This window comes from Anaerobacillus sp. ABA4_114 (genome assembly GCF_056159065.1).
On record NZ_JBSWUM010000001.1, the window covers coordinates 1,840,566 to 1,898,236 of the forward strand.

The following is a 57,671-nucleotide window of genomic DNA, read 5'->3' on the forward strand; positions in this document are numbered from 1 at the left end:
TTGGATGTTAAGGAAATTGTTCGAAGGGAAAGGATGGAAAGTAATAAATCCTTTTCATGGTCAAGAATTTAAGCAATAGGTTCTGCTAATCAACAATAGTGATCATTCTTCTAAGAGAATATATTCATCGGCAAAACTAGAGTTTATGAAAGGGGGCTTTTCATGAAAACAACAAACTACTCTACTATTGCTGCTAACTATGATAATAATCAATTTAGAATCGACGAATTAAAACTAGATTACGACTTAATGGACTATGTTGAACAGCATACTCAAAACAACATTGAAATGCTCGATCTTTCTTGTGGAACAGGCCTATATCTTGAGAAGCAAATTCAACTTTTCAAAGGGAAGAATATTAATTGGTATGGCCTTGATGCATCAAAAGAGATGTTAAATAAAGCCAAGGAAAAGGTTGAAGATGTTAATCTCGTACACGGTTATGTTGAAAAGCTGCCTTATAATTCTGGTGTCTTTGACTTTATTTCTAATAACTATGCTTTTCATCATTATGAAGATAAGGAAAAGGCATTAGATGAAATAACTAGGGTACTTAAGGTAAACGGTATATATAAATTACATAATATTGCTATTCATGAAATGCCGAAATGGTGGGTTTATTATTACTTCCCTTCTGCTTATGAAGAAGATATAAAGCGGTTTTGGAAAAAGGAATTGGTCTACCAAAAACTCATTGAAAGAGGGTTTAAAGTTAATCTAAAAATGGAGTATAGAATGGAAGAGATAGCAGTAAAGGATTATTTTCATCACGCTGAAAATAGAGATATTTCTGTTCTTACTTTAATTAGCGATAAAGATTATGAAGATGGATTAATGAGAATGAAACGTGACTTGCAATTAGACCCTTCCAAGAAAATCACGAATGATTTTGCAGAGGTGTTTTGGGTTTCAAAGAAAGTGTAGTGCAGTTTTTTTACCATATTGTAAAAGTATTACGATGGTTAGCCAAAAAATCTCTTATCGTTATATCAACAGGTCCGCTCACAATGATTAAGCAAAGGAGTTAGTCGTGGATGATACTAACGTGAGCTTAACCGAACGAGGAGCCTCAACAGCTCGACTTCAGGGTATCAGCCCTGTTCTCCAATCATTCTTATAATGGATAAACAAAAAGCATACCGTTTAATAAAGGAGGAGAGGAAATGCAGGTAGGATTAAATAAAGAGGAATTCCATAAACATATGGCCGTCTCACTATTTAACTCAACATGGGATTTCTTAGATAAACAAGAAAGAACGGATCGTGAAAGCGAGACGATGATACATATGGCACATGCTTCTCGTTATCACTGGGAAATTATCGGGGAGCCAATTAATTTGGCTAGAGGGGATTGGCAAATATCTCGAGTTTATGCTGTATTAGGTCGGTTCGAACCAGCTCTTCATCATGCTCAACAAAGTTTGGATGTTTGCTTACAAGAAGAAATAAAAGGTTTTGATCTTGCATTCGCTTACGAAGCATTAGCACGGGCATACAAGGTTGGGGACCAAGAAGAAGAAAGTAACAAATATAAAGAACACGCTTATCAAGCTTGTGATGAAATAGCTAAAGAAGACGATCGAAAAGTTGTAATAGAGGATCTAGCATCTATTTAATGAAAGAAGACTTGTCTCAAAGTGCAAGTGTTATTACGTTATACTTTATAGCTTTAAAAGAAGAGCTTACTGAACTAACAGTAAGCACTCTAGAACGAAGTATTAAGCCTTAACAATTTTCTTCACCTTTGCTACAACAGTACCAATATCTTCTTCACGGATTCCATTATGTGTGACGAAGCGTATCGTGTTAGGACCAAATGCACCTGTTAGAATATCGTGACTCTTTAATTTATGAACGAACGTATCGGTGCTTAATTCACAATCAGAGATGTCTACTAAAATAATGTTTGTATCCACACTATTTTTAATAGTTAAACCTTCAATTGCTTGAAGCCCTTCGGCAAGGTGTTTTGCGTTCGCGTGATCATTCTGAAGACGCACTATATTTTCTTCGAGTGCGATGATACCGGGTGCAGCGAGTACGCCAACTTGCCTTAGTCCGCCGCCTAAGCGTTTACGCCATTTTCGAGCATGGGAAATGAATTCTGAGGAGCCGGCAATAATAGAGCCAACAGGTGCACCTAACCCTTTTGATAAGCAAAACTGCACAGAATCAGTATACTTTGCGAACTCTTTTATAGGCGTCTTAGAAGCAACTGAAGCGTTGAATAACCGTGCACCGTCTAAGTGAACAGGAATATCGTTTTGTTTCGCGACTTGATAAATTGCCTCCATGTTTTCAAGAGGCACAACAGCACCACCTGCTTTATTGTGCGTATTTTCAATGCAGATCAGCCCGGTTTCAGGCTGGTGGATATCTTCTCCACGAACAGCAGCTTCGACCTCTGCTGGATTCATTGCCCCATTTTCACCATCGATCGTCTTAATTTGAACTCCCGAAAACGCTGATAGAGCAGCAGCTTCATAGAGAAAGATGTGCGCCTGAGATTCCATGATAACTTCCTGTCCTGGAAGGCAGTGTACCAATCCGGCAATCTGATTTCCCTGCGTACCACTCGTTACAAATAGGGCATCTTCTTTGCCAAGTAAAGCCGCTGCCATTTCTTCAAGTTTATTTACTGTTGGATCTTCTCCGTACACATCATCGCCAACTTCAGCTTCATACATTGCTTTTCTCATTCTCTCATCTGGTTTCGTGACCGTGTCACTGCGCAAATCTATCACAATTCGTCCTCCTCAGTTACAATAAGTATAAGTGTATAATGGATTGCACGAAAAGTATAAGGGTAATTTTCAAGGTGATCAAGTTGAAAAAGGGGAAGTGAGGTCGTGACAAAGTTTGGACGTATCGTACTCCATCGGGACCTATTAGTACAAGTTGATTTCCCTTTTTACATAATGCTTCATATTACGAGTATATCGGCCATGCCCGTTTAGCTAATTAAGTAGTTAGTACAACTACACGAGCGTGGTAGAGTTAGAAAAAAGTAGCAAATGAAAATCTTTAGTGAAGTAAGGATGTTTGAATTGGAGAACGGAAAACAAGGATACTCAAAGAATAAGAAGGGGCTACTAATCACGCTCTATATTATGGGTGGTATCTTCGCAATAGGCGCAATACAATTTACTTTTGATGCCGACCACACAAATGACATGATAGGAAGTTATTTTACATTAGGAATCATGGCCGTTGGGATAGTTAGTCAAATGCTTAAAGAACTTTGGGCTGGTAGGAAGAAAGGTGCAATGATGGAATTACTGTTCGCGTTTGTTGTTGGTGCGGTTGTAGTATGGACACTCTTTGTAAGATAAAGAAATAAGAGATTTGATAAGATGATTTTGATTGATAAAAAACGTTACCTATTGGAGGCGAAACGACTATGAGAATTATCGTTACAAGTATATTTGTGCAGGATCAAGAAAGAGCCTTAAAGTTCTATACTGATACACTCGGATTTGTGAAAAAGGAAGATAAGCCGGTTGGTGAATATAGATGGATTACTGTTGTTTCTGACGAAAATCGAGTAGGTACTGAACTAGTACTTGAACCTAATATTCACTCCGCCGCCAAAGAGTATCAAGAGAAGATATACGCTGATGGTATCCCAGCAACAATGTTTGGTGTGGAAGATGTTCAAAAAGAGTATGAGGAATTAAAGAAACGCGGTGTTCAATTTACGATGGAACCAACAAATATAGGTGAGGTTACAATTGCTGTTTTCGACGATACTTGTGGTAACCTTATTCAGATTGCTCAAGTGCATTAAACCTAAAATAAGGGGTCATTTACTTTAGGGAGCAAATGATTGAAGCGAAAGGAGAATGTATTTGAGTAATGACAAGAATGATATTGGACAAATTCATTGGCGAGACTTAACGGTCGGGAATGCTGAGAAAATTAAAGATTTTTATACTAAAGTTGTCGGGTGGAAAGCCAGTGAACACGACATGGGAACGTATCATGATTTCGATATTAAAACGCCAGCGGGTGAGACAGTTACAGGAATTTGCCATGCGAAAGGAACCAATGCCTCGCTCCCTCCTCAATGGCTTATGTATGTAAAGGTTGAAAGTGTCAAAGAAAGTGCCAATAGTTGTATCGAACACGGTGGGCAGATACTTGATGGTCCTAGGTACATGGGTGAGATGTTCTTCTGTGTTATTAAAGATCCCGCTGGTGCAGTGCTGGCTATTTTTGAGTAATACGACTTTTTAGGGGGCGTTACATAAGATGTCGATCTTAGATAAACTTAAGTTAACAAAATACGAAAATATGGCTGTTCTTCATAACCCAGGAGGATATGAATTCTTTGAGGAATACTCGAAGTCTTTGTCTGGGAAGCACGATGCTATATTTATATTCGTCAAAACGATAGAAGAGATGACTCAGAACCTCAATGTTATCATCGCTAATGACGAAGTGCTTTTGCCAAAGGGATATGTGTTCTTTGCATATCCGAAGAAAGGTAACAAAAAATACGATTCATACATTCATAGAGATGACATGTTTCCAGCGTTGAACGTAGGAGAAGATGGCTATGTCGATAATAGCGAAATAAAGTTCTCACGTATGGTCAGCATGGATGATGTATTTACTGTGGTAGGAATGAAAAAAGAAAAGAGAAAAGTTCAGAAAACCGCTCCAGCGAGTCAATGTGTTGCGGATTATGAAGATAAAATCAACGATGTAGAAACCCTTTTGGGAGAACATCCATCAGAGCTTGCATTCTTCCGTGATCTAACTCCCGGGTATCAAAGGGACTGGGCGAGGCAAATTTTCTCTGCAAAGCAGCAAGCCACCCGAGATAAGCGAACGAAGCAAATGGTTGAGGTTTTATCAGAGGGCTATAAAACGCTTGATCTTTATAGAAGAAAAAAGAGATAAGGATTAGTTTTCTGAACAAACCAAATAGTTATGGAGAATTTTTATAGCTAAGGGGGACTTCTTTATGGGTGAGGTTCCCTTATTAAGTTTTGCAACGGGGGTACTTATGAAAACTCACTATTATTTAGGGTGGTTCAACAATTTCTTTCCAGAGAGGCTGGGAAGGCTGTTACAAGAAGATATAACTGATAGAAAATCGATTGCCATGATTAGCTCGAATCCATCTAAACTTGAAGGTGATGGTGCTACTGAACGCTCCTGGCTTGATCAGGCTGGTATTTTGTTTGATGACTATCATTTGATTAATTTTCGCGTACATAAGGAAGATGCACAAACGATAATACAAAATGCTTCAGTTATTTTTTTGTTGGGTGGAGATCCTCTAACACAAAATGGTTTTTTAAGAGAATATGAGTTAATGGATTCCATTAAAAAAAGCAGCGCCATTGTGTTGGGTTCAAGTGCTGGTGCATTCAATATGTCCGCTAAATGGCTATGCTCGAAAAACCTTGGATTTAACGTTGAAAAGAACACTGTTTACAAAGGAATCGGTCTTGATAATTTCTCCGTTTTATCTCATTTTGATCTTGAAAACAATATTGAAAGGGTTCAGAGCGAACTCTCTCCATTATCGGAAGAAATAACTATTTACGCTTCGAACAAAGATTGCGCTGTACGCGTAAAGGGAGACAGGATCGACGTTTTTGGAACTGTTTTCTTAATTTCCAATTCGAAGATACAGAGATTGAAAGAGACGCTCTAATTTGAATGACTTACGATCGCTCAATATGTAAAAGAGCAGGTAATATCAAGTGTTTAAAAACATTGGAGATGGTTGGTAAGGTGATAAGTGATGATTGGAATAAGTATAGCGACTAAATGGGAATATGAGGCGACCGTGGAATACTACGGTATAAAAGATGACGAACGCTTCGGGTATCCGTATGGCGAATATTTTAAACGGAAAATCAATAATACTGAACTGGTTTTTTATAGTACCGGCGTAAGAAAGGTGAATGGTGTTGGTGGTAATCAGTATATGATCTCTCGTTTTAATTTAACTAAAGTAATCGTTGCCGGTACATGTGCAGGGATAGATGATACGTTCAGTAATTTAGATGTTTTTGTACCCAATAAAGCAGTTCAATATGATTGTACAGTAAAAGAAATAGAGCCCCTTATTAAGCAATCGTTCGTAGTTGAACTAAATCTATCGAAGTATGGTAGCGATTTTCATACTGGAACAATTGGCACTGCCGATAAAGCGGTAGTGATGTGGAAGGACTATTTAACTCTTAAAGAAAACGAAATAACAATAGCCGATACAGAAGCGGGGGCAATTGCTTATATCTGTAAGAAGAATAATGTTGAGTGCATTATAATAAAAGGGATTTCTGATTTTCCAACAGATGAAAGAAACTCAGATAAATACAAATCGAACAATGATCAAATCACTGTTTATTTGGAGAACACACCCAAAGTGATGAATAAAATATTTGATGAGTATTTAGAAAGGTTTATTTAAATTAAACGCGGTTGATTATTACCTTTTTGCAAATTGTTTAATAGATGTAAAAGAAGTTCGTTACAAGTATGCAATTATTGAAGAAACTGTACACTATAATTTTTGTGTTTTGGGAGCGTTAATTTAGAAAGGATCACGTCCACATTATTTAAGTGAATTTAATAAAAGGCAGTTTCTATTTTTACTTGATGATGAGTATCGTTTTTTTCTTGGTCATACATATCAAAACATGAAAAAGTGGGTTTATAGTAGACCTTAACTCCTACTTCAATAGGAAGCTTTCAATGAGTTAGACGATGTATTAGAGATACAGGAGCCGCAATATATGGTCTCCTGTTTTTTTGTATTAGGTTATTAAGGAATCTTTTTAGCCATAGGTAACTGCGAGTGTTCACATCTGGGTGCTGGAACTACTATGGTAAAATATAGATGTATCATTTATTTGTAATTTTCCTCATAGTTTGCACAATCTATCATTCATAAAAATAAAAAGCTAGACTTGTTTCTAGCCCATTTCTGATTTGTTTTGCATTTCTTCTGTATCATTAATCCCGACTTATCCATTAATCAATTCTCCAATAAACAATTAGTCCCCACAATTAGAGTGTTTCTCATAAGGAGAGGTTAAATGAAACAATCCCGTTTTAAATTAAGTACGATCATCATTATCTTCGTGCTTCTAGTTGTTTTCTTCTCATTAGTCATTACGGATCTTTTGATTACCACGAGTACGAGTGAGGATATTAGAAATCAGCTTGAAGAGAAGGCGTTGATCGTTTCCCGTTCGGTGTCAGAATCATTTGTTGTACAGAAAGAACTACAACTTAAGACGAACAATCAAACCGTTCAGGACTACGCCATGAGTATTCAAGAAGCGTCAGACGTCTTATTTGTTGTAGTTATGAATATGGAAGGAATCCGTCGCTCCCATCCAAATCCTGATTTGATTGGAAAGGAATTTGTGGGTGGTGACGAGGAGAGAGTGTTGAACGGAGAAGAGTACATATCGATATCTGAAGGAACGTTAGGTCAATCTGTACGAGCCTTTACTCCTGTAATTGCAGAAAATGGGGAACAGGTTGGCGCCGTATCTGTTGGAATTTCCTTAGATGCAGTTGAAGCGTCGTTGAGAAGCAACCATGTTAATGTTTTAATAGGTTCTATTGTTGGTGTACTTGTAGGGGTTATTGGAGCATTCTTGTTAGCACGATTTATTAAGAAAAGCTTATTTGGTTTAGAACCAGCAGCGATTGCTCGCATACATGAGGAACGAAACGGTATGCTGCAATCAGTTCATGAAGGAATCATTGCTGTAGATGCCGAATCTCGAATTACGCTCGTCAATAAATCAGCAAGAACTATTTTTCATAAAGCAGGTATTGAGGAAGAAGATCCTATAGGTCTTCCGATTACTGAATACATTCCTCATTCAATGCTTGGTAGAGTACTTATGACAGGAGAGGCAGAGCTTGATGAAGAGCAGCTAATCAATGGCTCGTCCATAATCGTAAACCGTGTCCCACTTATTGTGAACAATGAAGTGGTCGGAGCGATATCAACGTTTCGGGATAAAACCGAGGTGAATCAGCTGGCCGAACAGCTGACAGGTGTGCGTTTGTATGCAGAGTCGCTTCGTGCCCAGTCTCATGAATTTAAAAACAAACTCCATGTTTTGCTAGGTATGATTGAGCTGAAATCTTTCAAAGACATGAAGGCGTATATTAAACAGCTCGTCGATCATCAAGTTTATGAAGCAGATATCATAACCAATAAAATAAAAGATCCTGTATTAGCAGGATTTATCATTGGAAAATTAAGCTATGCTCGAGAACAAAATATCCAATTGAGCGTAGTATGTGAAACCGATATTGCAGCAGCAAAAGATGAAGGAGTTAGCCATGAAATCGTAACGATTATTGGAAATTTGCTCGACAACTCTATCGAAAGTCTTAACGGAAGAAGCGAGAAAATGTTGTCTCTCACACTATCATATGTTGATGAATTGCTCGAAATTGAAGTGCGAGACACTGGACCAGGAATTAAAGAAGAACACCATCAAGAGATATTTCAAAAGGGTGTTTCGACAAAAGGAAATAACAGGGGATACGGCCTACACCTTGTACAAGAAAGTGTAAGAGCACTGGATGGATCTATTGAGTTTGATTCGATCGTAAACCAAGGCACAGTATTCACAGTGATTATTCCTTATGAAGCTGAGGTGGACAACGCATGATTCAGGTTATGATTGTAGAAGATGATCCGATGGTCGCCAACTTAAATAAACAGTACATAGAGCAGGTTGGAGGGTATCAAGTAGCGGCCGAAGCTTCTAATGTAGTAGAAGCTTTACGCTCATTAAGTGAGTGTCGAATAGACCTGATTCTCCTCGATGTATACATGCCTGGAAGAGACGGATTGCAGTTTCTAAAAGAACTCAGAGCAAAAGATGAGCAAGTAGATGTCATACTGATTACGGCTGCTTCAGAGAGAGAGCAAATTCAACAATCGCTTCGTCTTGGTGCGGTTGATTACTTAATTAAACCGTTTGACTTTCATCGTCTAAAAAGAGCTTTAAACAAATATAAAGAAAACCACTTTCTTTTAAAAGATAAGCCGAAAGTAAGCCAGGACGAGATCGACAACATTTTCATAAAGAAGGAACATCATTTTGAAGATAGACGTATCCAAGTGCCGAAAGGGCTGACTAAAACGACGCTAGAGCATATTATCGGTATCATCCACACGAAGCAGAACGAAACCTTTTCAACAGATGAGGTTGCACGAGAAGCAGATATTTCAAGGGTCTCCATCAGAAAATATTTAAAGTTTTTAAAGGAAATTGACTTTCTTGAAGAAACCTTGATCTATGGGATCGGGAGGCCTGTTTATCAGTATCAAATAAAAACTGAATATAATATGAGCCTTGAATTTTACCATTAAAAAAGCAGCCGAATTGGCTGCTTTTTTTAATTACAATAAGTTATTTATTTTCAAATGGTAGGAAAATAAAGCGTTTGCACGTAAGATAAAACTCACAAAAGACGTAGTTGCAAGATGGTTGACCGGTAAGTCCGAAGGGTGAATGACGTATTAGGACAACCATTTTGTAAGGTACACGAGAAATTATTTAGAAAAGGAGAGGTACTATGTCAAGCTCTGCTGAAAGAGTGCAAACGAATCAACCGTCAACGCAAGGTGTGGCTTTATTAAACCAAAATAAGAAAGCGGTTACAATGTTTGGTCTGCCACTTACTTGGTTTTTCGTGATTACTGCCCTTACTCTTGTCATCATGTACACTGGGAACTTACCAGGAGGCATGATTGGAAGCCTACTCATTATGATGGTTCTTGGTGAACTTTTTGGATGGATTGGCGATCATACACCAATCTTAAAAACCTACTTAGGCGGAGGCGCAATATTAGCTATCTTTGGTGCTGCTTATATGGTATATGCTGGTTTAATTCCAGATGGTACAGCAACATTGATTAATGACTTTATGAAAGATGGAGGTTTCTTAAATTTTTATATTGCTGCTTTAATTACAGGTAGTATATTGGGTATGAATAAGAGCATTTTAATTAAAGTTGGTCTTCGCTATTTTCTCCCTATTTTCGGAGCCGTAGTAGGTGCTATGGCGGTAGGTGGGTTGCTTGGGGCAATGGTTGGTTTTACATTAAGAGATGCAGTACTCGTTATTACAATGCCTATTATGGGAGGTGGAATGGGTGCAGGTGCCGTTCCTATGAGTCAAATATATAGTGAATTGATGGGGAACGATCCAAGTTACTATATATCGATGCTCGTTCCTGCTTTAGCTTTAGGTAACGTATTTGCCATTATTATTGCTAGTATGCTGAATATGCTTGGGAAGAAAATGCCTTCTTTGTCTGGGAAAGGGCAGTTATTAAAAGGGTTTGAATACAAAGAAGAAAAACCCTCGTTTGATATACAAAAGATGGGAATCGGACTAATGGCTGCAGTATTGTTCTTTTCTGTAGGATCATTATTAGCTGGTTTCATCCCAATTCACGCATATGCAATTATGATTATTGTTGTCGCGATAACGAAGGTTGCTGGAATCATCCCAGAAAGCATTTTGAATGGAGCAAATCAATGGTATAAGTTTGTTGCAAAAAACTGGACGTTTGCGCTCTTGTTTGGGATTGGTATCGCTTATACCGATTTAGGTACTGTGCTTGAAGCATTAACGATCCAATACATTGTTACTGTGCTCGGGGTTGTTGTTGGTGCGGTGATCGGAGCAGGTCTTTTAGGTAAGCTCGTTGGCTTCTACCCGATTGAATCAGCCATTACAGCAGGACTTTGTATGGCAAATATGGGAGGGACAGGAGATGTAGCAGTCCTTTCATCTTCAAAACGAATGGAGCTCATGCCATTTGCACAAATTTCGTCTCGTTTAGGTGGAGCGATCATTCTGTTGTTAGCTGGTTTGATCATCCCATTTCTTGTATGAAAAAAGGTCCGCTCTCTTATAAGAGAGTGGACCTTTTGTATGCCATCAACACACAGCAGTGGTTACATAAGAATAAAAACGATTGTAATGCTATTAAGTTAGAACAGTGCTCTATTCGTTTCCAACCATGAATAAAGATAAACAACCATCATAAAAAGTTGAAGGAAAAGGTTAAAAACGTGTGAATGTAGAGGGGGAGATTATTGTTGATTCAAACAAATGAGTCATCATTTGTTTCTGAATTAGTGTCATCCGCGGTATCAAAGAAGCACATATATGGAGCTTTAATGTGTGTTGAAAATGGGGATGATTCTCTGTCGCTCTTAAAAGGTGCTGGAAATCTAACGATCGATCGGCCATATTTTATTGCAAGCGTAACGAAATTATATGTTACTGCAGTCTTACTAAACTTACGATCAAAAAATAGTCTAAACCTCCATGATAAAATCTCAGACTACTTGAAAGATGAAACGATGCATGAACTCCACATTTTTAAAGGAAAAGACTACTCTAGAGAAATAACAATCAAACAGTTAATGTCAAACACATCTGGAATTCCTGATTATTTCTCAACTGGTGCGGTTAGGGAATTAACAACGGGAAAAGACCAAACTTGGGGTTTTGAGAGAACACTAGCGAGTGCAAAACAAAAGGAACCGAAATTTACTCCCGGTAAAAAGGCTCAATACTCGGATACAAATTATCAGCTCTTAGGAAAAATTATTGAAACGATTACCAAGAAAGATATCAACACGGTCTTTAAGGAAGTTATTTTTGATGAACTGGAGTTAAAAGAAACGTATTTATTTGAAGATGTGAATGATCATCGACCTGCACCTTTTTATTTCAAAGATAAGGAACTTCATCTACCCAATTACTATCGTGTTTCATATGCTTATTAATTTAGGTATGGTTTTTAATGGCTGGATTGTTTAACCTCATTCCATGCTTGTTTATTAAGGAGGCAACTGAAATAGCAAGTCTATGTATTGCCCTCTTAATAAATGGCTTTTTTTTCGGTAAGAGCACTTAAGCGGAATTTAGTTTTTTGAAGATAAATAAGAAGGCTTCGTTAGCGAACATGAAGGCGATGGTATGGATGGAGCATATTGGCTAAGGTGGACTAGGAAATAACAGCTCTCGGGAAAATGATGTTCAAGAAATCTCAAATTCGTGTTGTTTAGAACTTCATCAACTTGGTAAAGAGACATTACCTCTTCCACAAGTGCGTTTAAAGCTTGTATCGAATGAGCGACCTCATCTGCAAATCGTTGCTGTGCTCGAAAGCCAGAGGGGGTGAATCGAAGAAAACCTCTCATGGCCCTGTTTTTCGAAATATACACTTGAAATTGGTTCTGAATACTCTGTGCTTTCCTTATAAACTCAACTTCAATTGGATCAAGAATATCGATTAAGAGCGCGGCATGACCCACTTGATCCGTTAACCATAGGTCCATTAAGTCGAGAAGTGAAAGAGGGGGAGGGACCTTCCCTTCAATATAGAAAGTAAGCTGACGCAAATATTCCTGATTCTCATCTAACGTTCCATTAAAGTAAGATGGACTAAGGTTAATGTTAATTTCGTTTCGGATCCTACGTCTCTGTACCTTCCCTTCAAAATTAAAGTAAGCTCTTGCTAACTTGTAAGCTTTACGTGAAAAGGATTGCATAGTATCTGAGCTTGCGGATTCATCCTGCTTAATTGATGTAAGTTGCGACTGCAAATCGTCGAATGCCGATGCAAACTGATTTGCTTCATTCACATAGGTGTGTTCAGTAGGAGATAAGTAATCACGTACAAAGACTGCGTGATCAGAAAGAATTTCAATCCAGAAATGGTGTTCCTGCCAAGGGGTAAGGAGTGTCTGGTTCATGAGATGTTCCTCCTTTAGCCATAGTCTTTTAATTAAAACTATGAAGCGTAGCTCAGGTTATACCAATTAACAAGGAAGTGAAGAAATGCAAGGCTATAATGTTCTAATGATTTATAACAAAGAGATGGACAAATTATTAATGTGTGAAAGGTTGAAAGATCCCTATAAAGGATTAAGTAATTTAGTAGGTGGGAAAATCGAGAGTGGTGAAAGGGGTATAGAAGCTGCATATAGAGAGCTTCACGAAGAAACAAGTATTTCCCATGAAGATATAACGCTTGTTCATCTAATGGATTTTACCTACTATCATCAAGATTGTTTCGTTGAAGTGTACGTCGGTAGATTAGAAAGGGATATAGCGGTCTCAGGAGATGAAAACGTTCTTTATTGGTCTGGTTTAGATCATAACTTTTTTGATATGTCCTTATATGCTGGAGAAGGCAATATTGGTCATATGATACAGCAAGTGAATGAAGTTAAAGACAGGTTGTTTACTTCAGAAGACTCTCTTAAATAGTTTCAATTATGTTCACTCAAAACCTTTATCATTTCTGCACTACAAAAACTTTTACATGTAGAAGGAGGTAAACCAAATGAATCAATTGGGAACACTGTACTTTTTCTGTGGGAAAATGGGTGCAGGAAAATCAACGAAATCAAAACAAATAGCAAAAGAGAAGCACGCTGTACTCATATCTGAGGATGAATGGCTTTCTTCTCTTTATCCTAATCAGATTACCTCCTTTGAGGACTATCTAACATTCTCAGCGCAACTTAAGCCGTTGGTAAAAAAGCATGTCCAAAACATGTTACGTGTCGGTTCAAATGTAGTAATGGATTTTCCAGCTAACACTCGAAATCAGCGAAAGTGGTTTTTAGATATTGCGTCAGAAGTTCATGCAAGCCATAAGCTCATTTTCCTCGATGTAACGAATGAACAATGTTTACGTCAAATTGGAAAAAGGCGTACCGAACAACCCGAAAGAGCAAACTTTGACACAGAAGCGGTTTTTAACCATGTTACAAAATTCTTTGAAGCACCAGAAGCATCTGAAGGTTTAACTATGATTGAGTTGAGTGGCAAGGAATGATAAGAAATTCTACTCAGTGTTAAGGGGAAATATTCAATAAGGATTACGTTTCTTACTATATGTTAATAAACAAAACCGTCACTCTTATTTTAAGAGTGACGGTTTTATTTGGTGAATATCCTAAGTTGTACACGGAATAAGCTCCAGACTTATTTATTCTAGCTTACTCTCTGTAATAACCTTAGGTAACATGTCAATACCTTATCTCTTTATGAAAACGTATTGAATCCCTATTCTAACTTACATAAATTTGTACGTATAAAAGTCTGTAGGATCACTTCAAAATGTAAGCGCTTTATCTTAGTTATCCTGTGGGTTTGATCTAGTGATTGGAGGTGAAGCTTTAGTCATTCATTGAAGTGATGTTTAGTTTAGAAGAAGGAAAAACGAATGAGGATGGTGGTTGATTTGAAAAAAGAAAAACTCTTTCTACTATTTGGTGCTGTGTTTGTCATTCTAGTATGCATGTTTCCTCTTACTAGTTTTGCTGAGGGACCAAAATCTTCGCATTGGTTTCCAGAAGAACTACTAGAATGGTCACCAGATGAAGATCCGGATGCTCGTTTTAATCGATCAACAGTTCCATTAGATAAGAGGGAAGTTGATTCAAAAGAAGATCTTCCGAAGCTAGTGGCTCTTTCTGCACTCAACCCTAATACGAGCGGCGTCCCTTCACAGGGAGGAAATGATTTCTACGCCAACACGTTTGGTTTCTGGCAATATGTTGATCTGATGGTTTATTGGGCAGGATCATCAGGTGAGGGGATCATCGTTCCACCAAGCGCAGACGCAATCGATGCTTCTCATCGAAACGGTGTACCAATCTTAGGAAATGTTTTCTTCCCGCCTCACGTATATGGTGGGCAGGATAAATGGGTTGAACAAATGTTAGAGCAGCGGGAAGATGGCTCATTTCCTGCAGCAGATCAACTGTTAAGGGTTGCTGATTATTACGGTTTTGATGGGTGGTTTATTAATCAAGAAACAGAAGGTGGGAATGGAGAGACCGCGAAAAAAATGCAGGACTTCCTAAAATACCTTCAAGATAACAAGTCAGATGATATGGAAATCATGTGGTATGATTCGATGGTTTCATCAGGAGAAATTAACTGGCAAAACTATCTTACAGATCAAAACAAGATGTTCCTTCAAGATGGTGATCAACGAATTTCAGATAGTATGTTCTTGAACTTTTGGTGGTGGAATGGGACTCAAGAACGTTCTTACGATAAAGCAAGAGAAATCGGACGTTCTCCATTTGATCTTTATGCAGGAATCGACGTTGAAGCAAATGGTACAGGTACGAATGTAAGCTGGGACAATCTATTTCCAGAGGATGGTTCAGCATGGGCTTCCCTTGGAATCTATCGCCCTGATTGGGCATTTAAATCTTCGAATTCGATGGATCAATTCTATCAGAAAGAAGAAAAATTTTGGACTGGAGATCCTGCGCATAACTGGCCAGGGATATCTGCTTTTTTTGCAGAGAAAACAACCATTGATGGGGAGACGTTTACAACAAACTTCAACACTGGCAGTGGAACCTTCTTCGCCATTAATGGGGAAAAAGCATCTGACCAATCATGGAACAACCGTAGTTTACAAGATATCCTGCCGACATGGAGATGGAAGCTAGAAGGAAAAGGGAACCTTCTTGAACCATCCTTTGATTGGAGCGAAGCTTATTATGGCGGAAGCTCGTTAAAAGTTGAAGGACAACGCTCGCCAAACAATGCAACAAATCTTAAGTTATATAAAACTGCGATTTCGGTTGAGAAAGACACTGAACTTTCGATTACGTACAAAACGGATAACAAACGTCCTGATATGAAGGTTGGGTTAAGTTTTGGAGAGAAATCAGAAAATGCATTTTTAGACGTGAAAAAGAAGAGTCACGGTGACTGGGTGACGGAGACATTCAAACTAAAGAAGTATGAAGGAAACCAAATCTCATCCCTTTCATTAACCTTTGATTCCATCAAGAAGCCAGATAACTACAGGATCAATGTTGGCGAAATTAAAATCTATCATAAAAAAGAAGCAAAGCACGTACCTGATAAGGCAGCTGATTTCACAATAGAAAGTGAAGAGTTTAGAGATGGCCTCTATGCGAATGTACGCTTGTCATGGGAAGAAGTAGAAGGTGCTAGACACTATGAGGTTTATAGAGTGTTTAATGATGGATCACGTGAATTTTTAGGAGCTACGCCAAATCACGTTTATGCCATAAATAACATAAAAAGAGATGGCAAAGAAGTTGAAAGTGCACTTGAAGTGGTAGCTGTTAGTCCTCAACTTAGTAGAAGTGAAGCTGTAAGGGTCACATTAATATGGCCAGATTATCCTTTGCCGGTTGCAGATTTTAAAGTAGACCGCACTGTTGCACGTCCAGGAGAGGCGATTCAATTTACAAGCGAATCCTCTGAGGTGACTGAAGAAGTAGAGTGGCAGTTTGAAGGAGGAGAACCGGCTGTTAGTACAGAGCGACATCCGGTCGTCCGTTACGAAAAGGAAGGAGCATATTCGGTAACATTAACCGCAAGAAACACAGCGGGAGAAGATGTGGTGACGAAAGAAGCATTTATTACGATTACAAATAAAGCTGGCACGATCGAAAATGTAGCACTTGATAAACGAGCTGAGGCGAGTGGAGAATGCGCTGCAAGTGAAGGGCCGATGAATGCGATTGATGGAGAAGTGGCGAACAACAGCAAGTGGTGTGCACTTGGCTCTGAACAATGGCTTACGATCGATCTACAAGAAGAGTATGATCTATCCAAACTCGTAGTAAAGCATGCAGAAGCAGGTGGAGAATCAACTGCGTTTAACACAAAGGCGTTTACAATTGAAACAAGCATCGATGGTGAGATATGGCAGGAGTCCGTTTCTGTGAGTTCAAACCAAGATGCTGTAACGGAGCACACGATCTCATTAACAACAGCGAGGTATATTCGATTAACCGTCCAAGAACCTACACAGACTGGGGATCAAGCCGTACGTATCTATGAAATCGAGGCATATGGATATTAAGTAGTGGGAGAGCGAATGGCTCTCCCTTTTTCTTTGAAACGTTCTTGAAAATTTTAAGATTTAATGCACATTTTAAAGGACCTGGCGCATAGCTATTTTATCTCTCCTAAATCAAGCTATTATAGTAAGTAGCCGACAGAATGAAAGCGATTACGTAATGGGGAGGAAAAACGAAATGAGCGTAACATTTCCAGAAGGATTTTTGTGGGGGACTGCAACATCTGCTCCTCAGTTCGAGGGTGCTTCTTCAACAGGAGGAAAAGGTGAGAATATCTGGGATTATTGGTTTCGGAAGTCGCCAGAACGTTTCCATGACCGCATCGGACCTGAAGAGGCGTCAGACTTCTATCATAATGTCGACCAAGATATCGAAGGGATCAAGCGATTGGGGATGAATTCTTATCGAACTTCCATTTCATGGTCAAGACTCTTGCCAGATGGTAAAGAGGTCAATCACGAGGCTGTTGCCTTCTATCGATCTGTTTTTGAACGCTTAAAGCACAACGGAATAAAAGCGATTGTAAATTTATTTCACTTTGATATGCCATTACGGTTGTATAACAAAGGAGGATGGGAGGACAGGGATACTGTTAAGGAATTTAAACACTATGCCCGAACAGCGTTTGAGCTGTTTGGAGGTTTAGTGGATCAGTGGGTGACCTTTAATGAGCCAATCGTTCCGGTTGAAATGGGCTATTTAAATGACAAGCACCTTCCAGGCGTATACGACCTTCAAAGGGCAGTTAAGGTAGCCTACCATACCATGCTTGCACATTCCTATGCTGTGAGAGAATTTCGAAACATTGGGAACGGGGAAATTGGGATTATCTTAAATCTCTCTCCAACTTATCCAAAGAGTCAGGATAAAGAAGATGTAGAAGCTGCACATTTTGCGGATTTGCTTTTTAATCGAAGCTTTCTCGACCCGGCTGTGAGGGGCACTTATCCAGAGGAACTCGTCAGGTGGGCAAAGGGATTGGGTATCGCTCCAAAGGTCGAACCAGGTGAACTTGAAATCATTCAAGATAATAAGATTGACTTTCTTGGGGTGAACTACTACCAGCCAAAACGAGCTCAAAAACCAAGCAAGAAGGACGCCCCCTTACTCCTGACCTCTTACTTCGAGCCTTATGAGTGGCCTGAAAGGAAAATCAATCCTCATAGAGGGTGGGAAATCTATGAAAAAGGCATCTATGATATTGCGATGCTTATTAAAAAGCACTATGGCAATATCCCTTGGTACGTAGCGGAGAATGGCATTGGTGTGGAAGATGAAAAGAAGTTTGCAGATGCTTCAGGAGAAATACAGGATGATTATCGAATTGCCTTTATGAGAGAACATTTATCATGGCTTCATAAAGGGATTTCAGAAGGTTCAAATTGCTATGGATATCATGTTTGGACGTTCGTCGATAATTGGTCCTGGCTGAACGCATACAAAAATAGGTATGGCTTATATTCACTTGATTTAAAAACAAAAGCTCGTCATATGAAGAAGAGCGGCAGATGGTTTAATATGCTTGCTTCTACAAATAAGCTGCCGGAAGAGAAGACAGTGCAATGAGTTATCTTCTGACGATTGATATTGGGGGAACACTGACAAAGTTCAGTCTTGTTTCCAGCGATAGATTGCTAGTTAGCCGGAAAGAAATTCATACGCCATGTTCGTTTGATAGGCTGTTTGAAGCGTTGAACTCTTATATGGAGAGTGAGGTGAATCTGGGAAAGACGATGACGGGAATTGCCATAAGCAGTCCTGGCAGCATTACTGAAGCAGGGGAAGTGCTTGGTTATAGCGCTGTTCCTTTTTTACATAATGAAAATCTCATACAACGATTTAGAGAACGGTATCGTTTGCCGGTCTCGGCTGAGAATGATGCAAATTGTGCAGCCCTTGCAGAAAAATGGAATGGTGCAGCTTCAGGCCTTAGAAACTATGCTTGTATTGTTTGTGGGACGGGGATAGGTGGAGCGCTGGTTATGAACGGACGCATTTGGAAGGGAGCAAACTTGCACGGTGGTGAGTTTGGCTATGCCATATTAAAAAGTGATCTTGAATCTCACACCTATTCAACATGGAGTAATCTTGGGTCATCTTCGGCCATTCTTAGGCGTCTAAAAGGAGGGAGTGGAGTCGAGAAAGAATGGACTGGAGAACGCGCCTTTGCTGCTTCGGCACAGGGTGACAGACAAACTACACATTCAATTGATACCTTCTTTCATCATCTGGCAGTAGGGGTTTTTAATATCCAATACATGATCGACCCACAAAAGATTCTCATCGGAGGTGGAATCTCAAGGCAGCCTGAATTTCTCTCATTACTTAGAGAGGCGATTCATCCTATATATAAAGCTTTACCTTATGCAAAGGTTCGTCCTGAGGTAGACCTCTGTCATCATCTTGGTGATGCACAGCTTCTTGGAGCAGCATACGTTTGGCACGAAGAATATGGAGGGTGGTGAACAAACATGCTAGATCGTGTTGGAGGCTTTTTTGTGGAATGCAGTCAATGGATATGGCGCATCATGCTGCTAAATTGGATTTGGATCCTTCATGTTGTGTTGGGAGGGGTGATGTTTGGGATCTTCCCAGCAACGGTTGCTCTTTTCTCAGCAACGAGAACCTGGCTAAAGGGAGACTTAGAACAGCCAATTTGGTCAGACTTTCACAGCAACTTCAAAATGCATTTTTTTCATGTAAATATTCTATGTTGGATCTACCTTTTGGTAGGCGGATTCCTGGCTTTTAATCTCTATCTTGTCAGTCAGCTGCAGGGTATCGTTGCCCTATTGTGTACTGTTGCACTAGTAATCAGCTCGATCATTTATTTGTTTTCTTTTGTCTATTTTTTTCCGTATTATGTCCATTTCAAACAAACCTTCATAGGGTACCTCATTCAGCCGCTTATCGTAGCACTTATTAGTTTTAAGCAAAATCTCATCATCGCATTGGGTCTCTTCGTTCTTGGCTATTTACTCTATCAACTGCCAGGACTGATTCCGTTTGCGGTAGGTGTCTTGCCCGCATATTGGACGATGAAGGTCTCGATGAACCGCTATAAGAATTTGCATTGGCAGAAGCCTGTCGAAGAAGGAGGAGTACTAAAATGACTGTGAAAGCAGCAGTAGAGAAAACAGCCTATATTATCTCTCATTCACACTGGGATCGAGAGTGGTACATGTCGTTTGAAGAACATCGCTACTATTTAATTCGATTGATCGACGATGTGTTGGAGCAACTTGATAAGAATCCTGATTTTCATAGTTTTCATATGGATGGACAAACGATTATGGTAGACGACTATTTAGAGATACGTCCAGAAAATCGTGAACGAGTAGAAGCGTATCTTCGTAGTGGTCGAATGGTGATCGGTCCATGGTATATGCTGCAAGACGCATTTCTAACAAGCTCGGAAGCAAATATTCGTAATCTACTATATGGGAAAAAAGATATGGAACGCTGGGGTCAAAAGGGAGGGATCGGGTATTTTCCTGACACATTCGGAATTTATGGACAAGCTCCCCAGATATTAAAACAGGCAGGAATTGATGTAGCAGCGTTTGGAAGAGGTGTTACGCCGACTGGATTTAATAACCAGGTTTTCCGTAATGAGTATACTTCACCGTATTCCGAACTTTCATGGGAAGCTCCTGACGGTTCTTCCGTACTAGGGATTCTTTTTGCCAACTGGTATTCTAATGGGAATGAAATACCAGTGGAGGCAGAACGTGCGAAAGCCTACTGGAATAAGAAGCTTGATGAATCTGGAATGTTTGCATCGACATCTCATCTTCTTTATTTGAATGGCTGTGATCATCAGCCAGTCCAAAAGGATGTAACTAAAGCCATTGATCTTGCAAATGAACTTTACGAAAACGTCCGATTTAAACATGCGAGTTTTCAAGACTATATTGAAAATGTGAAAAGCGACCTTTCAAATTCCCTCCAAACGATTAAAGGAGAGCTTCGGAATCAGAAAACAGACGGCTGGTCGACGCTCGTCAACACAGCATCGTCACGTATTTATTTAAAACAGGCAAATGATCGGTGTCAAACATTGCTAGAGAACGTTGTAGAACCGTTTGGAATTCTTACCAAAGATCGATCATTTTACCGCTCTTACTCTGAATATTTCTGGAAATTGTTAATGCAAAATCACCCCCATGATAGTATTTGCGGGTGTAGTGTGGATTCAGTTCACAGGGAAATGGAATCACGGTTTGAGAAGGTAGAGTTAGGTGCATCTAAGTTTGTTGAAGAACAGATGATGCAATTCTCAAAGGAAATCAATACATCTCACTCAAATCCAGATGCCATTCCACTTATATTCTTTGAGACATCAGGACAGCGAACAACAAAAGTTGTGAAAAAGAAGGTAATCATAAAGAAAATCTACTTTGATGAAATGAACTTTCAAGAAATTCCAGGGAAGTTAAAAGCGGAGAAACTGCCTTCTTATTCAATCGAACATTCGAACGGTCACCAGGTAGTGTGTGAAGTAAAAGATCTTGGTGTCCGTTTTGGATACGACCTTCCTGATAACGGATTTAGGAAGCCTTATTACGGTAGAGAAGTTGAAGTCACTTTCCTATATGAGGGTAGTCCTGGCTTTGGATATGATTGTTGCTTTTTATTACCTCACATATCAGATGAGATTACTTCTAAGCAAATCTGGAATGAAGATTTGAAGCAATTAGAGAACGAATACTTAGAGGTAACGATTCATCCTAATGGGAGCTATTCACTCAAAGATAAACGTACTGATCATTCGTATCAGAACCTTGGGATTTACGAAGATACAGGTGATATTGGAAATGAGTACATGTACAAGCAATCTGGTGATGGATTGATCGTGACTTCGACAGATTGCGAAATAGATTTCGAGTTACTTGAGAACAGTTCGTTATCTGCCACAGTACTGCTGAAGTCGTACTTAACTGTCCCTGAATCAGCTGATGCACTTTTACGAAAGGAACGTGAGCAATTGACCTGGCATCCTGATCGAAAAGCAGGACGGAGTGAGGAAACGACTGATATTCTCATTCGAACGATTCTAACGCTAGAAAAAGAGTCAAAAGGTCTCGAAGTAAAGGTTGAAATGATGAATATAGCAGAAGATCATCGATTAAGAGTGCTTTTTCCTGTTGGCTCTCAAGGAAAAAGTCATTTTGCAGACAGCATTTTTGAAATAGCTGAACGTCCTAATGAACCTGAAGAAGATTGGAAAAATCCTTCTGTTACCCATCATATGCAGCGCTTTGTCAGTTTGCATGATGATAAGACGGGTCTCACTATTGCCGGTAAAGGGCTTCATGAATATGAGGTAGTAAATAATGAGTGCGTTGCGCTTACGCTACTACGTTCGGTTGGTGAAATGGGAGATTGGGGAGTGTTTGAAACGCCTGAGGCACAATGTTCCGGATGGAACGATGCAGAATTTATGGTGATCCCACATGAAGGAGATGTCCTCTCTTCAAAGGCATATTTAGACGCATATAAATACGGCAGTATGCTACCAATGATTCAGGAATTGCAGCACACTGGTGATTTACCTGTCTCAAAAAGTGAATTTCATTGGGAAGGAAAGGGTCTTGTATTAACCGCAGTTAAAGCACCTGAAGAAGGGGAAGGAACGGTTCTCAGGTGGTATAACCCTACCGATCATCCTATTTCATTGATGTTGGATTATCCAGATGCACACCAAATCTACCTTTCTACCATCCTAGAGCAAAAACAAGAAGTCATGGCTGGTAAAAGAGCTGAATACATCGTAAAGCCATATGAAATAGTGTCACTATTTATTGAAACAACACCAACTTTTGATAAGGAGTCCTGATCGATGAATGATAAGAAAACAGTCATTCCAGCATCGTTTCAACGCATCATAAAAACGGTTAATCAAGATTACGAAAAGGATGGAGAGCTTAGTAAGCTTTTTGAACAATGTTTTTTAAACACGTATATGACAACACTTCAGGAAGATACAGAAGGAACTTTTGTTATAACTGGTGATATCCCTGCTATGTGGCTTAGAGATTCTGCTGCTCAAGTACGTCCTTATTTAACTGTAGCGGGAGAAGACGAAGGCGTTGCACGTTGGTTGGAGCAGGTGATCGAGCGACAATGGCGATATATCCTTCATGATCCATATGCAAATGCATTTAATCGGGAAGCAACCGGTGCGGGCCATCAGAACGATCATACAGAAATGAGTCCTCTGATCTGGGAAAGAAAGTATGAGGTGGATTCACTCTGTTACCCGATTCAATTAACCTACCTTTATTGGAAAGCAACAGGTGACGATCGGATATTAAAGCCTGTTCTTAAGGAGGTGCTCGAAACGATCTTTAAGGTATGGAAGCTTGAACAGCATCATGAAGTATGTTCTTCTTATCGTTTTGAGCGAAGCGATTGTAAAGTTTCAGATACGCTTCTTCGGGGAGGAGTCGGGGGAGATTCTACCTATACGGGTATGACATGGTCTGGCTTTAGGCCAAGTGATGATGCCTGCTTGTACGGCTATCTCATACCGGCAAATATGTTTGCAGTCGTGGTGCTTCAGTATGCAGATGACATGCTACGGGCGATGGGAGAAGACGAGCTTGCTCATAACATGCTGCTTCTTCGAGATGAAATTCGAAATGGCATTGAGCAATACGGAAAGGTTAATCATCCGATTTTTGGAGAGATATACGTATACGAGACTGACGGGAAAGGGAACGTCAATCTGATGGACGATGCGAATGTTCCAAGTTTGTTATCTATGCCTTATCTTGGATATTGTTCTCCTGATGATCCAACGTATCTAAATACTCGAAACTTCATTCTAAGCAGACACAACCCTTATTATTATGAAGGAGAGGTTGCAAGTGGAATTGGGAGCCCTCATACTCCTGACCACTATATCTGGCATATCTCACTGGCGATTCAAGGCATGACTTCGAGTTGTGGTTCTGAGAAGGAATCTATCCTAGAAGTGATGAAAAAAACGCATGGAGGAACCTACTATATGCATGAAGGATTTAATGCCAGTCGACCTGAGGATTTTACTCGGTCATGGTTTGCTTGGGCGAATTCGGTGTTCAGCGAATTTGTTCTAAGTACATTAGGAATTCATGTACCGGGTAGTCCTCTATCCCATAAATAAATACAGGCACAACACCTATTGAACAGGGGGACATTATGTTTTATCGAATTGAAAAGCTTCAAAATCGTATTAACGAAATCAGTGGTTTTCGCTATCGCCAAAAGATACAGATTTCTTCCTTCTCTGTCTATGAACCTAGCGAGGGGGAAGAAACGCACCTGCCTGCAACCTATTCTGAAAGAAAGATGAAACGAAATGACACTTGGTCAGGAAGAGATCGCTACATTTGGCTTCATACCGAGCTAGAGTTACCTAATCATTTTCAAGATGAACACGATCAAGTGGTGCTATTTATAGATGCAGGACGCACCGGAGGGGGAAATAACTCTGGCTTCGAATCTCTTCTATATGTGAATAAAGAGCCCTTTCAGGGTGTTGATTCCAATCATATGGAAGTGCTGCTGCCCTCGCCTTGTCCTTCGGTTGTAGACATCGACATGATGCTCTGGTCAGGCCTTGAAGGTGGAGGAGTACCTCAAGAACAGTTTTACAGGTTGAAGGAAGCGTGGTATGGCATTCTTGATAAGCGTGTAGACCAATTCTATTATCTAACGTATGCCATACTTTCTACCGTTAAGAATCAGCAGGAAGAAGATGCAACTCGTTCGATTCTTCTAACTCTCTTAGATAAAGCCTTTAAGCTCATTAACTGGGCAGAACCTGGAACAGGAAGGTTCTATGAAACAATTTATGAAGCACTTTCTATCCTAGAGGGCGAGTTAGCATCAGTTGACAATCGATCAGATATAACGGTTCATACTATAGGACATTCTCATATCGATTTAGCGTGGCTGTGGCGAGTAAAGCATACAAAAGAGAAAGCAAAGCGTACATTTTCTACTGTGCTCAGGTTGGGAGAGCTTTATCAGGACTATACCTATCTACAAAGTCAGCCACAGCTTTATCAGTGGGTGAAGGAAGAAGAGCCTGAATTGTTTGAGCGAATTAAGGAAATGGTGAAAAGCGGGCAATGGGAAGTAGAAGGAGGGATGTGGGTAGAAGCCGATTGTAACATTCCATCGGGCGAATCTCTTGTTCGGCAGTTATTATATGGAAAGAAATTTATTAAGGATGAGTTTTCTATCGACAGTAGCGTTCTCTGGTTGCCCGATGTCTTTGGTTATAGCTGGGCCTTACCTCAAATCCTAAAGAAATCAGGAATTGATACGTTTATGACTACTAAAATCAGCTGGAATCAATACAATCGAATGCCACATGACACGTTTCAATGGAAGGGGATTGACGGGACTGAGATTCTAACTCATTTCATTACGACTCCTGAGCCAGGACGGCCTAGCGATGCGTGGTTTTATACGTACAATGGGCTGATAACAGCTGAAACCATCAAGGGAATCTGGGAAAAGTATCAGGATAAAGAGATTAACCGAGATCTCCTTTTAGCATATGGGTATGGAGATGGAGGGGGTGGGGTCAATCGGGAGATGCTCGAACTGAAACGTCAGTTTGATCGAATCCCAGGAATGCCGTCTGTCATATCTTCCACCGCTTCATCTTACTTTTCTAAGCTTCATGAAACGATTCAACAAACAGAACAATATGTTCACAAATGGGATGGAGAATTGTATTTAGAATATCATCGAGGTACATACACAAGCCAGGCTAACATGAAGAAACAAAACAGGCGACTTGAACAGGATTTTCGTAGAACAGAGCTGTTAGCTGTCATGGACAGCCTTTCAGGGAGCTGGGACTCATACCCAGTGGCAGACATTGAAAAAGGCTGGAAGAAACTCCTGTTAAATCAGTTTCATGACATTATTCCTGGATCCTCGATTAAAGAAGTATATGAAGATGCAGCCGAAGAATATTTGGAAGCACACCAGATCAAACAGACTTTATTTGAACAACATACTCAATTGGCAATAGAGAAAGAGGAAGGATTCTGGTCTTTCTTTCATCCATTACAATACTCTCAGCCATTCCTAATTACTCTCCCAAGTGACTCAGGAAAAGAATTCATGATGAATGGGGTTTCACTCACTTCACAGAAGACCGCTAGAGGTCAGCAGCTTGTTCTGGTAGAAGACATCAACCCTTTTGCTTATCATGTCATTGAGAGTAGTGGAGAAAAACCACAGGTAACGGAGCCATTGAGTGAAGTTAACCTTCAAAATGAATCGCTGATAAATGAAAGATATGAAATTGAATGGAATTTATATGGTCAACTGATAAGAATTTTTGATAAATTAGAACAGAGGGAAATGATTGCTCCTGAGTCATCAGGAAATGTCTTTCGTTTATTTGAAGACAAACCTATGGCGCATGATGCCTGGGACATTGATATGTTTTATATGGAGAAATCAACGACCATTCAGACACTTAGCCGCTGTGAACTTATAGGGAATGGCCCGTTACGAACGACTATCTTATTTGCATGGGATTGGCCTGGAGCTGAAATTATTCAGTATATGCATTTTTATAAGCATACGGGTCGAATTGACTTCCAAACAGAAGTCAATTGGACAGCGAGGCAACAGCTTCTAAAGGTGGAATTTCCACTCGATATTCAAACAACCGAAGCGCTTTTTGATATTCAGTTTGGGAATGTGAAAAGACCTACGCACTGGAATACGTCATGGGATGCTGCAAGGTTCGAAACGGTTGGTCATAAATGGGCGGCACTTACTGAGCCTTATTACGGCATCGGTCTTTTGAACGACAGTAAGTATGGCTATTCAGCAAAAGGAAATGTCCTTTCTCTTACGCTATTAAAAGGGGCAATTCACCCAGACCCTGAAGCAGATATCGGTGTGCATCATTTTACTTATTCGCTCTTTCCATTTAAAGGAGAAGGTAGAAAGAGAGATTTAGAGAAAGAGGCAGCTTGTTTGAATACTGAAGGGAAAGTCGTTAAAGGGAAGGCATTAGCATGCCATACAGATTCTCTACTAACTCTTTCAAGTGATCAGGTTGTCATTGATGCTGTGAAGAAAGGAGAAACTACCAATCGGGTGATTGTAAGGATGCATGAGATGGAAGGAGCTAGAGCAAGTGTACATCTAAGCTCTGTATATCCAATAAAGGAGTGGCGAGAAGTTAACCTCATGGAGACAATCCCATACACTAAGTATAGCGAAGAGCCGGTTCAACTCCTTTTCTCCCCATACGAAATAAAAACGATTGAACTTACAATTTAATACGCTTAACAGGGACCTTGGGAGTCCCTGTTTGTTTCTATTACTGGATACTTATTAGGATGTGAGAAAATGAAAGCGCTTATTGCGTTTATGAAGAAACTTAGTGGAAGAATGTTTTATAGAATCTTTTTTACCTATACAACAATCATTCTTCTTTCAATGTCTGCATTGTTTCTTATTCTTTCTTCCTATTATTCGGACTTTGTTATTCAAAGAGAGATGGACCGTCAACGAAATGTGATGGAAGAAATTCAAGCTGAGCTCCAAAAAAAGCACGCATTTGTGAAACAAGGTATTCGTCAGCTTTATTTGGATAAAGCGCTGATTCAAGATCTATCATTTGCTCTTCAGCACGATTATCATGCTTATCTAAGCTACCGGTTGGACAAGTATTATAACAGTGATTCATTTGTACCGTATAACTTTGATATTTTTGTTAGTAATTACTTTTCAAGTGATTCAGAAGTAATGGCAGCCGTCGTACGAAACGATACATATGGTTCACAATATGAGTATATTTACGATCATTCTAAGTGGAAGCGGTTAATTGAGGATGAGAGTAACTTGAACGGGAATCTTCCAAAAAATGCATATATCATTCGTGAGCAAATTAATGATCCAACCTCACTCGACCGTCTAGGAACGATTGACGTCTTCTTTTCTTATAAGAACATTAGTCGGTTGTTATCGTTGAGAGATAATCAATCAGATGTCTCGTATAAAATAATGGACGAGGATGGGATCGTGCGCTTCTCATATGGAGATCGTGATGACGCAATGGAAGAAAAGGCACTCTCTTATCAATCGGTTCAAGAAGGGTATGTGGAGGACGGAGGCTATCTTGTTCAAGGATTAGTGGATCCTGTGAGTGAGTTGATGATTACAGCCACAATTCCTGAGTCAAAGATATCTAGCTTGACCTCTTATAAATTCCCTATTTTTATGATCATTCTGGTGTTGACAATTTTTTCCGTTGTAATTCCTTATCTATCGCTAAAGAATTACTCAAAAAGAGTTCATCAGATGAAACGTAAAATGAGAGAAGTGCAACAGGGTGATCTGACCGTAAGAATGGCTACGACAACTTCAGATGATGATCTCAATGTGATTTCCTCCACGTTTAATGAAACACTGGATACGTTAGATGACTATATGAATAAGGTTTATTTTTCAAAGTTGAAACAGAAAGAAGCAGAGCTTGCTAATCTTCAGGCACAGATTAATCCTCATTTCCTTTACAATACGTTAGAAGCCATTCGAATGAAATCATTAGCAGAAGGCGGGAAAGTGACAGGAAAAATGATTGTACAGCTTGCTGATCTGTTTAGACACTCTTTGCAAACAGCAGAGCTCATATCAGTTCAAGATGAGAAGGATCATGCGTACCAGTATCTTGAGCTATTCAAAATTCGATTCCCTGATCAACTCACTAGTGAGTTTGCAATCGACCCATCACTGAAGCATGCTTATGTTCCTCCATTCATCTTACAACCAATAATTGAGAATTATTTACTGCATGGGTTGAAGAGAGACTCTTATCATAACCATATTCAAATAAAGCTATCAATTTACAACGAGCGCTTACGTATTGTCATTACTGATAATGGAAAGGGTATTGAACCGATTCAGTTAAAGCAGATACAGGAACGATTGAGACTCACACATAATACATCGGACTCAATTGGTCTTAATAACGTCAATGAACGAATTAAGATGAAGTTTGGAGAAGAATACGGTATTACGATTGAGAGTGAACTGGAAGTTTGTACGAAAGTTCAGGTAGAGCTTCCATTACTATGGGAGGTGGAGGATTATGATCAACGTTATGCTAGTGGATGATGAGCCGCTCATTGTCGAGGGGATGCGTAATATTATTGATTGGAATGAATACGGCTTTCATGTTGTGGCTACTTCCTCAAATGGAAGAGATGCGCTTGATCGAATACAGCATATGAAAGTAGATATTCTTATTACGGATATTCAGATGCCTGAATTAACTGGTCTTGAGCTAATTGAAGTGATAAAGGAAAAAGATCCTTCTATTCGTTCACTTGTTTTAACCGGATATAGAGAATTTCATCTCATTAAACAAGGGTTAGAATTAGGGATTGAAAACTACTTATTAAAACCAATTAATGAAGAAGAATTGATTTCTTCACTTCTTCATATTAAGGAGAAACTAAATCGTTCATCACTTGAGGAGGAATCAGAACTTGTACTGCGAGATCATGCGATCTGGCGTTGGATTCAAGGGAAAATGAGTGATGATGAATGCAAGCGTAGGCTATCGCTTTATCCAGCAATTCAGTTAACACCTCGTTTTGCAATGGCACTGATCAAGGTTGAATGGGAGGAGCGAGAAGAAGACTTTTTATTCAGAATCCAACGTCAGCTAGAAACGGAGACGACAACTGTATGTGTGATTACACCATTGGGAGACTTGCTGCTGATATGGAGTCAATGTGAAAACGATGAAAATTGCGAATCAGAATGGAAATATGCCAAAAGTATTTTTACCCAGTATAATACGGAGATTGATCTTGTTTATGCTACTCAAACTGGAATTAACTTACTGAGTGAGATACCTGCTGCATACAAAGAGTTAGAAAGACATTGTGAGTTGAAGCTTCTTCTGCCTAAAGAAGACCATCCTCTGGCAGATGAACTGTATACAGAGCAATTCATCCATCACGTGCATGATTTAAAAGAATCTAGTAACTTTTTAAGCCAAGATTTACTTGAACAATTGGCTAATCATGAATTTCAGCGTGTTACATTATCAATTAAAGCTTTATTAACCTATTTCGATCAACAAAATCAGCCTTTGATGTTAAAAAGTATTTTGCTAGAATTATTCTATCATGTGAAGAACCATTTCTTTATTCCTCTTGAATATGAAACCTATGTAACAATGGTTCACCGCATTATGTCGGTGGAAGCAGCTGAAGAGGGAATGGAAATCTTTCAGGAGTGCATAAAACTAATTGACTATACTCCTGTATCGAACCGAGAGCATAGTCCAATCATAGAAACCGTGTTGCACTATATTCATCAGAATTATGTGGAGGATATGTCACTTAAAACGTTAGGCCACAAATTTCATGTGAATTCCATATATCTTGGGCAGTTATTTCAAAAAGAAGTCTCTTCATCCTTTACGAAATACTTAAACAGAATAAGAATTGAACGTGCCAAGCAACTCTTGCAAAACTCTCATGAAAAAGCAGGTAGTATCGGCAAAAAGGTTGGCTATGGTGATGCTACATACTTTTATAAACAATTTAAGAAGTTTGAGAACGTGACGCCAACTGAGTGGCGTCATCAGCATAAATAACTTGAACAAATAAGGTCCTCTAATGAGGGTCTTCTTTTTTATCTATTTTAAAAGTGGAGAAGCTCTAGCAAGGAGGTCATTTTCGAGGATTCACCTTACCGCAAAAAGACTAGTACGCTTACTGTCTCCTATTAATTTTTGACAGTAAACCTTGACTATCTTAACTACCAACCGATGAAAGGGTTTTCATATAATAAAGGTAAGAGAAAAGAAGTGGAGCTAGCATGATGAATTGCTGCTCATCACCTTGTAGCTTACACGAAGGGGGGGATTCAATTGAGCTGGTTAAAACAATTTGCAAAGAATCTTTATAGCAATCGGATATGGTTGCTGATGACCTTACCAGGTTTAATCTGGTTTATTATTTTTGCATATTTACCTATGTTCGGACAGATTATTGCCTTTAAGGATTTCAGGTTTCACCCAGATGGATTTTTTGCTAGTGTCATGCATAGTGAATGGATTGGATTAGATAATTTCGAATTTCTATTCAGTACAAATGATGCATTTCTGATTACGCGTAATACCGTTCTGTATAATCTTGTGTTTATTGTTCTAGGTGTTGTTCTGGCTGTCGGCGTAGCAATTCTTCTAAGTGAAATTACGAAACAGAAGTTCGCGAAAATTTATCAAACAGGTATGCTTTTTCCACACTTTCTTTCTTGGGTAGTTGTTAGTTATTTTGTCTTCACTTTTCTTAGTGTCGATAAGGGGTTGATAAATAGTGCTCTCGAAATTTTCGGCATCGATGCACGATCTTGGTACAATGAACCATCCTTCTGGCCCTATATCTTAATCGCAGTGAGTCAGTGGAAAGGGATCGGGTTTGGAAGTATTGTTTATCTAGCTGCCATTGTCGGAATTGACCGAAGCTATTATGAAGCAGCCATGATTGATGGTGCAAACAAGTGGCAGCAAATTCGACATGTGACGATTCCCATGATCATGCCGATCATCATTATTCTTACCATTCTAAACATCGGAAATATTTTTAGTGCAGACTTTGGACTCTTCTATCAGGTTCCAAGAGACTCCGGACCGCTTTATTCTGTTACAAACGTAATTGATACGTATGTTTACAGAGGCTTAATGACCATGGGTGATATTGGCATGAGCACAGCTGCAGGCCTCTATCAGGCGACTGTAGGGTTTGTCCTCATCCTCATTACCAATTACATTGTCCGAAAAGTAGATGAGGAGAATGCGTTGTTCTAAGGAAAATGAGAGGAGGGAAATAGTTGAACCTGCCCAATGTTTCAAATGAAGTAAAAGCGAGTAAGGTTTCACGAAAAGAGAAGTTGAGAAAAGCTAAGGCTTATAATCCATACGGATTCAGTGGAAAAGTCAATGTTTTCATACATATTCTTCTGGCATCCTTTGCTTTTCTTTGTATTTTTCCTTTCATTTACGTCATTATCATCTCTTTGACCAGTGAACAATCACTTGCCGAGCACGGCTATAGTATTTTTCCACAGGAATGGAGCCTTGATGCGTATCGTTATTTAATAACGATGAAAGAACAGCTTCTCCAAGCCTACGGCGTTACGATTCTAATAACTGTTTTAGGAACCTTGATAAGTGTTTCGATCATTGCATTATACAGTTATGCCATTTCAAGAAAGCAATTCATTTATAGAAAGCAATTTACGTTTATCGCGTTCTTTACAATGCTGTTTAGCGGTGGAATGGTACCATTCTACATTGTTGTCACTCAATTTCTTGATCTAAAGAATACGATCTGGGCCCTCATTCTACCACTTGCGGTGAATGCATTCTATATCATAATTATGCGGACATTTTTTCAGCAATCTGTTCCTGAACCGATCCTTGAATCAGCACGTATTGACGGAGCCGGTGAGTTTAGAATCTTTATGCAAATTGTTGTGCCACTAGCCATTCCTGGTATAGCTACGATTGCGCTCTTTAGCACGCTTGCTTACTGGAATGACTGGTTTAACGCTCTCTTGTTTATTGATAATCCTAATCTCATTCCTCTGCAGTCGCTCTTAATGAAAATAGAAAATAATATCGATTTTATTCGACAAAACTCCATGATTAGTCAGAATTCTTCACTGTTAAATTCTATACCTGAGGACTCGGCAAAGATGGCGATTGTTGTTATTGCTACCTTACCAATTGCGTTATCTTATCCGTTCTTCCAGAAGTATTTTGTTAAAGGTTTAACGATTGGCGGGGTAAAAGAATAGGTTCTAAAAGGAATTTTCCTTTAAAAATAAACCATTGATAAGAAAGTGGGGAAAGTATGAAAAAAATAATGGTGTTGTGCTTACTTCTAGTTGGTGTACTCGGTATCATGAGTGCTTGTAGTGGTGATGAAGAAAGCGACACAAAGGGGAAGGCTTCAGCTGGTGAGGTCGAATTAAAGTGGTATATGATCGGTACCCCTCAGACTGACCTAGACAAAGTAATGGCTGAAGTGAACAAGTATACCAATGATAAGATCAATGCGACAGTTGATTTAAAATTAATTGATTGGGGCGATTATGATGAACGAATGCAGGTTATTACTGCTTCTGCTGAGGAATATGATATCGCCTTTACAAGTTCGTGGGCTAATAACTACGCCTTAAATGCAAGAAAAGGTGCTTTTCTCGAATTGAATGATTTGCTTGATGACCATGGTAATGAAATGAAAGAAGCCATAAACCCCAGGTTCTTAGAAGGTGCAAAGATCGATGGGTCTCTCTATGCGATTCCTACTAACAAAGAGCTTGGACAGCAAACTGTTTTTGCATTCAACAATGAACTAGTCGTAAAACACAATCTCGACACTTCAAAAGTAGATTCAATTGAAGACCTTGAACCTTTGCTGGAAGTGATTAAGAAGGAAGAACCTAATGTTTCACCGATCGCAACGTTTGATGCGTATCTTCCATTTGACTATATTTTACAAGGTGAAATGCCTTTCGCATTTCGTCTAGACGGAAATACAGATGAAGTGATCAACGTTTACGAAGAAGATGTTACGATGGAAACCCTTAAAACGATGCATAGCTATTACAATAAGGGATACATTCGCTCCGATGCGGCAACAAGCACGGATTCATGGCCGCTTGAAGTGAACAACTGGTTTGTGCGTAAAGAACTTTATCAACCTTATGCAGAAAAGATCTGGTCCAGATCTGCTGGATATGAAATCGTAGCAGAACCGCTGCACGAACCCTATATATTTAACAATTCCGTAACTGGATCAATGCAGGCTATTTCAGCAACATCCAAGAATCCAGAAAAAGCAATGGAATTTTTAAATCTATTAAATACAGATGAGTATTTGCGCAACTTATTGGACAAGGGTATTGAGGGTGAACACTATGAAGAGCTTGACAATGGAAAGATCAAAGACCTTCCTGCTAGAGTTGAGCGATACAACATGCCTAGTTTCGCTATCGGTAACCAGCTAATCCTTAAGTTATATGAGGATGATCCAGAGGATAAGTGGGAAGCATTTGAGGAGTTCAACGAAAATTCAGTTCCTTCTCCAGCCCTAGGTTTTTATTTCGATTCAAATCCAGTTCGCACGGAAATTGCAGCAATTTCTAACGTCACAAGCGAGTATTCACCTGCCCTTCTGAAAGGGGCTGTTGATCCTGAGGAGTACCTTCCTAAGTTTAATGAAAAGCTAGAGGAAGCTGGTATTCAAAAAGTACTTGATGAAATTCAGTCTCAGTATGATGAATGGAAAAAGAACCAAGGAAAGTAATAATAACATAAATCTTATAGAGACCCTGTTGGTTTACTGACAGGGTCTCCTTAATGGAGGAGGAATTTGAAAATGTATCTTGGTGCGATTGAAGCAGGAGGTACAAAGTTTGTTTGTGCAGTTGGAACACCATCAGGAGAGGTTCTTCAGAAAACCACATTGCCTACAACTAAACCAGAAGAAACCCTTCGTGAAATTGAACTCTTTTTTTCAAACTATGATATTAGTGGGTTAGGCGTCGGCAGCTTTGGTCCAATCGACTTAAATAAACATAGCAAGGGGTATGGAAGAATAGTAAATACTCCAAAAAGTGATTGGAAAAATTTCGATTTGCTTGGTTCTCTCAAAAGATGCTTCTCTGTCCCTATTTATTTAGATACTGATGTGAATGTTGCTGCTCTAGGAGAATATAAATTCGGAGCTGGTAGGGATGTAGAAAGCGTATTGTATATTACTGTTGGCACAGGAATAGGTGCAGGGTTTGTTAAAGGTGGAGAAACCTTTATTGGAAGACAGCATCCTGAGATGGGACATATTAGAGTAGAGCAGGAGCCACATGATTCATTCAAAGGCAGCTGTTCATATCATGGGAACTGTTTAGAAGGCTTAGCTTCTGGTACAGCAATCTACGAGAGATATGGAAAAAAAGGTAAACTGCTTTCTGAAAATGAAGATGCCTGGGAACTGGTCTCCTATTATTTGGCACAGGCTATCGTTACATACTCCCTTGTTTTATCACCAGATCGGATTATTTTAGGGGGAGGAGTTATGAAACAAACTAAACTCTATGAGTTAATTAGAAGGAAAACGTCAGGTCTAATGAATGACTATATGGAACTTCCTGAGATGGAGGAATACATAGTTGCTCCTTCACTTAAGGATGAACAAGGAGTTATGGGTGCACTTTCTTTAGTGAATTGGGGAATGGAGTTAGAGGAATGTAAAAGTTGAGATATATGGTTAGATGATTCACCTCTAACAGAATGCTGTACTAGTAGGCAAATCAACTGGTTTTCCCTTTTTTATGTTTTGTAAAAGGAATTTGAGTAAGGATCTTGAAGCATTCCAAACGAGACATTTTTTAATGTACCCTGCCGAATAAGCAGGGTACTTTGTCTTAATAGAATACAGAATGTCGGAGGTAGTTATTATGGGTTCCCTAAAAGGGAAAATTGCAATCGTCGCAGGTGGAACGAGAGGAGCTGGAAGGGGGATTTCAGTTAAGTTAGGTGAAGCGGGAGCTACAGTTTATGTAACAGGAAGAACAACTTCAAAGAGTCAATCCCCTATGAAGCGTAAGGAGACAATTGAAGAAACAGCTGAGATGGTTACAAAATCTGGTGGATTAGGGATACCCGTCAGAGTCGATCATACCGTTGAAACTGAAGTCGTTGAATTGATGAATCTAGTAAAAAGAGAAAGTGGACGACTAGATATTTTAGTCAACGATGTATGGGGTGGGGATCCGTTGACAGAGTGGGGGAAGCCGATAGGTGAACATAGCTTATCAAAAGGACTCCAAATGCAAAAGCAGGCTGTAGAATCTCATATTATTACAGCTCATCATAGTATTCCGTTGTTTAAAGAAAATGATGGAGGATTAATAATAGAGATTACCGATGGGGTTGATTATAAGCCACGGGGAAATTTTTATTACAGTTTAGCAAAAGTATCAACTATACATATGGCTCAGGCAATGGCAGCTGACTTAATAGATGATAAAATCACCTCCATCGCTGTAACACCAGGATTTTTAAGGTCTGAAGCAATGCTTGAATTGATGGGAATTACGGAAGAAAATTGGAAAGAAGGAGTGAAAGTAGATCAACATTTTATTGCATCTGAGTCGCCTTATTACATTGGTGAAGCAATTAAATGTTTAGCTTCTGATCCTGAAATAGCTAGAAAAACTGGAGGAATATATAGTACATGGGAACTTTCAGAGCAATATGGCTTTAAAGACATTGATGGAACACAACCCCATTGGGGGAATTATTTCAGAGATCATGTAAAAGATTAATATTTTCTCAGAAGGCGTGAGCGTTGTCCGAAGGGGTCACGCTCTTTTTTTATCTCATCCTACTGTAGGGTGATTTATGATAAAATCAGAATAGTTTTGAAATAGGAATGGGGGAAGTACTATTGTCTTATGAAGAAAATTGTCCTTTTTGTAATCCTCATGAGGACGAGGGGCAAAATATTTTGTTCGAAAATGAATCTTGTTATTTTTTGCAACATGATGATCAACAAAGTGTTCTAGAAGGTTGTGGAGTTATTGTTCCTAAGAACCATCATGCGAATGCGTTTGAATTGACTAGAGAAGAGTGGAACGATACATATGAACTTTTACAGGATGCAAAAGAGTACATAGATAAAGCATTCTCACCAGATGGTTATACGCTCGGTTGGAATGTCGGAGAGGTCTCAAATCAATTTATTTTCCATAGTCACCTTCATGTCATACCAAGATATAAGGACGAACCATTGTCTGGAAGAGGGTTGCGTTATTGGCTAAAGCAACCTGAAAACAAAAGAGAAAAGCTTATGAAACTTAAATAGAAAACTTCACTATTGCCAGATTTACAGAGTATGAATTGATTATAGAATGGAGAGAACCCATGATTAAATTCAGTAACCTTGATGAAGTAGAATTTAAAAGGTATATGGATTTCATGATCCCTGATCATGCAAATGAAATCACAAGAAACTTCAACTTAACAACGGAACAAGCTTTAGAGGAATCAGAGATGATGATCACTGACATGTTTAAGGATGGATTAGGGACAGAAGGTCAATATCTATACAATATTGTGGAAGCGGATTCAGATGAAAAAGTGGGAGTTCTATGGTATAGCATTATTCCAGAGATTAATTCAGCATACTTATACCATATTTTAATAGACGAACAACATAGAGGAAAAGGGTTTGGTACTAAGACGATTGAAAAGCTTCAAGGTCAGCTGAGAGAATGTGGTGTGAATTCAATCGGATTAAGTGTTTTCGGGAAAAATGATGGAGCTTATCGCTTATATAAGAAACTAGGGTACTCGAATACAAGGATATCAATGGAGAAAGTGCTGTAAGAAATCGATGTTAGGTGTATATTACCTAATGAGATGAATGCTTTTATCCTAATGAAAAAAAGTTTGTAGAGTCTTTTTGAAGATGAAAAAGCATGGATCATAATCGATCCATGCTTTTCTACTACTCTATTATTTTGTCGCTTCTAGAACGTCGATCACACCGTTGCCATAATAGAAAGAGCTACCAAGCGGTTTCGCTGTGTCGTTAAGCTTTTGACGAACCTCAGCGTTTGTTAAGCTAGGGTTGCCTGCAAGGATAAGTGCAGCTGCACCAGCTACGTGAGGAGAAGCCATGGACGTTCCGTTAAAGCTGTCGTAGCCATTACCAGGTACAGAGCTTAAAATGTTAACGCCTGGTGCCATTACCTCAAGCTCTGAGCCTACACTTGAGAACGATGCGCGTTTATTGTTAGAATCTACTGCGCCGACTGCCATTGCAGAAGAATATTTCGCTGGATATCCAATCGTGTTAAAGCCGAAGAACGTTCCGCTGTTACCAGCTGCCGCAACTACTAACACACCTGAGTTGTAGGCGTTGTCAGTCGCATTCTTAAGTGCAGTTGAACCAGAGCTGCCACCCAAACTCATGTTGATGACATCCATATTATTGTCCACTGCCCACTCAATTCCTTGAATGATGCCGCTGTAAGTACCGCTACCAGAGCTATCTAGTACTTTTACAGCATAGAGACTAGCAGAGGGTGCTACACCAAGTACGCCAACACTATTATTTAGTCCAGCAACTGTACCTGCCACATGAGTACCATGTCCATTGCCGTCTGTAGTTGCGTCTGGTTCCTCAGCAACGAAACTTGCACCGCCGCTCACGTTCAGATCTTCGTGGCTAGCGTCAATTCCTGTATCTAGTATAGCAACTTTAACTCCAGAGCCAGTGTTTCCAGTCGCTTGAACTTGATCTGCTTTGATATGAGGGATGCCCCAAGGTGTTGTTTGACCAATTGCATGTGCTACTTGATCTTCTTCTACAAAAGAAACTAGAGGGTTCTTCTCAAGTATTTTAGCCGCTGGTTCAGGCAAGGAAACAAGCATCGTATCCATATGTTTAAACTGATGCTTTACCTTTCCTCCTAAAGTTAAAACGTTATTGATCTGAGCAGTTTTGATATTAGATTTAAAACCAATTAGGTAGTCTTTCTTTCCTTTGTCCATTGAATCAGAAGCAGACGGGGAAGAAAAACCAACCAATAGGGATAGAACGAGAACGACGCTGAGAATAATACTGAGTCTTCTAAAAGTAGCTTTCATTTCTTTTCCTCCGATCATGGTTTTAATATCAATAACAATCAAACTAAGTGCTCGTGATGGACAGATTCCGGGCCCGGATATGTATGTCAGAAAAGTTCGACTATTACAAAATTAATGGTATCATGCTATAAGCTATATTCATATTGGGAAATGTCGAATTATTAATGGGGGTTTACAAGGTTGTTAAACGTTTGATTTCCCAATCTACAAACTATGAAAATAGCGTTATACTAAAAGTTTTATATAAATTTAAGATAGTAGATTGGATTTATTTCACTGTAGAAAGCACCTTTAGCACATGATTCGAGCGATCTTCTCAATAATTGAATTAATAACGAAATTTTGAAACTTTTAAATCTCCTTATCGTAAATGAAAAAACGAGAAAAAAAGGAGGTCATGAAGATGTATGAGCATAAATTTGTAAAAATCGACTTGTCTTCTTTTAACAAACCAAGGGATGACTATCATGAAGTCATTTTTGAGCATGAAAAGGAAGGTTGGGAGTTAGTACAAATTTTCGCCCCAGGTACTAGGAGTTATGGAATGTCTGCTTTTTTTGAAGTCATATTCAAACGCAAAAAAGACTAAGGTGGATGGACTTGCCTTAGTTTTTTTCGCTTTAAGGTATTTATTGTTAGAAATATCTATTTCACTCGTTTTGAAACCGATCGGAGGTCATTTAATTTGGATGGTCAAGACTTGAGACATAAAGAATTTGATAAAGTATTAGATTTCCTTGAACAAAATAGGCTATTTAGTGGCGTAGTACTTTTATCAGAAGAAGGTATTCCATTTTACAACAGAGCGATAGGCAGGAGAACTGCAACAGAATTACATACTCAAGATTCAGTCTTTGAAATCGCCTCCATTTCAAAGAGTTTTACCGCAATGGCAATAATGATACTGATGGAAGAAGGAAAATTGAATTTAGAAGATAGCCTAATTACGTATTTTCCTGATTTACCATACAAAAACATAACGATAAAAAATATGCTAACCCATACCTCCGGACTTCCTGATTATATGGAATGGTTCGAAACAGAAGGAAACTGGGATTTTGAAAGAATTGCAACAAATAAAGAAGTCGTTGCATTCTTAAAAGAAGAAGAGCCAGACGTTTTGTTTCCGGCAGATGATAAGTGGGAGTATTGTAATACAGGGTATGTATTGCTTGCAGAAATAATAGAAAAGGTTTCAAGAATAGAGTATGGCACGTTTTTGAAAACTAAGTTATTTAAACCTCTAAATATGGAAAATACATCAACTCATTCATACTATCTAGAAGGTGATCTTACAACACTTTCACAAGGTTATATTTATGATTGGAAGCTAGATTTGTACAAGCTTCCAGAAGAAATGGAAGAACACAAATATGTTTATTTTCTCGACGGTGTAAAAGGTGATGGAGGAATTAAGTCGACTGTACTAGATTTATTGAAATGGGAGCGTTCTATTTATCGTAATGTATTGGTATCCAAACAAACTATGGAAAGTGTGATTAATCCAGTTTCAATAAACAGCCAAAAATCCATGGAATATTGTCCTTGCTTGCATGAACAATTAGGCGGCTATGGCTTTGGTTGGAAGATTGAAGACCATCCTCACTATAAAAAGCTGATCCTTCACGATGGATATTGGGCAGGGTATTGTTCTGCATTAATTAGTTATAAAGATTACGATAAATCGATCATCATGTTAACTAACTTGGATTTTACGGATGATAATTTAAACAAGGTACTACATTTGCTGACTCTTCTATTAGAGAAGATTTTATTTGGAGGAAAAGCAGATCTAAAAGAGTTTGAGGATTTGATACGGTCAACTCGTGTAGATAAGTGAGAGTAGTAATATGTCTTGAAGGTCTTTAAAACAGTCACTCTAAAACTAAAGTGGCTGTTTATCATTAAAATAAATTTGAATATTCTGTTCTATAAATATAGAATGGTATTGGGAGGGATAAAATGGAATTGTTTTCTGCAAGTACGAAATTATCAAATGGAAAGTATAGTATCCAACTGGAAAGCTCTCTATTATGGGAATCTGCTTTAGGTATCGCTGCGATAACAAACGACTCTTTGGTTGATACCTTGGATATTTCGAAACAAAAACGAAAAGCAATCGAACAATCTCTATCCACAAGAATGCTTGAACAGCTTCGATTTGTAAAAAAACATAATACGTGGAAAACGCTTCTCCAGATTCTTCATCAGAAAGAGTTTGATCATCTTGACTCTTTTACAGATTATGTGGAGAGGTTATCAGCGCATCAGCTGAAGACCATTTCAATTCCGTATTTAGGTCAAGAGTATTACGATTTGATCAATGAACTTTTGAATGGATCGGAAGACGCACTTCGTGAATTGCGGATGATCACGAAGCATCACCCTTTTCTTCCAAGCTATTTAGAGTTTATAAATCAAGTTTCTGCTGAAAAGCTGAAAAAACATCTAATTGAAGTTATGACCGGGTGGTATGAAACGGTTATTGAACCTGATAAAAACAAGTTGAATGAGATCCTTCTAAAGGACAAGGTTTCAAAAGAAAAAATGCTAAATCGTCTAGAGCCTGAGGAGTTTATTAAGTGGGCTACTGACGGTGTTACTTACTCAAAGGAACCAGGTGTACAAAACGTCCTTCTTATTCCACACTATTTTTACCGACCTTGGAACGTTGAAGCAGATCTTGAAGGAGTCAAAGTATTTTATTATGCGGTAGCCAATGAAAGTATCTCAGATGAGAAATATATACCTAATAAACAATTGGTACAACGCTATAAAGCGTTAGGAGATGAAACACGTTTACGAATACTGAAAATGATAAAAGATGACCACTTATCTTTACAAGAGTTAACGCACGAGCTGAAGCTAGGTAAGACAACCGTTCATCATCATTTGAAGATCTTGAAATCAGCAAAGCTAGTTTCTCAAGTTTCAAATCATAAATACGACATTAATCAAAGTGCCATTGACTTCTTACCTGCCGATTTAAGTCTGTATCTGGATAGTAAATAAGAAGGGGATGCCTATGAATAATTCGATTGTACGAATGGGATCAGAGGATAAAATTCCTGAGTTCAAAAAGAATTTCCAAGTATTTCGGTTTATCGGTGGTAACTTAGTATCCTTCTTCGGAGATCAAATCTATTTGATAGCGCTGCCGTTGATTGTACTAGCAATTACCGGCTCACCGCTTAGCATGGGAATCGTAGCAGCTCTTGAAAGGCTGCCAATTCTTATCCAGCCCTTTACTGGCGTATTGGCTGATAATTTTAATCGAAAAAGGATACTCTTGTTTTGTGATATAGGACGGTTCTTAACAGTAGGCTTTTTAGGTTTTTTATACATACTAAACTCCTTAACGATTTGGGAGATATACGGCGGGGCGTTGATTGTTGGTTTGTTGACCCAGTTGTATAATACGTGTCAATTTGCTTCTGTTCCAAAGCTCGTCAAAAAGAAAGACCTTCAACTAGTAAACTCAATAAATACAGGTGTTTTCCAAGCAGCTATGTTTGTTGCTCCTGGCTTAGGTGGAATCATCATTAGTATTTTTAATCCTGGTATAGGATTAATCATCAACAGCTTATCTTTTTTAATTGGTTTCATCGTGACGTTAAGTCTAAGTATTGATAGTAATATACAGAAAGAGAAAGTGACGACAACAACAATCATTTCAGAAATTAAGGAAGGGTTTCGATTTGTTATTGATGTAAAACCAATTTTATACTCAAACGTAGCGATGCTCTTTTCAATCTTTGGAACCACTCTTTTCTTAACGATGCTTGTGATCCATCTAAAATCAACAGCACGGTTTGATGCAATTGAAATTGGTTTTCTTTTATCGATTGGTGGTGTTGCGGCTATTGGTGGTGCAATAACGACGAATTGGCTAAAGAAACATTTCAGTTACAGATCGATCCTTTTCACAGCAGGAGCTTTAGGTGGATTATCAATTATCGGTTTTGTAATGTATGATTCTTTCCTTTGGTTAGCAATCATGAATGCAGTTGGCACAGTATCTGCGGCAATTATGACACCTTGTATCGTCACGATACGTCAACATCTAAGCCCAGACAATCTCTTAGGACGAGTTCAAGCTTCTAGTCGTTTTATGACTTGGTTACTAATGCCGGTAGCGGCTTTAGTTGCAGGGCTAATAGCTGAGCAATACAGTACTACCCTAACGATATTAATTGGTGGAGTCGTTGCTACTGCTTCTTCCTTTCTTTATTTACATCCATCTTTAAAAAAAGCATAGGTTAGTCGTGTCTACTTTCTATAAGTAAAAGGAGCGTTATTCTAACAAGGATGACGCTATTTTTATATCTTGTTTGAAACTTTTTCCAATTGAAATCGTAATGATTAACAAGGTGTAGGGGATTTCTAGACTATTATTAAACTAAATAGTATCCATCAAAGTCATTCATCAATAAATCTGTCCAAACAACTATAATAGATAGGAGTCATCGCTTTGATTTATAAATTTGCTGTCGGTTTAGTGTTTCTACTTAGTACACTTGCAATTGCATTTTTACTAAGTAAAATTTCTTCCACATTCAGCAAGGTTTTAGAAAATACGCTGAGTAGTAAGGTTAAGTATATCTTTCTTGTATTCGTAACAATTTCGTTCGACATTGCTTTAGTTTTTCTTTTTTCTTGGAAAACTCAATGGAATTTCTTAGATTCCTGGTTCACATGTAGCGTACTATTAATAGCGATCGTTTGGCTTCCGGGCTACTTTAGACCATTCCATGAGAACGCTAGTAGAACTGTTGGTAATTTTAGTTCAAGATACCAATCAAATAATATCTTAATCTTTAAATTATCACAGCACCCATTTGTGATAGGAACCTTAATCGTTGGAATAACCGGGATCCTCTCATCCGTCATTTTATATCTTCCATACTTCCTTTGAGAGGGAAAAAAGTATAGGTTAACAGCTTTCTCTTGTTTCTAACTTTCGTGATTGGACGGTGAATATACAATGTTTAAGTCATCGCAAATGAATAGTTTAATCCGAATAGTAGGTTTATGGCTCATTTATCTTTACATAATTTACAACAATCAACACATTCCGGATGGTGTAGGGACTACAATTTTGTTCTCTTTGATTGCGGTATTTGTCGTGTTCATAACTGTATTGGACATCAAGCGAATTATGAAAAAAGGGTGAATACCCTCTTTAAGTGGGGAGCTATCTAGAGTGAGAAATATCAATCGATATGAGGTGCGCTTATGACGAACTTAGTATTCTATGAAAACGCTTCAATGGTTGAACGATCAGAAATAGACATGTTAGTAGATCGATTAATAATAATGAAAGAACGAGAAGGAAATCCGATGGGTGTTGAGATAAAAGAGTTTGGAGATGCGGTTGCGTTCTCTGTGAAAAATATTCCTGGACCTTCTTTCAATACGATAAAAGGTGTTTCTGATAATAATGTTGAGGACATTGATGCGATGTTGGATTTTTACACTTGTAGAGGTATTCCTGCTCGATTTGAAATTACTCCCATCCAACCAACCACAGAGTTCCTAAGAGCTCTGAGTAATAAGGGTTATTTTCAAAGTGGGTTTCATACCTCTCTTTACAGAACATTTGATATAGGCCGATCACCTAATGACGAGCAACAACCATCTTTGCACATCCAAGAAATGAGCAAAGATGATTTTTCTTTGTTTGGAGAGATCTATACAAAAGGGTTTGGTATGCCTTCGTTCATCAAAGAACATGTTACGGAAAATAACAAGATCCTATTAAATAACGGTAAGTGGACGTTTTACTTAGCAAGTGTAAAAGGAGAACCAGCTGGAGTAGGAGCGCTGTTCGTGCACAACGGTGTTGGTATTTTAGCTGCATCGACAACAGTGCCGGGTTTGAGAAATAAAGGGGTTCAAACTGCACTAATAAAAACCCGTTTAGAAAAAGCGAGTGAGTTAAACTGTTCATTCATAGTCGGACAAGCGGCATATGGGAGTGTCAGCCACAAAAATATGGAACGAGCAGGGTTAAAGATCGCTTATACAAATGCTGTTTGGGAAAAGTACAAGTGATACAGCTAGAAAAGGAGAAGCTCTTTTTTACACCGTATACATGAGAATGTTAGTGATAGAAGGGCATAAAGTGTTGTTGCATGGTCGTAATACTGAGAAGTTGGCGCAAGTGGCGCGCGAACTTGGAGAAAATAATACAGAACAGTATGTGGCAGATTTATCTCAGATGAGTGAAGTGAAGAAGTAAGTATTTTGATAATGACATTGAAGAATTTGGAGAACCCCATCCTGATGCCCGTGATGATAAAAAGTGTGCAGCGCTTGTAAAGGAATTGGATGCCCTCATAGAAAATAAAGAGGTCAGACGCTTGTTGAAACAAAAACTAGCGTCTGACCTCTTTTATATATACCTTCTTATTAATATAGAGATTTAGTTTCAAATGGTTGAGTAATAACTTTGTTTCATCGCTAAATTTTGGTAGATAATTATGTTTCACTATATGTGAAATGTTTCACAAAAACATAATAAGTAAGGTTTAAAAGGGGGGAGAATATGAAGATAAAATCAAAATTAATTTCAGCTCTATTTTCCACATCGTTGACATGTGTTTACTGGTTGATAGAGGGTTTTCTAAGTACTAATGCCCTGTTTGTAATCACTGGGTCTCTTTTCATTATGTTTGTGATCTTGTTTGCAGGAATTGGTAATGTAATCTACGGAATTCCAGTGTCGTATTTATCTGATTGGCTATCATCTAAAGTGCCATCATTTCGGTTCATTACAGCAACGTCCATTCACGTTTCGCTAGCTTTTGCGACAATTATTGTCATTGATGAGGAGTATGTTCACTTCGCTATTGTAGCATCCATCTTTTTCTTTATAGTAGAGGAATTACAGCACATGAAGCAGAGAACGATTCAATTAAAATCGATGATCATGAATACGGTGATTATCCTAACTGTAGTCATTGGGGTGCTTGTTTATAATTCTTACGTATCAATAGATAGGAAGGCGAATGGAGATGAAGCAAAAACAAACATAACTCATCTTATCCCAGAGGGTTATGAAGGCCCTATATTACTTTTATACAACCTCGATGGAAGTTCAACAGTTAAAGAGGAAAGTAACCGAAGGGTTATCACAGTTTATATAGAAGAGGTGGTTTATACATATGTTGGTGACAAGCTACAATACGGCGAGGCAAAGACCTCGTTTGCAAAATAAAAAGCGTACTGCTATAAATTTCCTTTTTGGTATAATGATAGTTGCTGCTATTCCGATACGTGCTAGTCGATTTATTAGTCCAGAGGTCAATAATAAGGTGAGGGGGTGGCCGTCATTCAATTCCAACTATTAGGAGACGAATCGAAGATTGCAATTGAAGTATTGGGAAGAAAATATCCTGACTCTACCGATTATTGGGACGGTAATTGGATTGACTCTTACGTTTTACTAGAAATCCCTGGATACTCAGCTAAATTCCGTGCGAATGTAAGAACGAATGAATTATTGTCTTTTTTGGAAGAACTGAAAACGATGAATGAAACGTTAAAAGGAAAGGCAGTGCTCGAGAATATGGAAGACTTCATTCTACTCGAGGGGAGAATGGATGCATTAGGTAACGTGATGTGGTCTGGAGAAACCTGTTATCCAAAGGGGACTGGGGCTATATTGAACTTTACATTTGAATCGGATCAATCATATTTAACGAAGTTGATAGAAGAATTGATTGTTGTTGTAGATAAGTTTCCAGTTATCGGGAAGCCGTGAAACCCATGGGTGAAGAGTTTTAAATTGATTTCAGGGGGAGAAGTAATGCATATGTTGCAGGGAACTTTTATGGAACATCTCCATACACTATCGACAGAGATCGGATGCCGTCCAGTCGGATCAGAGGCAAATCACGAAGCGTCCCATTATATTGAAGAAGTTTTAAGAAATGCTGAAATCAACGTAGACATTCAAGAATTTGAAGTACCAAACTGGCGGCTTAATGAAGCTTTTATTGAGGTTGATGGGTATCGTTTAGAGGCTATAGCTAATGGTTTTTCTGAGTCAGTCGAGGTTTCGGGATCAATCGTCTCTTTTTGCACAATTGAAGAACTCTCTGCATCACAAAACCTTCAAGGGAAGATCGCGTTATTATACGGTGAATTATCAAAAGAAAACTATGTTCCTAAAGGGTTTACAATTTATAATCCTGAACATCATCAAAGAGTGATTCAACTACTTGAAGAGAAAAATCCTTCAGCCATCTTATTTGTAAGAATGGAAAAAGAAATAAATCAACCGTTAATCAACGATTGGGACTTTTTCATTCCTTCTTTAACGGTTTCTCCAGAAGTAGGTTTAACCATAAAAAATAGCCCTTCAACCTCCTCAGTAAAATGCATCATAAAGAGTAGAAGAAAAGAAGGTAAAACGAAGAATATCATTGGGAAAATAAATGGGTATGGGACTGAAAAAATCATTCTTACTGCTCACTATGATACGGTGTTTAATACTGACGGAGCTTTCGACAATGCTTCAGGAGTGGCAGTTGTCCTCTCGTTAGCTGAAGAGCTTTCTAAGAGAAGTGATTGGCACACTAGTTTCGAGTTCATCTTTTTTAGTTCAGAAGAATTTCTCGGTCTAGGAGACGAGATTTATTTGAAGGCATACCTAAACGACCTTCCTCAAGCACTAGTCGCCATGAACTTTGATGGTATCGGTCAATCGCTTGGCACGAATAATGTTACACTCATGTCTGGATCAAATGAATTTGAAAGTTATGTAAAAGCGATCAAGGGACAGTTTCCAGCTGTCCAATGGACAGCACCATGGTATGAGAGTAACCATTACACCTTTTTCTCAAATGGTGTGCCTAGTATCCCGTTCAGTAACTGTGGCGTTTCAAATCTATTACATACAGTAGACGATACGATTAAGTGGATCAGTAAAGATAAATTGACAGAAGTATTCTCACTTGCAAATGAGATTATAAAAAGTTTGCAAGGAAAAACGAGGGAATGGACATCAAAACCCCAATAAAAGGAATGCTTGGCAGACATAAGGAGAACGGTCAGAGGATATCAACCACTGACCGATTTTTTTATGCCGAAACGTTTAAAGATTACAGGATTAAAGCTGTTTTCTCTTGCCATGATGCTGATTAGAATCCAATAAAAGCAGGTTATGATTGTTCTGGATAATCACAGTACTCAATAATCGTCCCTTCTGTATCGGCAGGGTTTAAATAGATCAACCTTCTTCCATGCTTGTTGATTCGTAGCGTATCTTCTAAGGTTCGTATGTTTTGTTTCTTTAGTTCTTCTAACGCCTCATCTAGGTTATCAACGCGATATGCGATATGGTGGACGCCTTTTCCTTTTTGTTTCATAAATCTTGCGATAGGAGAAGTCGTGTTATTCGTAGGCATCAAGAGTTCAACTCGGCTATCGTTAATATCGATTACGGCGATTTCACTCTCCACCCCTTGTGCCTCACTACGGTAGTGATCGACAAGCGTACCGCCTAAAACGTTCGTGTAAAACGTAATGCTTTCATCGATGCGCCGAACGGCTATTCCTATATGATCAAGCTGTTTGTTCATTGTGAATGACTCCTTTATAGGTAATGGCACAATTTTAACATAAGGTTGTTAAAGTAGTGCATCACAAGCGTTTGATTGTGAGCGGCGTCTTCATTATGTACAATAGCTAATGAAACTAAATTTATTCGAAAAGGTGTTCATAAATGAAATCATATGTTGTTATAGGTGCTGGAATTCTAGGAGCATCTACTGCCTATCATCTTGCGAAAGAAGGTGCCGACGTTACGATTGTCGATCGAGCCGATTCGGGTCAGGCAACAGATGCTGCAGCCGGCATCGTGTGTCCTTGGCTATCGCAACGACGCAATAAAGTATGGTACAGGCTAGCGAAGGGCGGGGCGAAATATTACTCAGATTTAATCGAACAATTAACAGCAGAAGGGGAAACAGAAACAGGCTACAAAAAAGTTGGAGCGATCAGCCTACACACTGATGAGAAAAAGCTCGATAAAATGATCGAGCGCGCTCTTAAGAGACGTGAAGATGCGCCAGAAATTGGTGAGATAAGAAAGTTGACCACAGAAGAAACGAAAGCAATGTTTCCGCCGGTTTCAGAGGATTACCAGTCTGTATATGTGAGCGGTGCAGCAAGAATTAATGGTGCAGCGCTTAGGAAGGCTCTTTTACGTGTTGCTAAAAAGTTCGGCGCAACTATGGAAGAAGGAAACGCAGAACTACTGCATACAGCGGGTAATGTGACTGGTGTTAAGGTTTCGGGTCGTGAGATAAAAGCAGATAACGTGATCGTTACTGCTGGAGCATGGGCGAACGAGCTGTTCGAACCACTCGGTTTATCATTTCAGGTAACATCGCAAAAAGCTCAGATCGTGCATCTTGATGTGCAGGAAGACACTGATGAGTGGCCGGTCGTAATGCCTCCGAACGATCAATACTTGCTGAGCTTTGATGATGGTCGAGTGGTTGTCGGTGCAACGCACGAAAACGATGTAGGATTTGATAAACGAGTGACAGCAGGTGGGTTACATGAAATCTTTAGTAAAGCACTACAAGTAGCTCCTGGTCTTAGCGATAGTACGATGGTCGAGGCGAAAGTAGGGTTTCGTCCATTTACACCAGGGTTTCTCCCTGTGTTTGGTCGTGTTCCAGAAACAAGTGGCCTACTAGCTGCTAACGGACTAGGAGCATCAGGATTGACGGTTGGACCATACTTAGGTCTAGAGCTTGCGAGAATGGCGATGGGAAAAGAAACGGAATTATCTCCACTCGATTATGATCTTTCAGAAGCCATAACACGGTTGGATTAGTGTAGCACAGGAAGGTTTCTCAACTCGTGTATAGAAGAGTTAAGGAATTAGCCCTTGTGAGTAAAGGAGTGGTCAAGATTAGATGGTTTGCGTTACTAACACTGCTTATGGTAACCGCATGCGCTTCATCAGATGAGCAGACAACTGCGCCAGATGAAGGAGCTGCCGACGTCATCGTTGAAAACCTGCAGATTCCATGGGAAATCGTGAAGTCAGGTGAAACATTCTATATGACTGAAAGAGAAGGAACGATCGCGAAGTATGAAGCCGGCAAGCTAGAACGTGAGGAGATTGAGCTCGATAAGCCTTTACTAACGAAAGGAGAAGGTGGCTTGCTTGGTATAGAGCTCTATCCGGATTTTTCTGAATCAGGGAAAGCGTTCGTCTACCATACGTATGAAGAGGATGGGCAAACGGTAAACAGAGTGATAGAGGTGACCAAAAGTGAGAGTGGATGGAAAGAAACGAAGGAATTGATAAGCGGGATACCTGGGTCTTTATATCATAACGGAGGTAGAATCAAGATTGGTCCAGATGAGAAGGTATATATCACGACTGGCGATGCTACGAACCCTGATCTAGCTCAAGATAAAACGAGCCTTGCTGGAAAAATCCTTAGAATGAATCAAGATGGTTCGATACCAGATGATAATCCCTTTGCAAATTCCTACGTCTATTCATATGGTCATCGTAACCCACAAGGTTTAGCGTGGGATGATGGTGGCCAGCTGTATTCTTCAGAACACGGAGATTCAGCTCATGATGAAATCAACAAGATCGCACCAGGAGAGAATTACGGGTGGCCGGTTATTGAAGGAGACGAAGAACAAGAGGGGATGACCTCTCCAATGTATCACTCTGGTAAGGATACTTGGGCCCCTTCAGGAATCGTAATAAAGGATCAAACGCTCTATGCTGCAACGTTAAGGGGGAATGAAGTCCGCTCCTTTGCTCTTGATGAAAACAACAGTGAAACGGTCCTTTCTGGTTATGGAAGACTTCGGTCATTGTATTATGATGATTCCCTCTATGCAGTCACGAACAATACAGACGGCAGAGGGAATGCGTCCGAGAAAGATGATCGGTTCATTGAGATCCAACTAAATAAGTAATGCCATATATCGTCATCTCAATCGTTTGAGATGACGATTTTTTATGTAGTTTGTTGAAAAGAGAACATCAGGCTTCATGTTGAATCTAAAAAGTTACATAATCCGTGTTGATATGGAGCATCGTTGGCAGATTTGATAAACTCTGACTGTTTTTAAGAACCTTTGTCATCATGCAGGAAATTCCATATGAAGGCATTGAATAGAACTGTAATACATTTGGGGAGGACTGGCAGTAATGAATAATCATCTGATGATTTCTGGTGTTGCTGACCTGTTTAAAGTGACCAAACATACATTGAAGCAGTGGGAGAATCAATTCTCTGCATTCCTTGAAATTCCACGTGATGAAAACAATTCTCGTACTTATACGGATAGAGATCTAGAAATCCTTTACTTGATCACCAACATGAAAGCGAGTAACACAGATGATGATGCGATTTCGTTAGCACTCGAACAGCACATTATTGAACTCCAAGAACAAAAAGCAATCGATGAATTTAATCAAGCTGCAGAGCTCAAGCGACAGGAGATCGAAAGGGAAAAAGAGCTGCAAGCACAGGTTGAAGATGTAGAGAAAGTTGAAGAATCGGTAGTTTACTCAACGTATGAAGACCAAGAAGAAATAAAAGAATCATTATCAAAAATCGTTTCGTTTGTTGAATCGGAAGAAGTCAAGCAATTGCTGAAGATGGATAAGACGGTTAAGAAGATGGAAAAAGATATCGTTCATCAGATTCATGAAATCGTCCATGAAGAAATTGCGACTGCTTCTGATGCTCATGCGTCTATGAATCAACTAGAACTTAACGCGATTGGCAAAAAGATCGATGATTTAACGGATGTTTCTGCAGAGGAAAGAGCGTTCTACCAGGAAGAAGTTGAAAAGGAACGGAAAGTAGCTGCTGCACACATGTCGGAGCGAGAAGAGCGTTTGATGGCTATCGTTCAAAATCGTTTTCGAAATGAAGAAACGCAGGTAAAGAGGAATGAAGCTGATTCGAAATGGGGTGTAGGTAAGATTAAGCACATCTTGGGCTTTGTGAGGTAGAGAGAAGTAGAAACTTGATAGGGGGAAAATCGATGGAACATGCTAAAGTCATGTTTTCCATTCTTAGTCTTCTCATCGCTGCCACGTTCGCTGCCCTATATATTTATATTTTTTCACTTCATACAGAAATGGAAGGGTCGAAGGCAAGTGCAACAGAGGTGTCTGCCGCATCATTTCCTACTGAATATCAGTTTGTAGAAGATTTTGTTTCAGATTTTCATGCTTTTTATAATAGAACGACCGGGTATGGGATGATCGAGAGAGTCGAAATGGAAGACCAAGAGAAACATGCTGAGGCAGTTACTGCCTACATCAATATCTTCCTCGAAAATGGTGTGGAGCATCATGATCTAAAAGTAGATTTACAAGCGATCAAAATGATCGCGAGCAGTGACCTCGATGAAGCCGACGTGAGGCTCCTTCACCGTTATTTTCACGATCTTGATAAAGCAATGAACGGATACGATCATCCAGATACGTTCGGTGTGACCGAAACGTTCGGTGGAGAATACAATCATGAATGAAGTCATAGGTATGGCGACGTAGAAGCGATGTTTTATGAAGTGATAAAACATCGCTTTTCGAATTGTCTGTCAACACCTTGTGCGATTTCCTTTTGTTGGATAAACTAGTTAAAAAGGCACATGAGAGGGGAATCTATGAAAACAAAAACGGTGGTTGTTTGGCTTGGCGTAGCATCGATACTGACGCTTGCGTTAACAGCATATTATATTTTTTCCTTGGATAAGGAAGTGAAGTCAACGCAAGGTAGTTTTGTAGCCACCCCGAATGAAGCGGTGGCGCAAGATGAGAGGTTATCGACTGAAGAGCTAAGAGAATTAGAAGCTAAAGTGATTTCTGAACCACAGTTTGATAACATTAAAGAGTTTATTTCTCTTACGCACGGGTTTTATAACGAAACAGCTGGATACGGTGGTATAAAAGATTTAGATGATAACGTACAAAGTGAAAAAGCAATCAACGTCATCATTCATGCAAACCATTACATAGAGACAGAATCAGAAAACAAAGATCTCGTAAAAGATTTAAAAGAGATTAAAACGTACGCACTTCGTTATCTTGAAAAACCTGGTGCAAACCACATTAAGAAACTCCATCGTTATTTTCATGATTTAGATATCGCCCTAAATCAGTACAATGGTCATGACAAGGTGTGGGGCGTGACAGAGCTTTACGGGAAAGGAAGATAAAAAAAGTCACCATCATGGTGACTTTTTTCTATTAATCTTCGTCTTTCATATCTTCATCGTCTTCACCTAGGTACTCTTCGTCAGTTTCAAAGAGCAACCCGGTTTGACATGATTGACAATCTCTAACACATTGATTAAAGCTGAATGGAAATAACCTACGACAGACAGATGAACAGAATCTTGAACAGTCCCCTCTCGATTCTCCACCTGTATTCGAGCTATAAGAACGGTCGCTCGCAAGACGAGGACGCTGAGGCAGTCTCTTAAAATAAGGTTTGCTATGCTTCACAAAATCCACCTCCTTACGTTACTAGAGTATGCAAGAGGAAGAGGACATGCTAATACTCTTAATGAAAAAGTTGACAAGTCAGGCTTTATCATCCATTCGTTTTATTGATACACTTAATACAAAAATGTGAGAGGTGAAGGTATGAGTGAAGATGGAAAGAATCAATTCGTGAATAAGCTGATCGATGAAAAGTCGCCGTATTTACTTCAGCACGCACACAATCCCGTCGATTGGTATCCATGGGGAGAGGAAGCGTTCGAAAAAGCGAAGCGTGAAAATAAGCCAGTGTTGGTGTCGATCGGTTATTCGACGTGTCATTGGTGTCATGTGATGGAGCGGGAGAGCTTTGAAGATGTTGAAACAGCGAAACTCTTAAATGAGCGGTTCGTAGCGATCAAAGTAGATCGGGAAGAACGCCCAGATATCGATTCGATCTATATGAAAGTTTGTCAGGGATTAACAGGACAAGGTGGCTGGCCGCTCAATGTCTTCGTAACTCCAGATCAAAAGCCATTTTATGCAGGAACATATTTTCCTATAGAAAGCCGCTATAACATTCCTGGTTTTAAGGATGCGATCATGCAGCTCTCTGAACAGTACAAGTCGAATCCAGAGAAGATTACGAGAATCGGCGATCAAATCACGCAGTCTCTTCAAGAACGAATGAAGTCAGAAGGTTCTTCTCTTTCTGAAGAACCGCTTCATACAGCCTTTGACCAGATGCAAAATATGTTTGATACAATTTTTGGTGGGTTTGGGACGACGCCTAAATTCCCTTCTCCACACATGCTGATGTACTTGTTGCGCTTTGCGCGTACATTTGATAACGAATTGGCTACGACGATGGTAACGAGGACGCTCGATGGGATGGCAAACGGCGGCATTTATGACCACATTGGGTATGGTTTTGCTCGCTATGCCGTCGATCAAGAATGGCTTGTGCCACACTTTGAGAAGATGCTCTATGACAATGCGATGCTCGCGATGACCTATACAGAAGGGTATCAAGCGACTGGAAACGAACGTTATAAGGAAATTGCGCAACAAGTCCTCGAGTATGTAAAAAGGGATATGACGTCAAACGAAGGTGCATTCTACTCTGCAGAAGATGCCGACTCCGAAGGTGAAGAGGGGAAATTTTACGTTTGGACAAAAGAAGAAGTCATCAAAGTTCTTGGAGAGGAAGTAGGAGAATTCGTTGCTTCGACTTATGATGTGACTGAAAAAGGGAATTTTGAAGGTAAAAACATACCGAACTTGATAAAAACTACGATAACAAAGCAGGCTGAGACACACGGCTATTCAGAAGAGGAGTTTCGCTCGATTCTAAGTGAAGCTAGGAAGAAGCTGTATACTGAACGAAAGAAGCGTGTTCATCCTTATAAAGACGATAAGATCTTAACAAGTTGGAACATGCTGATGGTCGCTGCATTCGCAAAAGCTGGCAAAGTATTTGATAACGACGAATACAAAGAATATGCTGCACGAGCCTATTCGTTCATTGAAACAAACCTTGTTGTTGAAGGCCGCCTTATGGCTAGATATCGAGATGGGGAAGTAAAACATAAGGCTTTCCATGATGATTATGCGTATGGCCTTTGGGCTCTTAATGAACTATATGAAGCAAGTTTCGAAACGACGTATCTAGTAAAAGCGAAGCACATGGCAGATGAGATGAACCGTTTATTCTGGGATGAAGAAGTAGGCGGCTTCTATCTTTACGGCCATGACGCAGATGAATTAATTGCAAGGCCAAAAGACGTCCATGATGGGGCGTTGCCGTCTGGAAACAGCGTTGCGGCTCTTCAACTCCTACGACTCTCAAAGCTAACAGGTGAAACGAAGTATGAAGAATGGGGAAATAAAATGTTCACAGCATTCGCAGGAGATGTAACCTCGTATCCAAGTGGACATGCCTATTTCTTAATGAGTAAGCTGCTCACAGTTTCTTCTCCGAAGGAAGCAGTTGTGATCGGTGAACAAGAGGATGAGAAGACAAGGAAAGTACAGACATTTTTCCAACGTGAATTTTTACCTGAACTTACGGTTCTTGTAACTGATAATCCTACTAAATTACGAGAAGCGGCAACATTCGCTTCTGAGTTTGAAAAGCAGAGAGAAACAGTGGTTTATCTCTGTGAGAACTTTACGTGCAGTATGCCGACATCAGAAATTGATCACATTATAAATAAGCTAAAATAGAGTAAAGCTATCGGGTTATCGCTCGGTAGCTTTTCTTAAGGTGGGCTATGTATGAATCGTATTAGAGAAGCGCTCGCTTTAATTGAAAAAGAGAACAACGTGCACATCTTGTTTGCATGTGAAGCGGGAAGTCGCGCGTGGGGATATGATAAGGCAGAGAGCGATTATGATGTAAGGTTCATATATGTACATGAGAAAGAGTGGTATCTTACTCTTTTTCAAAGAAGTGATGTGATTGAAAAGGCGGCTGATGAAGTAGAGTTGCACGGTTGGGATATAAAGAAAGCACTAGGTCTTTTAACGAAATCGAATCCAACATTATTGGAGTGGCTTCAATCGCCGATCATTTATCAAGAAAGTGACTCGTTTCACTGTGTACGCGAACTTGCGGGTGAGATGATTCAGCTAAAGCCGGTCATGTTTCATTACACGAAGATGGGGAAGAAAAACCTTACAAATTACCGTGAGTCAGGAAAACAAAAACACCTGTTATATGTGCTTAAGTCAGTTCTGTTTACGGAATGGATCTATGCCTGTAAACGTATACCGGATAAAGAAGTTCATGAGCTCCTACAATGGTCGACGATACCAAATCGAATGAAGGTTACATGTACAGATCTTCTCAATCGAAAAGTGATTCAACATGATAATCTGGTTTCAGACTTTCTGGAACAACAGCTAAACGTTTATGAAGAGAAAGCAAAAGAACTACCGATGCATGAGATCAATAGAGAAAAAGTGGATCATCTGTATCGAGAACTCATCGAAAACGACTAAAAAGGTTTTACATCTGTTCAAAGCGAATTGGAAGTGTAATAAAGAGGCGTTCTGCCTCTTTTTCTATTGCTTATAGGTAGAATTGCAAACAGACATTCGCTACAATAGGCATAGAACATTGAGGTGAAAGCGATGAATAGAAAACAAACGTTAGAAACATTAATACATGATTTAAAGCAAGATGAAAACATCGCTCATTGGCATGAGATCGAACCGGAACCTGCCAAGATGAGAGAGATGCCTGAGTCACTTGATAATCGAATACAAAGTGCCCTTCTTAAGAGGGGAATCGAACAGCTTTATACTCACCAGTATGATGCTTACAATGAAGTTCAAAATGGAAATAGTATAGTAGCCGTTACGCCAACTGCATCTGGTAAGACGCTTTGTTATAACCTTCCCGTGCTCCAATCGATCGCTGAAGATGAAAATAGCCGTGCGCTTTATTTGTTTCCAACGAAAGCTCTTGCGCAAGATCAGCGGAGTGAGCTGACGGAGATAATCGATGATATGGGAATCGATATTAAGAGCTATACGTACGATGGTGACACGTCCCCCAATATTAGACAGGTTGTGAGAAAGGCGGGGCATATCGTAATCACGAACCCAGATATGCTGCATTCTGCTATTCTTCCTCACCACACGAAGTGGGTGTCTCTATTTGAGAACCTAAAGTACATTGTGATCGATGAACTTCATACGTATAAAGGCGTATTCGGAAGTCACGTCGCAAACGTGATCAGGCGCTTAAAACGTATTTGCAACTTCTATGGCAGTGACCCGATTTTCGTTTGCACGTCCGCAACGATTGCTAACCCAAAAGAGCTTGCAGAACAATTGACAGAGAAACCGATGTCTCTTATAGAAAACAACGGTGCACCTCGCGGCAGAAAACACTTTGTTTTTTATAATCCGCCGATTGTAAACCAGCCACTCAATATTAGAAAGAGCGCTACCGTAGAAGTAAATCGTATCGCAAAAGACTTCTTGAAAAATAAGATTCAAACGATCGTCTTCGCAAAAAGTCGTGTCAGAGTTGAAATCATTTTAAGTCATCTACAGGAGCTAGTTAAAAAAGACATCGGACCTAAATCGATAAGAGGTTATCGAGGCGGGTATCTTCCTAAACAAAGGAGAGAGATCGAGCGTGGGCTTCGTAGCGGCGACATCATGGGAGTCGTAAGTACGAATGCACTAGAATTAGGTGTTGATATAGGACAGCTTCAAGTCTGCGTTATGACAGGCTACCCAGGAAGTGTTGCGAGCACATGGCAGCAAGCGGGTAGAGCGGGAAGAAGACAGGAAGAGTCGTTGATCATCATGGTCGCTGGATCAACGCCAATCGATCAGTACATCGTTCAGCACCCAGAATACTTTTTTGAACGGCCGCCAGAATCTGCAAGGATCAATCCCGACAACTTAGTCATTCTTGTCGACCATGTGAAATGTGCAGCTTACGAACTTCCCTTTAAACAAGATGACCGTTTTGGATCGATGGAAATAGAAGATATACTCGAATACCTCGCTGAAGAGAACTTGTTGCATCATAAGGGAGATAAGTATTATTGGA

The 57,671-nt window shown here is 39.4% G+C and carries 53 protein-coding genes (1 of these 53 only partly in view); 48 read left to right on the forward strand and 5 right to left on the reverse strand.

Going from position 1 to position 57,671, the window contains the following annotated elements:
* Window positions 1-162: 162 nt before the first annotated feature.
* Together ACXAEY_RS09350 and ACXAEY_RS09355 are read left to right on the forward strand one after the other, a co-directional pair.
* Window positions 163-924: a class I SAM-dependent methyltransferase gene (locus tag ACXAEY_RS09350; RefSeq protein WP_474811539.1), complete on the forward strand. Its 762-nt coding sequence runs from the start codon at window positions 163-165 to the stop codon at window positions 922-924.
* A gap of 239 nt (window positions 925-1,163) precedes the next feature.
* Window positions 1,164-1,616, forward strand: a complete 453-nt coding sequence (locus ACXAEY_RS09355; RefSeq protein WP_474811541.1) for a hypothetical protein — start codon at window positions 1,164-1,166, stop codon at window positions 1,614-1,616.
* 102 nt (window positions 1,617-1,718) lie between these two features.
* Here the strand turns inward: ACXAEY_RS09355 and ltaE are convergent, their stop codons facing one another.
* Window positions 1,719-2,744 carry a low-specificity L-threonine aldolase gene (gene ltaE, locus ACXAEY_RS09360; protein WP_474811543.1) on the reverse strand — a complete coding sequence of 342 codons (1,026 nt, stop codon included), beginning with the start codon at window positions 2,742-2,744 and terminating at the stop codon, window positions 1,719-1,721.
* Between the two features lie 303 nt (window positions 2,745-3,047).
* Between ltaE and ACXAEY_RS09365 the strand changes: the two genes are divergently transcribed.
* The 10 genes from ACXAEY_RS09365 (at window position 3,048) to ACXAEY_RS09410 (ending at window position 11,807) form a co-directional block, all read left to right on the forward strand.
* Window positions 3,048-3,332 (forward strand): hypothetical protein, encoded by a 285-nt coding sequence (locus ACXAEY_RS09365; protein ID WP_474811545.1) that lies wholly within the window; start codon window positions 3,048-3,050, stop codon window positions 3,330-3,332.
* A gap of 68 nt (window positions 3,333-3,400) precedes the next feature.
* Complete coding sequence (locus ACXAEY_RS09370) at window positions 3,401-3,787, forward strand: VOC family protein (RefSeq protein WP_474811547.1); 387 nt, start codon at window positions 3,401-3,403, stop codon at window positions 3,785-3,787.
* 61 nt (window positions 3,788-3,848) lie between these two features.
* Entirely contained in the window at window positions 3,849-4,223 is a 375-nt protein-coding gene (locus ACXAEY_RS09375; protein WP_474811549.1) for a VOC family protein, read from the forward strand.
* A 28-nt stretch (window positions 4,224-4,251) separates the two neighbouring features.
* Window positions 4,252-4,905 (forward strand): YdeI/OmpD-associated family protein, encoded by a 654-nt coding sequence (locus tag ACXAEY_RS09380; protein ID WP_474811551.1) that lies wholly within the window; start codon window positions 4,252-4,254, stop codon window positions 4,903-4,905.
* 106 nt (window positions 4,906-5,011) lie between these two features.
* Complete coding sequence (locus ACXAEY_RS09385; RefSeq protein WP_474814785.1) at window positions 5,012-5,668, forward strand: Type 1 glutamine amidotransferase-like domain-containing protein; 657 nt, start codon at window positions 5,012-5,014, stop codon at window positions 5,666-5,668.
* Between the two features lie 90 nt (window positions 5,669-5,758).
* Window positions 5,759-6,430: a 5'-methylthioadenosine/S-adenosylhomocysteine nucleosidase family protein gene (locus ACXAEY_RS09390; protein ID WP_474811553.1), complete on the forward strand. Its 672-nt coding sequence runs from the start codon at window positions 5,759-5,761 to the stop codon at window positions 6,428-6,430.
* A 628-nt stretch (window positions 6,431-7,058) separates the two neighbouring features.
* On the forward strand, window positions 7,059-8,663 hold the full coding sequence (gene dcuS / locus ACXAEY_RS09395; protein ID WP_474811555.1) for a DcuS/MalK family sensor histidine kinase: 1,605 nt from the start codon (window positions 7,059-7,061) through the stop codon (window positions 8,661-8,663).
* Entirely contained in the window at window positions 8,660-9,370 is a 711-nt protein-coding gene (locus ACXAEY_RS09400) for a response regulator (RefSeq protein WP_474811557.1), read from the forward strand. Before dcuS ends, ACXAEY_RS09400 begins: the two co-directional genes overlap by 4 nt.
* Window positions 9,371-9,576: 206 nt before the next feature.
* Complete coding sequence (locus tag ACXAEY_RS09405) at window positions 9,577-10,905, forward strand: 2-hydroxycarboxylate transporter family protein (RefSeq protein ID WP_474811559.1); 1,329 nt, start codon at window positions 9,577-9,579, stop codon at window positions 10,903-10,905.
* A gap of 206 nt (window positions 10,906-11,111) precedes the next feature.
* Complete coding sequence (locus ACXAEY_RS09410) at window positions 11,112-11,807, forward strand: serine hydrolase domain-containing protein (protein WP_474811561.1); 696 nt, start codon at window positions 11,112-11,114, stop codon at window positions 11,805-11,807.
* A 138-nt stretch (window positions 11,808-11,945) separates the two neighbouring features.
* Here the strand turns inward: ACXAEY_RS09410 and ACXAEY_RS09415 are convergent, their stop codons facing one another.
* Entirely contained in the window at window positions 11,946-12,779 is an 834-nt protein-coding gene (locus tag ACXAEY_RS09415) for a DUF2935 domain-containing protein (protein ID WP_474811563.1), read from the reverse strand.
* A gap of 85 nt (window positions 12,780-12,864) precedes the next feature.
* Here ACXAEY_RS09415 and ACXAEY_RS09420 point away from each other — a divergent pair, with 85 nt between their 5' ends.
* The 18 genes from ACXAEY_RS09420 to ACXAEY_RS09505 all read left to right on the forward strand — a co-directional run bounded on the left by ACXAEY_RS09420 (window position 12,865) and on the right by ACXAEY_RS09505 (window position 37,344).
* Complete coding sequence (locus ACXAEY_RS09420) at window positions 12,865-13,296, forward strand: NUDIX hydrolase (RefSeq protein ID WP_474811565.1); 432 nt, start codon at window positions 12,865-12,867, stop codon at window positions 13,294-13,296.
* 76 nt (window positions 13,297-13,372) lie between these two features.
* Window positions 13,373-13,870 (forward strand): P-loop nucleotide/nucleoside kinase family protein, encoded by a 498-nt coding sequence (locus tag ACXAEY_RS09425; protein WP_474811567.1) that lies wholly within the window; start codon window positions 13,373-13,375, stop codon window positions 13,868-13,870.
* 390 nt (window positions 13,871-14,260) lie between these two features.
* On the forward strand, window positions 14,261-16,900 hold the full coding sequence (locus tag ACXAEY_RS09430) for an endo-beta-N-acetylglucosaminidase (RefSeq protein WP_474811569.1): 2,640 nt from the start codon (window positions 14,261-14,263) through the stop codon (window positions 16,898-16,900).
* 157 nt (window positions 16,901-17,057) lie between these two features.
* A complete protein-coding gene (locus ACXAEY_RS09435) occupies window positions 17,058-18,464 on the forward strand; it encodes a glycoside hydrolase family 1 protein (RefSeq protein WP_474811571.1) in 1,407 nt (468 codons plus the stop codon).
* Window positions 18,461-19,363, forward strand: coding sequence for an ROK family protein (locus ACXAEY_RS09440; protein ID WP_474811573.1), 903 nt, complete (start codon window positions 18,461-18,463; stop codon window positions 19,361-19,363). Before ACXAEY_RS09435 ends, ACXAEY_RS09440 begins: the two co-directional genes overlap by 4 nt.
* A 6-nt stretch (window positions 19,364-19,369) precedes the next feature.
* Complete coding sequence (locus ACXAEY_RS09445; protein ID WP_474811575.1) at window positions 19,370-20,011, forward strand: YesL family protein; 642 nt, start codon at window positions 19,370-19,372, stop codon at window positions 20,009-20,011.
* On the forward strand, window positions 20,008-22,737 hold the full coding sequence (locus ACXAEY_RS09450; RefSeq protein ID WP_474811577.1) for an alpha-mannosidase: 2,730 nt from the start codon (window positions 20,008-20,010) through the stop codon (window positions 22,735-22,737). Before ACXAEY_RS09445 ends, ACXAEY_RS09450 begins: the two co-directional genes overlap by 4 nt.
* Window positions 22,738-22,740: 3 nt before the next feature.
* Window positions 22,741-24,048 carry a glycoside hydrolase family 125 protein gene (locus ACXAEY_RS09455; RefSeq protein WP_474811579.1) on the forward strand — a complete coding sequence of 436 codons (1,308 nt, stop codon included), beginning with the start codon at window positions 22,741-22,743 and terminating at the stop codon, window positions 24,046-24,048.
* A gap of 35 nt (window positions 24,049-24,083) precedes the next feature.
* Window positions 24,084-27,206, forward strand: a complete 3,123-nt coding sequence (locus tag ACXAEY_RS09460) for an alpha-mannosidase (RefSeq protein ID WP_474811581.1) — start codon at window positions 24,084-24,086, stop codon at window positions 27,204-27,206.
* 69 nt (window positions 27,207-27,275) lie between these two features.
* Window positions 27,276-29,045 carry a sensor histidine kinase gene (locus ACXAEY_RS09465; protein ID WP_474811583.1) on the forward strand — a complete coding sequence of 590 codons (1,770 nt, stop codon included), beginning with the start codon at window positions 27,276-27,278 and terminating at the stop codon, window positions 29,043-29,045.
* The gene (locus tag ACXAEY_RS09470) at window positions 29,020-30,540 is read left to right on the forward strand and encodes a response regulator transcription factor (protein ID WP_474811585.1); all 1,521 of its coding nucleotides are present in this window, start codon (window positions 29,020-29,022) and stop codon (window positions 30,538-30,540) included. Before ACXAEY_RS09465 ends, ACXAEY_RS09470 begins: the two co-directional genes overlap by 26 nt.
* 333 nt (window positions 30,541-30,873) lie before the next feature.
* Window positions 30,874-31,755: an ABC transporter permease gene (locus ACXAEY_RS09475; RefSeq protein WP_474814787.1), complete on the forward strand. Its 882-nt coding sequence runs from the start codon at window positions 30,874-30,876 to the stop codon at window positions 31,753-31,755.
* Between the two features lie 29 nt (window positions 31,756-31,784).
* Window positions 31,785-32,747, forward strand: coding sequence for a carbohydrate ABC transporter permease (locus ACXAEY_RS09480; protein WP_474814789.1), 963 nt, complete (start codon window positions 31,785-31,787; stop codon window positions 32,745-32,747).
* Between the two features lie 56 nt (window positions 32,748-32,803).
* Window positions 32,804-34,261 (forward strand): ABC transporter substrate-binding protein, encoded by a 1,458-nt coding sequence (locus ACXAEY_RS09485; RefSeq protein WP_474811586.1) that lies wholly within the window; start codon window positions 32,804-32,806, stop codon window positions 34,259-34,261.
* A 72-nt stretch (window positions 34,262-34,333) separates the two neighbouring features.
* The gene (locus ACXAEY_RS09490) at window positions 34,334-35,212 is read left to right on the forward strand and encodes an ROK family protein (RefSeq protein WP_474814791.1); all 879 of its coding nucleotides are present in this window, start codon (window positions 34,334-34,336) and stop codon (window positions 35,210-35,212) included.
* Between the two features lie 199 nt (window positions 35,213-35,411).
* A complete protein-coding gene (locus ACXAEY_RS09495; protein ID WP_474811588.1) occupies window positions 35,412-36,281 on the forward strand; it encodes an SDR family oxidoreductase in 870 nt (289 codons plus the stop codon).
* A 122-nt stretch (window positions 36,282-36,403) separates the two neighbouring features.
* Window positions 36,404-36,820 (forward strand): HIT family protein, encoded by a 417-nt coding sequence (locus tag ACXAEY_RS09500; protein WP_474811590.1) that lies wholly within the window; start codon window positions 36,404-36,406, stop codon window positions 36,818-36,820.
* Window positions 36,821-36,879: 59 nt separating this feature from the next.
* Window positions 36,880-37,344 carry a GNAT family N-acetyltransferase gene (locus tag ACXAEY_RS09505; RefSeq protein ID WP_474811592.1) on the forward strand — a complete coding sequence of 155 codons (465 nt, stop codon included), beginning with the start codon at window positions 36,880-36,882 and terminating at the stop codon, window positions 37,342-37,344.
* Between the two features lie 129 nt (window positions 37,345-37,473).
* Here ACXAEY_RS09505 and ACXAEY_RS09510 read toward each other — a convergent pair whose 3' ends face one another.
* Window positions 37,474-38,610, reverse strand: coding sequence for a S8 family peptidase (locus tag ACXAEY_RS09510; RefSeq protein WP_474811594.1), 1,137 nt, complete (start codon window positions 38,608-38,610; stop codon window positions 37,474-37,476).
* Between the two features lie 403 nt (window positions 38,611-39,013).
* Here ACXAEY_RS09510 and ACXAEY_RS09515 point away from each other — a divergent pair, with 403 nt between their 5' ends.
* The 10 genes from ACXAEY_RS09515 to ACXAEY_RS09560 all read left to right on the forward strand — a co-directional run bounded on the left by ACXAEY_RS09515 (window position 39,014) and on the right by ACXAEY_RS09560 (window position 47,635).
* Complete coding sequence (locus ACXAEY_RS09515; protein WP_270182373.1) at window positions 39,014-39,199, forward strand: DUF4177 domain-containing protein; 186 nt, start codon at window positions 39,014-39,016, stop codon at window positions 39,197-39,199.
* 96 nt (window positions 39,200-39,295) lie between these two features.
* Window positions 39,296-40,450, forward strand: coding sequence for a serine hydrolase domain-containing protein (locus tag ACXAEY_RS09520; RefSeq protein ID WP_474811596.1), 1,155 nt, complete (start codon window positions 39,296-39,298; stop codon window positions 40,448-40,450).
* 122 nt (window positions 40,451-40,572) lie between these two features.
* Entirely contained in the window at window positions 40,573-41,622 is a 1,050-nt protein-coding gene (locus tag ACXAEY_RS09525) for an ArsR/SmtB family transcription factor (protein WP_474811598.1), read from the forward strand.
* 13 nt (window positions 41,623-41,635) lie between these two features.
* Window positions 41,636-42,868, forward strand: coding sequence for an MFS transporter (locus ACXAEY_RS09530; protein ID WP_474811600.1), 1,233 nt, complete (start codon window positions 41,636-41,638; stop codon window positions 42,866-42,868).
* A 213-nt stretch (window positions 42,869-43,081) separates the two neighbouring features.
* A complete protein-coding gene (locus ACXAEY_RS09535) occupies window positions 43,082-43,525 on the forward strand; it encodes a hypothetical protein (RefSeq protein ID WP_474811602.1) in 444 nt (147 codons plus the stop codon).
* 320 nt (window positions 43,526-43,845) lie between these two features.
* Complete coding sequence (locus tag ACXAEY_RS09540) at window positions 43,846-44,664, forward strand: GNAT family N-acetyltransferase (RefSeq protein ID WP_474811604.1); 819 nt, start codon at window positions 43,846-43,848, stop codon at window positions 44,662-44,664.
* A 52-nt stretch (window positions 44,665-44,716) separates the two neighbouring features.
* Window positions 44,717-44,851 carry a hypothetical protein gene (locus ACXAEY_RS09545; protein WP_474811606.1) on the forward strand — a complete coding sequence of 45 codons (135 nt, stop codon included), beginning with the start codon at window positions 44,717-44,719 and terminating at the stop codon, window positions 44,849-44,851.
* Between the two features lie 306 nt (window positions 44,852-45,157).
* Window positions 45,158-45,829, forward strand: a complete 672-nt coding sequence (locus ACXAEY_RS09550) for a DUF6843 domain-containing protein (protein WP_474811608.1) — start codon at window positions 45,158-45,160, stop codon at window positions 45,827-45,829.
* 105 nt (window positions 45,830-45,934) lie between these two features.
* Complete coding sequence (locus ACXAEY_RS09555; protein WP_474811610.1) at window positions 45,935-46,375, forward strand: WapI family immunity protein; 441 nt, start codon at window positions 45,935-45,937, stop codon at window positions 46,373-46,375.
* Between the two features lie 45 nt (window positions 46,376-46,420).
* Window positions 46,421-47,635 (forward strand): M28 family peptidase, encoded by a 1,215-nt coding sequence (locus tag ACXAEY_RS09560; RefSeq protein ID WP_474811612.1) that lies wholly within the window; start codon window positions 46,421-46,423, stop codon window positions 47,633-47,635.
* Between the two features lie 142 nt (window positions 47,636-47,777).
* Here the strand turns inward: ACXAEY_RS09560 and mce are convergent, their stop codons facing one another.
* On the reverse strand, window positions 47,778-48,197 hold the full coding sequence (mce, locus tag ACXAEY_RS09565; RefSeq protein ID WP_474811614.1) for a methylmalonyl-CoA epimerase: 420 nt from the start codon (window positions 48,195-48,197) through the stop codon (window positions 47,778-47,780).
* Between the two features lie 143 nt (window positions 48,198-48,340).
* On the opposite strand from mce, the gene ACXAEY_RS09570 reads away from it, so the two are divergent.
* The 5 genes from ACXAEY_RS09570 to ACXAEY_RS09590 all read left to right on the forward strand — a co-directional run bounded on the left by ACXAEY_RS09570 (window position 48,341) and on the right by ACXAEY_RS09590 (window position 52,833).
* The gene (locus ACXAEY_RS09570) at window positions 48,341-49,462 is read left to right on the forward strand and encodes an NAD(P)/FAD-dependent oxidoreductase (RefSeq protein ID WP_474811616.1); all 1,122 of its coding nucleotides are present in this window, start codon (window positions 48,341-48,343) and stop codon (window positions 49,460-49,462) included.
* A gap of 56 nt (window positions 49,463-49,518) precedes the next feature.
* On the forward strand, window positions 49,519-50,574 hold the full coding sequence (locus ACXAEY_RS09575; protein WP_474811618.1) for a PQQ-dependent sugar dehydrogenase: 1,056 nt from the start codon (window positions 49,519-49,521) through the stop codon (window positions 50,572-50,574).
* A gap of 235 nt (window positions 50,575-50,809) precedes the next feature.
* Window positions 50,810-51,622, forward strand: a complete 813-nt coding sequence (locus ACXAEY_RS09580) for a MerR family transcriptional regulator (protein WP_474811620.1) — start codon at window positions 50,810-50,812, stop codon at window positions 51,620-51,622.
* 32 nt (window positions 51,623-51,654) lie between these two features.
* Window positions 51,655-52,146: a hypothetical protein gene (locus ACXAEY_RS09585; RefSeq protein ID WP_474811622.1), complete on the forward strand. Its 492-nt coding sequence runs from the start codon at window positions 51,655-51,657 to the stop codon at window positions 52,144-52,146.
* Between the two features lie 135 nt (window positions 52,147-52,281).
* Complete coding sequence (locus tag ACXAEY_RS09590; protein WP_270182267.1) at window positions 52,282-52,833, forward strand: hypothetical protein; 552 nt, start codon at window positions 52,282-52,284, stop codon at window positions 52,831-52,833.
* Between the two features lie 31 nt (window positions 52,834-52,864).
* On the opposite strand, the gene ACXAEY_RS09595 is transcribed toward ACXAEY_RS09590, so the two are convergent.
* Complete coding sequence (locus tag ACXAEY_RS09595; protein WP_270182266.1) at window positions 52,865-53,122, reverse strand: hypothetical protein; 258 nt, start codon at window positions 53,120-53,122, stop codon at window positions 52,865-52,867.
* 141 nt (window positions 53,123-53,263) lie between these two features.
* Between ACXAEY_RS09595 and ACXAEY_RS09600 the strand changes: the two genes are divergently transcribed.
* From ACXAEY_RS09600 to ACXAEY_RS09610, 3 genes are all read left to right on the forward strand, one after another.
* Window positions 53,264-55,324, forward strand: a complete 2,061-nt coding sequence (locus ACXAEY_RS09600) for a thioredoxin domain-containing protein (protein WP_474811625.1) — start codon at window positions 53,264-53,266, stop codon at window positions 55,322-55,324.
* A 51-nt stretch (window positions 55,325-55,375) separates the two neighbouring features.
* Entirely contained in the window at window positions 55,376-56,101 is a 726-nt protein-coding gene (locus tag ACXAEY_RS09605; RefSeq protein ID WP_474811627.1) for a nucleotidyltransferase domain-containing protein, read from the forward strand.
* A gap of 132 nt (window positions 56,102-56,233) precedes the next feature.
* On the forward strand, window positions 56,234-57,671 hold the 5' portion of the coding sequence (locus ACXAEY_RS09610) for a DEAD/DEAH box helicase (RefSeq protein ID WP_474811629.1). The gene runs 824 nt beyond the window's last position; the window shows 1,438 of its 2,262 coding nt (coding positions 1-1,438); the start codon lies at window positions 56,234-56,236; its stop codon lies off the right edge, out of view.

Coding starts and splice junctions, on each gene's coding strand:
- ACXAEY_RS09350 (WP_474811539.1), top strand. CDS start 163: ATGAAAACAACAAACTACTCTACTATTGCTGCTAACTATGATAATAAT.
- ACXAEY_RS09470 (WP_474811585.1), top strand. CDS start 29,020: ATGATCAACGTTATGCTAGTGGATGATGAGCCGCTCATTGTCGAGGGG.
- ACXAEY_RS09580 (WP_474811620.1), top strand. CDS start 50,810: ATGAATAATCATCTGATGATTTCTGGTGTTGCTGACCTGTTTAAAGTG.
- ACXAEY_RS09505 (WP_474811592.1), top strand. CDS start 36,880: ATGATTAAATTCAGTAACCTTGATGAAGTAGAATTTAAAAGGTATATG.
- ACXAEY_RS09605 (WP_474811627.1), top strand. CDS start 55,376: ATGAATCGTATTAGAGAAGCGCTCGCTTTAATTGAAAAAGAGAACAAC.
- ACXAEY_RS09550 (WP_474811608.1), top strand. CDS start 45,158: ATGAAGATAAAATCAAAATTAATTTCAGCTCTATTTTCCACATCGTTG.
- ACXAEY_RS09590 (WP_270182267.1), top strand. CDS start 52,282: ATGAAAACAAAAACGGTGGTTGTTTGGCTTGGCGTAGCATCGATACTG.
- ACXAEY_RS09445 (WP_474811575.1), top strand. CDS start 19,370: ATGCTAGATCGTGTTGGAGGCTTTTTTGTGGAATGCAGTCAATGGATA.
- ACXAEY_RS09440 (WP_474811573.1), top strand. CDS start 18,461: ATGAGTTATCTTCTGACGATTGATATTGGGGGAACACTGACAAAGTTC.
- ACXAEY_RS09485 (WP_474811586.1), top strand. CDS start 32,804: ATGAAAAAAATAATGGTGTTGTGCTTACTTCTAGTTGGTGTACTCGGT.
- ACXAEY_RS09405 (WP_474811559.1), top strand. CDS start 9,577: ATGTCAAGCTCTGCTGAAAGAGTGCAAACGAATCAACCGTCAACGCAA.
- ACXAEY_RS09425 (WP_474811567.1), top strand. CDS start 13,373: ATGAATCAATTGGGAACACTGTACTTTTTCTGTGGGAAAATGGGTGCA.
- ACXAEY_RS09495 (WP_474811588.1), top strand. CDS start 35,412: ATGGGTTCCCTAAAAGGGAAAATTGCAATCGTCGCAGGTGGAACGAGA.
- ACXAEY_RS09370 (WP_474811547.1), top strand. CDS start 3,401: ATGAGAATTATCGTTACAAGTATATTTGTGCAGGATCAAGAAAGAGCC.
- ACXAEY_RS09430 (WP_474811569.1), top strand. CDS start 14,261: ATGAGGATGGTGGTTGATTTGAAAAAAGAAAAACTCTTTCTACTATTT.
- ACXAEY_RS09540 (WP_474811604.1), top strand. CDS start 43,846: ATGACGAACTTAGTATTCTATGAAAACGCTTCAATGGTTGAACGATCA.
- dcuS (WP_474811555.1), top strand. CDS start 7,059: ATGAAACAATCCCGTTTTAAATTAAGTACGATCATCATTATCTTCGTG.
- ACXAEY_RS09490 (WP_474814791.1), top strand. CDS start 34,334: ATGTATCTTGGTGCGATTGAAGCAGGAGGTACAAAGTTTGTTTGTGCA.
- ACXAEY_RS09510 (WP_474811594.1), bottom strand. CDS start 38,610: ATGAAAGCTACTTTTAGAAGACTCAGTATTATTCTCAGCGTCGTTCTC.
- ACXAEY_RS09385 (WP_474814785.1), top strand. CDS start 5,012: ATGAAAACTCACTATTATTTAGGGTGGTTCAACAATTTCTTTCCAGAG.
- ACXAEY_RS09355 (WP_474811541.1), top strand. CDS start 1,164: ATGCAGGTAGGATTAAATAAAGAGGAATTCCATAAACATATGGCCGTC.
- ACXAEY_RS09460 (WP_474811581.1), top strand. CDS start 24,084: ATGTTTTATCGAATTGAAAAGCTTCAAAATCGTATTAACGAAATCAGT.
- ACXAEY_RS09530 (WP_474811600.1), top strand. CDS start 41,636: ATGAATAATTCGATTGTACGAATGGGATCAGAGGATAAAATTCCTGAG.
- ACXAEY_RS09400 (WP_474811557.1), top strand. CDS start 8,660: ATGATTCAGGTTATGATTGTAGAAGATGATCCGATGGTCGCCAACTTA.
- ACXAEY_RS09450 (WP_474811577.1), top strand. CDS start 20,008: ATGACTGTGAAAGCAGCAGTAGAGAAAACAGCCTATATTATCTCTCAT.
- mce (WP_474811614.1), bottom strand. CDS start 48,197: ATGAACAAACAGCTTGATCATATAGGAATAGCCGTTCGGCGCATCGAT.
- ACXAEY_RS09560 (WP_474811612.1), top strand. CDS start 46,421: ATGCATATGTTGCAGGGAACTTTTATGGAACATCTCCATACACTATCG.
- ACXAEY_RS09455 (WP_474811579.1), top strand. CDS start 22,741: ATGAATGATAAGAAAACAGTCATTCCAGCATCGTTTCAACGCATCATA.
- ACXAEY_RS09525 (WP_474811598.1), top strand. CDS start 40,573: ATGGAATTGTTTTCTGCAAGTACGAAATTATCAAATGGAAAGTATAGT.
- ACXAEY_RS09570 (WP_474811616.1), top strand. CDS start 48,341: ATGAAATCATATGTTGTTATAGGTGCTGGAATTCTAGGAGCATCTACT.
- ACXAEY_RS09435 (WP_474811571.1), top strand. CDS start 17,058: ATGGGGAGGAAAAACGAAATGAGCGTAACATTTCCAGAAGGATTTTTG.
- ACXAEY_RS09465 (WP_474811583.1), top strand. CDS start 27,276: ATGAAAGCGCTTATTGCGTTTATGAAGAAACTTAGTGGAAGAATGTTT.
- ACXAEY_RS09390 (WP_474811553.1), top strand. CDS start 5,759: ATGATTGGAATAAGTATAGCGACTAAATGGGAATATGAGGCGACCGTG.
- ACXAEY_RS09475 (WP_474814787.1), top strand. CDS start 30,874: ATGACCTTACCAGGTTTAATCTGGTTTATTATTTTTGCATATTTACCT.
- ACXAEY_RS09515 (WP_270182373.1), top strand. CDS start 39,014: ATGTATGAGCATAAATTTGTAAAAATCGACTTGTCTTCTTTTAACAAA.
- ACXAEY_RS09380 (WP_474811551.1), top strand. CDS start 4,252: ATGTCGATCTTAGATAAACTTAAGTTAACAAAATACGAAAATATGGCT.
- ACXAEY_RS09600 (WP_474811625.1), top strand. CDS start 53,264: ATGAGTGAAGATGGAAAGAATCAATTCGTGAATAAGCTGATCGATGAA.
- ACXAEY_RS09415 (WP_474811563.1), bottom strand. CDS start 12,779: ATGAACCAGACACTCCTTACCCCTTGGCAGGAACACCATTTCTGGATT.
- ACXAEY_RS09585 (WP_474811622.1), top strand. CDS start 51,655: ATGGAACATGCTAAAGTCATGTTTTCCATTCTTAGTCTTCTCATCGCT.
- ACXAEY_RS09420 (WP_474811565.1), top strand. CDS start 12,865: ATGCAAGGCTATAATGTTCTAATGATTTATAACAAAGAGATGGACAAA.